The sequence below is a fragment of the Methyloterricola oryzae genome (assembly GCF_000934725.1).
In the GTDB taxonomy this organism is placed as follows: domain Bacteria; phylum Pseudomonadota; class Gammaproteobacteria; order Methylococcales; family Methylococcaceae; genus Methyloterricola; species Methyloterricola oryzae.
Window position 1 is genome coordinate 57,672 of record NZ_JYNS01000014.1, and the last position, 47,688, is coordinate 105,359.

The following is a 47,688-nucleotide window of genomic DNA, read 5'->3' on the forward strand; positions in this document are numbered from 1 at the left end:
GTTGGCGCATCGATGGGGTGGAGCAGGCGCAGAGCCTGTTCGCCATGATCCGCAACACCACGGAGCGCGCGCCCCAGGGCGTGCTCTCGGCCTACAAGGACAATGCCGCCGTGGTGGAAGGCTCCCTGGCCGATATGCTGTTGCGCGATCCCGCCAGTGGTGAATACAACTATGTGACCGAGCCGGCCCACCTTTTGATGAAGGTGGAGACCCATAACCATCCCACCGCCATATCGCCTCACCCAGGCGCCGCCACTGGCTCCGGCGGCGAAATCCGCGACGAGGCCGCCACCGGGCGGGGCTCCTGGACCAAGGCCGGGCTCACCGGCTTCTCCGTCTCCAGCCTGCGCATTCCGGGCTTTGTTCAGCCTTGGGAAGAAAACTACGGCAAGCCGGGACGCATGGCCTCGGCCTTACAAATCATGCTGGAGGGTCCCATCGGCGGGGCGGCCTTCAACAACGAATTCGGTCGGCCCAACCTGGCCGGCTACTTCCGCACCTTCGAGCAGCGCGACCCGATGGGGGAGAGCTACCGGGGCTACCACAAGCCCATCATGATCGCCGGGGGCATGGGCAATATCCGCCAGGCACATGTGCAGAAGCAGCCCATCACGCCGGGCGCTCCCATCGTCGTGCTCGGTGGTCCTTCCATGCTCATCGGCTTGGGCGGCGGCGCGGCATCGTCCCAGGCGTCCGGGGAGAGCGCGGAGGAACTGGATTTCGCCTCGGTGCAGCGCGAAAACCCGGAAATGCAGCGGCGCTGCCAGGAGGTCATCAGCCGCTGCGTCGCGCTGGGTGAGAACAATCCCATCCTGTCGGTGCATGACGTGGGCGCTGGGGGGGTGTCCAACGCATTGCCCGAAATCATCCACGACGCCGGCCGTGGCGGCGCCTTCGATCTGCGCGCGATTCCCAATGACGAGCCCGGCATGTCGCCCCTGCAGATCTGGTGCAACGAATCCCAGGAGCGCTTCGTGCTGGCGCTGAAGCCCGAGGCTTTGGCCCTGTTTCGCGAGATCTGCGAACGAGAGCGCTGCCCCTATGCCGTGGTCGGGCAGGCGACTGAGGAAGAGCACCTCATCGTCAACGATCCTCTGTACGGCAATCATCCCATCGACATCCCCATGTCGCTGCTGTTCGGCAAGCCGCCGCGCATGCAGCGCGATGTGGCGCGCGTGCCCGTAGACCTGCCCAAGCTGAACCTGCGCCAAGCCGAGATTGCCGAGGCGGCGGTGCGCGTGCTGGCCTTCCCGGCGGTGGCGGACAAGAGCTTCCTGATCCATATCGGCGACCGTTCGGTGGGCGGGCTGGTGGCGCGCGACCAGATGGTGGGCCCCTGGCAGACGCCGGTGGCGGATGTCGCCGTGACCTGCTCCGGGTTCCGCGCCTACACCGGCGAGGCCATGGCCATGGGCGAGCGCACACCGCTGGCGCTGATCGACGCGCCGGCCTCGGGCCGCATGGCCATCGGTGAAGCCCTCACCAACCTGGCTGCGGCCCGCATCGGGTCCCTGGGACAGGTGCGTCTGTCCGCCAACTGGATGGCAGCGGCTGGCGCGCCCGGCGAGGATGCCCGTCTGTTCGACACGGTGCGCGCGGTGGGCCTGGAACTGTGTCCTGCTTTGGGCATAGCCATTCCCGTGGGCAAGGACTCGCTGTCCATGAAGACCGTATGGCAGGAGGAGGGACAGGAACGCTCCATGACCTCGCCCTTGTCCCTGATCATCTCGGCTTTCGCGCCGGTGTTGGACGTGCGCCGTACCCTGACCCCGGAGCTGCGCCTGAAGCAAGGGCCGACGCGATTGCTGCTGGTCGACCTGGGCTGCGGTCGCAACCGGCTTGGCGGTTCGGCCCTGGCCCAGGTGTATGGGCAACTGGGCGATGCCTGCCCGGATGTGGACGCCCCAGACTTGCTCAAGGCCTTTTTTGCCACGCTGCAGGACCTCAATCAACAGGGCTTGCTCCTGGCCTACCATGACCGCTCCGATGGCGGCTTGTGGGCGGCGGTGTGCGAAATGGCATTCGCGGCCCATTGTGGCGTGGAGATCAGCCTGGATGGCCTAGGCGCCGATCCCTTCGAGGCCTTGTTCAATGAGGAACTGGGCGCCGTGCTGCAGGTGGCGGATGACCGGCTGGAGACCGTGCGGGCGGCATTCGCGGCTGCCGGGCTAGGGGGATGCCTGCATGTCATCGGCGCGCCCCGGGCGGATCAGCGTATTGCCGTGACCCGCCAAGGCGGGGTCTGGTATTCGGCTTACCGGGTGCACCTGCAGAGGGCGTGGTCCGAAACCAGCTTCCGCATGCAGGCCTTGCGTGACAATCCGGACTGCGCCCAGACCCAATTCGACGCCATTCAGGATGATGCCGACCCGGGTTTGCATGCCAAGCTGGGTTTCGATCCTGACGAGGATGTGGCAGCGCCCTGGATTACGGGCAAAGCGCGGCCCAAGCTGGCCGTGCTGCGCGAGCAGGGCGTCAATGGCCATGCGGAAATGGCGGCGGCCTTCGACCGCGCGGGTTTTGCCGCGGTCGACGTGCACATGAGCGACATCATGGAAGGCCGTGTCAGCCTGTCGGAATTCAAGGGGCTTGCCGCCTGCGGCGGATTCTCTTACGGCGACGTGCTGGGGGCCGGCGGCGGCTGGGCCAAATCCATCCTGTTCAATCTGCGCGCCCGCGCCGAGTTCGAGGCCTTCTTCCAACGCGGCGACACCTTCGGACTGGGTGTCTGCAACGGCTGCCAGATGATGGCGCACCTGCGTGGACTGATTCCCGGCGCTCAGCGCTGGCCGCGCTTTTTGCGCAATACCTCGGAGCAGTTCGAGGCCCGTTTCGCCATGGTCGAAGTGCTGGAATCGCCCTCCCTGTTCTTGGCTGGCATGGCCGGTTCGCGAATGCCCGTGGTGGTGTCTCATGGCGAGGGCCGCGCGCAGTTCGAATCCGACCCCAACAAGGCCCTGGAAAGCGGCCTGGTTGCGCTGCGCTACGTGGACCATTACGGGAATGAGACCGAGGTCTTCCCCTTCAATCCTAATGGCTCGCCCTTGGGCATTACTGGATTGACCACGCCGGATGGCCGTTTCACCATCATGATGCCCCATCCCGAGCGTTGCTTCCGTACGGTGCAGAATTCCTGGCACTCGGAGGACTGGGGCGAGGACGGCGCCTGGATGCGCATGTTCCGCAATGCCCGCGTCTGGGTGGGCTGAGTTCAGCGAGGCGGCGGCGGGTGGCTTGAAATCGGGTAGGTCGTCGCCATATCTGAGGCTGAACCAACCTGATCCCATGAGGAGACCGCCATGAGCACACGTCACGAACCCTGGAACCTGCTGAGCCAGCTGCAGCGCGAACTGGAGCGCTCCATGGAGATGGGCCGCCAGCAGCCGGAAAGCAGCGCCGTTACGGCCGAGTGGACGCCGGCAGTGGATATCAAGGAGGAAATCGACCGCTATGTGCTGCTGGCGGACCTACCCGGCGTCGACCCGGAGCGCATCGACATTACCATGGAGAATGGCATCCTGACCCTCAAGGGTGAGCGCGATACCGAGGCCAAGTCGCGCCGGGAAGGCTACAAGCGCATCGAGCGCGTTTTCGGCACCTTCTACCGCCGCTTCTCCCTGCCGGATACCGCCGACGCCGAAGGTATCGGCGCGCGCTGCCGCAATGGCGTGCTGGAGATCGTCATCCCGAAGAAGTCCTCGGTGCAGCCCAAGAAGATCGTGGTGAGCGGCGAAGGTTGAGAGCAGGCGCCGACCACCGCTGGGCCAAAAAAGAGGGGCGTATGCCCCTCTTTTCATAAGCCGGCTGGCGCCGTTCAGGCGAGCACCGGCCACACGAACTTCACGCCGATCAGCATCAGCACAGACGCCAGAGCCGGGCGCAGCACGTGTTCCGGCACCCGCGCGCTGAGATGACTGCCTACATAGATGCCGGGCAGTGAGCCCACCAGCAGGCTCCCCAGCAGAACGAAGTCCACATTGCCCATATGCAGATGACCCAGGCCGGCCACCGCCGTGAGCGGGATGGCGTGGGCCAGGTCGGTGCCGACGATGCGCACGGTGGGCAGTCGAGGATAGAGATAGAACAGGGCCACCGTGCCCAAGGCGCCGGCGCCGATGGAGGACAGGGTCACCAGGATCCCCAGCAGCACGCCAGTCAACACGGTCACCGGCGTCTGCCAGCGCTCGAAGCGTCCCACCGGTTGGTTATCGCCGTGCTGGCTTGGCTTCATCAGACGATTGCGGAAAATCAGGGCGATCGCGGTTAGAATCAGCGCCACGCCCAGGGCCACGGTGATGACCGACGTGATGGTTGCCTTGGGGATGTCGAAGTATTCCAGGCAGAAGATCACACCCAGGGCCGCGGGCAGGCTGCCATAGGCGAGACGCCTGACGATCTTCCAGTCCACGGATCCATGGGTGCCGTGGTGCACGGCGACACCGCCCGCCTTGGTGATGGATGCGAAGAGCAGATCGGTGCCCACCGCCGTGGTGGGGGCGAAGCCGAACAGGAACACCAGGAGGGGGGTCATCAGTGAGCCGCCGCCGACACCGGTGAGGCCGACCAGAAGGCCCACGGCGAGGCCCGAAACGATGTATGCGAGGTCCATAGATCCCTTCGTAGGGTAAAAGTGGAAGACGACGCAATGTTAACGTTTGCGCGTTCCGGAACGAAGAAATTAAAGCATTTATACATATTCCTAAATGGCATAAGCTCGCTGCAGCGCTCATGGGAGGGCAGGCGTGCGCCCGGTGTGACCGAGGCAGTGTCCGTTTGAGATCCTCGTCATTAGGGAATAATCAAAAAAAGAACATAACAACATAACAACAAGAAGGGGGGAGACATGCTGACAGTTCTGGAACTGGTGGCGGGGTTCGTTTTATTGGTCTGGGGGGCGGAAATCCTGGTGAGAGGAGCCTCTCGTCTGGCGGTTTCCGCGGGTGTGTCGCCGCTGGTGGTGGGACTCACGGTGGTGGCGTTTGGCACCAGTTGTCCCGAACTGGCGGTATCGACCAGCGCGGCCTTCGGTGGCGAAGCGGACATCGCCGTGGGCAATGTCATCGGCAGCAATATCTTCAATATCCTTTTCATCCTCGGGCTATCGGCCATGGTGGCGCCGCTGGTGGTGGCGCAGCAATTGATACGTCTGGACGTGCCCATCATGATCGGCATTTCCATTCTGCTTCCAATCCTCGGGCTGGATGGCAGGATAGGCCGTGGTGATGGCCTCTTGCTGTTCTCCATGCTGATCGTCTATACGGTTTTCCTTATCCGCCAGAGTCGTAAGGAGAGCGCGGAGGTGCAGGCGGAATACGATCAGGAGTACGGCGTTAGCGACAAGGAGCGCACGCCGGGCGCCATGAAGACCGATCTGGCTTATATTGCCGGCGGGGCCGTGATGCTGGTCCTGGGTTCGCGCTTGCTGGTGGATGGCGCAGTCAGCATCGCGCAGGCTTTGGGCGTCAGCGAACTGGTGATCGGGCTGACCGTGGTGGCCATTGGGACCTCGCTGCCGGAGGTGGCGACGTCGGTGGTGGCTAGCATCAAGGGAGAGCGCGACATCGCCGTGGGCAATGTCGTCGGCAGCAATATCTTCAATATCCTGGCGGTCATCGGCCTGACCGGGGTGGTGTCGCCGGACGGGGTGGCCGTTTCCATGGAGGCGCTGCGCTTCGATTTTCCGGTGATGATCATGGTGGCCCTGGCGGCGCTACCCATCTTCTTTACCGGCATGGTCATTCAGCGTTGGGAAGGCGTCCTGTTCGTGGCCTACTATCTTGCTTACCTGGCTCACCTGGTGCTGGCCGCCACCGGAAGTGGCGCCCTGCCCGGACTGGATGGGGTGGTGCTGTCCCTCATGTGGCCGCTGACCGCCCTGGCCGTTCTGATCTATCACCGGCCCGAGCCGGAAGTGCCCAAGGCCTAGCCCCGTGCCCGGAGGCTCCGAAGCGCTCCTGTATGCAGTGAAGCTGGCGGTGACCGCCCTGGTCATCGTCGGCGCCTCGGAGATCGCCAAGCGCTCGAGTTGGCTGGGGGCGCTGATCGTCGCGCTACCCCTGGTGTCGTTGTTGTCCATGACCTGGCTGTACGTGGACACGCGCGACTCCGCCCGGGTCGCCAGCTTCGCCCGCGACATCGTCGTGATGGTGCCGCCCTCCTTGCTGTTCTTCCTGCCCTTTCTGCTGGAACCGCGAACCCATTGGCCTTACTGGCTGAATTGTGGGCTGGGCTGCGGGCTCACCGCCTTGTGCTTGGTCCTGATTGGCCTGTGGCGCAACTTTTGACCGCGATAGCATAGAGCTGCGGTATCGCCCGTTCGATTTTCCTCCACTGGCGGTGCGGAAGGTTTAGAATTGTGCAATCAACTTTCGGGTCTGTCTTGAAATTCCTGCTGCGCCTTCTCCTGCTGTCCATCCTCATCGCCGGTTTCTGGTTCCTGTCCCAGGATTTTCAGCACCTGTTCGAACGTGACTGGATCGATGCCCATGTCCGCGGGCACGGCATCACCGGATTTGCCCTATTCCTCGCCTTTGGCGCCATGCTCACGGCTTGCGGGTTTTCGCGGCAGGCGGTGGGTTTCCTAGGCGGTTACGCGTTCGGTGCCTGGCTGGGACTGGCGTTGTCCTTGCTCGCATCCCTGGCCGGATGCGTGCTGACCTTCTATTTCGCGCGCTGGTTCGGCCGCTCCCTGGTCGACCGCTGGCTGCCGGGGAAACTTCGGCGCTTCGACCGGCTGGTTCAGGCCCACCCCTTCGGCACCACCCTGACCATCCGCCTGCTCCCGGTGGGGAGCAATCTGGTCACCAATCTGCTAGCCGGTGTTTCACGCATCCCTAGAACTGCGTTTTTCGCCGCCAGCCTGGTCGGTTATGTGCCCCAGACCCTGATCTTCACCCTGGCGGGCAGCGGACTCACCATCGGCTCGCGCTGGCAGTTGGCGGTTTCCCTCACGCTGTTAGCGGTCTCCGCGGCCATAGGAACCACCCTCTACCGCCGGGTCCGGGCGCAGTCCGATTACGCTGGCGACCTGCAGTTCTCCAGGAAGGGCGAAGCGTGAGCCTGCTCCGCACGGCGGCGGGGCCCGCCGGCCTTTTGCTGCTGATTGCCCTGGCGGCGCTGGTGTCGCGGCCCCTGATGCCCATCGACGAGACGCGCTACGTGGGTGTTGCCTGGGAGATGTGGCTCTCCGGCGATCACCTGGTGATGCTGAAAAACGGCGAACCTTACAGCCACAAGCCCCCCATGCTGTTCTGGCTCATCAATCTGGGCTGGAACCTGTTCGGCGTGAACGAAGCGTGGCCGCGCCTCGTTTCACTGCTGGCCTCATGGGGCGGCATGCTGCTGACCGCGGCCCTGGCGCGAAGGCTATGGCCGGGCGATGTCCGCAGCGAAGCCGCCGCGTTGTGGATCCTGGCATCCACGGGCCTTTGGATGTTGTCTTCGACCCTGGTGATGTTCGACGTGCCCCTGGCCGTTTGCGTGCTCACGGGGCTGCTGGGCATACTCAAGGCGTCTGACGGCGCCATGTTGCGCGGCTTCCTGCTGTTGGCGCTGGCCATAGGCCTGGGCGTACTGACCAAGGGCCCCGTGGTTCTGCTGCATCTGCTGCCGCCCGCCTTGCTGGCGCCCTGGTGGCGGCCCGGGCTGGCTTGGCGGCGCTGGTACGGGGGGCTGGGCCTGGCGGTGCTGGGCGGTGCATTGCTGGCCCTGGCCTGGGCGGTGCCGGCGGGCATCCGCGGCGGCGAAGCCTATCGCCATGCCATCTTCTGGGGACAGACCGCTAACCGCATGGTGAAGTCCTTTGCCCACCAGCGCCCGCTGTGGTGGTACTTGCCCTTGCTGCCGGCGTTGCTGTTCCCCTGGCTGCTGTCGCCGGCCTTGTGGCGGGCGGCGCTGGATCTGCGCCGGCAGTCCGGTTTCGATTCAGGACTCCGCTTCTGCCTGTGCTGGGCTTCCCCGGTGTTCGTGGCCTTTTCCTTCATCAGCGGCAAGCAGGTGCACTACCTGGTACCGCTGATGCCGGCCTTTGCCCTGGCGGCGGGACGGTTGACGGCGCGCATCGAACGGGCCAGCCTGGCGGTTCCAGCCGGCCTATTCGCCGTGGCTGGAGCCGCCATGAGCTTCTTTGCCCTGGCAGGCATGCCCGGCAAGCCGGGTGCCTGGGAAGCCGTTCCGCTTTGGCCCGGTCTGCTGGTGATGCTGCTGGCCGCCTTGGCGTTTTGGCAGGGCGGGCGACCCCAGCGCTGGATGCCGGCCCTGGCGGGGCTCAGCGCGGGCAGTTATTTGTTGCTGCACCTGTATATCGCCGACCACGCCTTTGCCCGCTTCACGGTGGAGCCGCTGGCGGCCGCCGTGCGGCACTGGCAGGAGCAGGGCGCCGCCGTGGCCAACCTGGGCCGTTATCACGACCAGTTCCAGTTTCCCGGTCGATTGCGCCAGCCAGTGACCGAGTTGACCGCGGCCAATGTCACGCCCTGGCTCACCCAGCACCCCGACGGCATCGTGGTGGCTTACCTGGACACCCGGCGCGACAAGATCGAACCCAGGGAATTCCTAGCCCGGCAACCCTTCCGTGGCAAGCAGGCCTATCTGATGACCGTCGATCAGGCCAGGGCCTCGGGAGTCCTGGGCAGCATTCCCGCCTCGAACCAGGACGAGGAATAGCCGCAAGGCGCGGGGCGCTCAGGCTGTCAGCAGCACCCGCACCGAATCCAGCCGCATCTGCGCCGCCTGCAAGTGGCCATGGGTTTCCATGGCCTGCTGCTTGCGCAGATCCAGTTCCTCGGGGCGCACATAGGGATTGACCTTGCGCAGGGCCGCCAGGCGCTTGAGTTCCGCAGTCGCCTCATCCAGCATGCGCTGCGTGCTTTCCGCGATCAGTCCAGGCAGGCGTTGCCGGGCCTTCGCTTCCGCCGCCTTGAGCATGCTCTCCAAGGGCTTGCGCTGGCCGCGCAGCATCGCCGCCAGTTCCTCGCGATCGATCACCTGGCGAATTTCCTCGAAGCTTTCCGGCGTAAGCGCGCTCAAATCCTGGCCCTCGGCGTCGCTGAGCAGGCGCATCAGGGTATGCGGCAGGTAGCGCGCCAGTCCCAGGTGTCTGGGCCCCGGGCATTCCACCAGGTAGATGGCTTCCAGCAGCAGTTGTCCCGGGTCCAGGTCCTCGTGGCGCACCAGGGCGAAGGCCGCGTTGCCGTGCTCGCTGTTCAGGATCAGGTCCATGCAGCCGCGCACCATGGGATGCTCCCAAGTCAGAAAGGCCATGTCCTCGCGGGCCAGGGCAATGCTCCGGTCCAGGGTCACGGTGATGCCGTCCTCGGGCAGCTCGGGAAAATGCGGAACCCGCATGTGGTCACCGGGCACAAGGATGTAGCAGTGCTCGGAATGTTCCTCTACGGTGACCCCATAGGCGTCGAAAACCTCCTCCAGGTACGGCCACAGGCTCTTGCCCTGCTCAGCGCGGCGGATGCGCGCCACCAGGCCTTCGGCTTCCTCGCGCCGGCATGAGTTCATCTCCAGCAGACGGTCGCGGCCTGCATGCAGGGTATCCAGAATGCGCTCGCGCAGTTGTCCAGCCGATTGCAGCAGCTGATCGAGCCGGGCTGGATCGGCGGCGCCGAGCAGGGCCTTCAGTTCCGCGCCCAGTTCGGCAAACACCGCCTGCCCGGCGGGGCAGGGGCGGCTGAAGGCTTCGAGCCCCCTGACATACCAGTGGAACAGGGTTTCCTGCGCGCTCCCCTGGAAATAGGGGATATGAATGCGGATGGTCTCGCGCTGGCCGATGCGGTCCAGGCGCCCGATGCGCTGTTCGAGCAGATCAGGGTTCAGGGGCAGGTCGAACAGCACCAGATGATGGGCGAACTGGAAATTGCGTCCCTCGCTGCCGATCTCCGAGCACACGAGCACCTGGGCGCCTTCCTCGGCATCGGCGAACCAGGCGGCGGCGCGGTCGCGCGCCACGATGGTCAAATCCTCGTGGAACACGGCGGCGCCGATCCCGGCGCGCACGCGCAGGGCTTCCTCCAGTTGGATGGCGGTGCGCGCCTTGGCACAGATCACCAGCACCTTGGCCGGTTTGAGTTCTTGCAGGGTCTCGATCAGCCAGCCGACGCGGGGGTCGAACTTCCACCAGGGGGCTTCCGTACCCGGCTGATGCGCGGTTTCCGGATGCAGCAGGCTGTCCAGGTCCGAAGCGGCGTCGACGCGGTATTCTTCCGGCCAGGGCAGGGCCCGGGGCAGGATCTCCCGCGGCGGGAAGCCCTTGACCGTGGCCCGCGTGTTGCGGAACAGGACGCGGCCGGTGCCATGGCGGTCCAGGATCAGGCGGATGAGTTCCCTGCGGGCGGCCTCGTCCTGAGCGTCCGCTTCGATGCGGGCCAGGAGTTCCTCGGCGCGGTCGTGGGTCAACAGGCCGGCGAGTGTTTCGACGGTGCCTGAGTCCAGCGGGGCGGCTGCCGCCAGGTGTTCGATCACGGCGGCCAGAGGCCGGTATTGCTCTTCTTCCGCCAGGAACTGGCCAAAATCATAGAAACGGTCAGGGTCGAGCAGGCGCAGGCGGGCGAAATGGCTTTCCTTGCCCAGTTGCTCTGGCGTTGCGGTCAGCAACAGCATGCCGGGCACGCGGCGGGCCAAGGATTCGACGAAGCGATAATCCTCGCCCGGGGTATCCGGCGACCACTGCAGATGGTGGGCCTCGTCCACCACGCACAGGTCCCATCCGGCGCCAAGCGCCTGGGCTTGGCGCTGCGACTCGCCGCGGAAGAACTCCAGGCTGCACAGCACCAACTGTTCGCTTTCGAAGGGGTTGTCGCCGCTCTCATCCTGCCAGCAGCGGGCGTCGTCGAACAGGCTGAATCGCAGGTTGAAGCGGCGGCGCATTTCCACCAGCCATTGGTGCAGGAGCGGCTCGGGCACCAGGATCAGAACCCGCGAGGCGCGCCCCGACAGCAGCTGGTGGTGCATGATCAGCCCGGCTTCGATGGTCTTGCCCAGGCCCACCTCGTCGGCGAGCAGCACCCGTGGCGAGAGGCGGGTGGCGACCTCATGGGCGATGTAGAGCTGGTGAGGGATCAGGCTGGTGCGCGCGCCCACCAGGCCCAGGACCGGCGAGCGCTGCAGATCGCCCAGCTTGCGTATGGTGCGGCTGCGCAGCTTGAACAGGGCGGAGGAGTCGATCTGACCGGTGAACAAGCGGTCCTGCGGTTTATTGAACTGCAGGAAGTGATTCAGCTCCATTTCTTCCAACAGGACGGTCTCACCCTGATCGTTCAGGGTCTGGTAGGTGATCAGTCCCTCGGATTCGATCACGTCCTCCACGGTCAGACCCTGCCCGTCGGCACTTTCCAGCCGCTCGCCGGGAGCAAACCGCACCCGCGTCAGGGGCGCGTTGTCGGCGGCGTAGGTGCGGCGTTCACTGCTGGCGATAAACAGGACGCTAACGCGGCCGGGCGCCGTTTCGATGACGGTACCCAAGCCCAGCTCGGGTTCGGTTTCGCTGATCCAACGTTGACCGGGGACGAAGAGAGGCAAATGCGAGACTCCAGACTTGGAAGGGAAAGGGCGGGAATTTTAGCAGACCACAGGAGCCTGCGCCTTCCTGGTGCAGGGCACGCTAAATCCTCCGCCAAGCGATTCCGTCAGGCACCGCGCCGCAAGGTTTCGAAGGCGCGCAGGGCGGCTTCGCGGCTCGCTTTGAGATCCACCAGCGGCGGCGGGTAGTCGCCGCATGCCGCACTCAACAGACCGGCGTCGGCTTCCCAGGGCCGGTGCACCAGGGCATCGGGCAATGCGGCCAGTTCCGGCACCCAGCGCCGGACATAGGCACCGGCTGGATCGAACTTGGCGCCCTGCAGCACCGGGTTGAAGACCCGGAAATAGGGCGCCGCATCCGCGCCGCAACCGGCGGTCCACTGCCAGCCCAGGGTGTTGTTGGCCAGATCGGCGTCCACGAGGGTGTCCCAGAACCAGCGCGCGCCGTGCCGCCAGTGGATGCGCAAGTTCTTGACCAAAAAGGAGGCCACCACCATGCGCACGCGATTGTGCATCCAGCCGGTGTGCCATAGCTCGCGCATGCCCGCGTCTACCAGGGGGATGCCGGTACGGCCATGCTGCCAGGCGGACAGAACGTCCGCCTCCGCTTCTGCCCAAGGAAAGTCCTGAAAGCGCTCGTCCAGTGGTTGATCCGGCGTGCTCGGAAAATGGAACAGCAGGTGGTGGGCAAATTCCCGCCACGCCAATTCGCGCACGTAGGCGTCGCTTCCTGATCCTGTTTCCTCGGGCAGGGTGCGCAGCGCCGCCACGATCTGGCGGGGGCCGATTTCTCCGAAATGCAGGTGAGGCGACAGGCGCGAGGTACCCGGTTCCGCTGGGAAATCCCGTTGCGCGGCATATTCACTGAGCGCACCGGATAGAAAACGCTCCAGGCAGTCGTGTGCGCCGGCCTCGCCCGGCCGCCAGGTCTCGCGGAGTCCTGTGTCCCAGGGAATTTTCGGAAGCAGGTTCAGCTCGCACAGTTCCAGGCTCGCGATGGAATCCGCGATGGGCGGAAGGGATGCCGGTGCGGGCAGCACGGGCAGGTCGAGTCCCAGTATCTTGAGGTTCTTCCAGAACGGGGTGAATACCTTGTAGGGCTCCCCCGAGCTGCGGCAGGCGCTCCAGGGCTCGTAGAGCAGGGCGCTATTGCAGGTTTCGACCCGCAATCCTTGTTCGCGCAAGGCCGCCTTGATGTTGCTGTCCAGGGCAATGCCCGCCGGCTCATAGCGGCGGTTCCAGAACACGGATGCGGCGCCAGTTTCCCCGGACAGGTCGGACAGGACTTGATGGGGTTCTCCGCTACGGACGATCAGGCGTGAGCCCAGTGCTCTGAGCGACTCATCCAGCGCGCGGAGGCTGTGATGCAACCACCAGCGGCTGGCGCTGCCCGCGGCCCAATCGCCTTCCCCCTGCGTGCTATGGATATAGAGGGGAATGACCAGCACACCGCTTTGCAAGGCGCGGATCAGGGCGGGATTTTCGGTCAGGCGCAGGTCGCGGCGAAACCAGTGGATGGCACAGGTCACGGGGTGCTCCGGTGGTGGCGGTCCACGGTTGGAACGCCCAAGCTTTCCAAGGTTCCGTCGAGGATTTCACGGTCACAAAAAAACCCGCCAAGCCTTCCGGCTCACGGGTTTCTGTTGTGTGTCGCTACGGCTTGATACCGTCATTTGGTACCGAGGGTCGGAGTCGAACCGACACTGGGTTTCCCCAACCAGATTTTGAGTCTGGCGCGTCTACCAGTTTCGCCACCCCGGCATTTGAGTGTGGATTATAGAGAACTTGGCCGCCGGGCGCCAGACTGCGCGACATGTTCGAATCTTGCTACCATCGCGCCATGCGAAAGAGCGACTTTCACTACGAACTGGACGAAAGCCTCATCGCGCAGCAGCCGCTGGCGGAGCGCGGTGCCAGCCGCCTGCTGCACCTGGACGGAGCGACGGGTGTCCGGAAAGACCGAATGTTCGTCGACCTGCCGGCACTGTTGCGGCCGGGGGATCTGCTGGTGTTCAACGATACCCGCGTCATCCCGGCGCGCCTGTTCGGCCACAAGGCCAGCGGCGGGCGGGTGGAACTGCTGGTGGAGCGCCTGCTGAATTCGACCCGGATGCTGGCGCACATCCGCGCCAGCAAGGCGCCCAAGCCGGGTACCGTCTTGCGCCTGGAGGGCGGGACGGAGTGCGTGGTCACGGGGCGGGAGGACGATCTGTTCCTGGTGGAGTTCGATGCTGCCGTCGGTCCGGTCGCCGAACTACTGTCCCGCATCGGCCACATGCCCCTTCCGCCTTATATCGCGCGCGGCGATGCCGTGGAGGACCGTGAACGCTACCAGACCGTATATGCCAGCCAGCCCGGCGCGGTGGCGGCGCCGACCGCGGGCCTGCACTTCGACCAGGCCATGCTGGCGCGCCTGGATGCCATGGGGGTCGCGAGCGCCCATCTGACCCTGCACGTGGGCAGCGGCACCTTCCAGCCCCTGCGCGTGGAGAATCTCGATGAGCACGTCATGCATGCCGAATACTGCGAGTTGGACGAGTCCCTGGTGGACTCCGTAGCCCGGACGCGTGACCGTGGCGGTCGGGTGGTGGCGGTGGGCACGACGGCGGTGCGCACCCTGGAGACGGCGGCGGCCTCCGGCACGCTCCGGCCCTTTCGGGGGGAGACGCGCTTGTTCATCCGGCCCGGATTCCGCTTCCATTGCGTGGATGCCCTGCTAACCAATTTTCATCTGCCCGAGTCCACCCTGCTGACCCTGGTGTGCGCTTTCGCCGGATACGAAACGGTGATGGCGGCCTACCGGCACGCCGTCGCCAGCCGCTATCGCTTCTTCAGTTATGGCGATGCCATGTTTCTCACCCGGAGGCCGGCTTGAGCGAGGAGAAGAAGAGATCAGGCCGCATGCGCCGCCAAAAGACCAGCGATGAATTGCGCCTGTTCAATCCAGGCCGCATCCTCATGCCGGTGCTGCTGGGTACCCTGATCGTCGGCTACGTGATGCGTCGGGAGTTCATCAAGCAGGGGCAGACGCCGCTGGAGGTGCTGGCCGCGATGAACTGGCACGGCGGCACCTTCCTGTGGCTGGGCCTGGCCGTGCTGATGCTGGGCTTGCGCGAGTTCGGCTACATCTGGCAATTGCGCAGCCTCACCGATGGCAATCTGCGCTGGCGGCACAGCCTGCAGGTGGTCCTGCTGTGGGATTTTTTCGCCGCGGTCTCGCCCTCCATGGTCGGCGGCGCCGCGGTGGCGCTGTTCATGCTGAGCAAGGAGGGGCTGAGCCTGGGACGGAGCACCGCCATCGTGTTCACCACGGTTTTTCTGGATCAGGTGTTCTACATCAGCATTCCTTTTCTGGTGAGCCTGATCATTCCGCAGAAGGACATCTTCGCGCCCCTGGAGTGGATTCCCTCCGACCTGTTGGGAGACAGCGTGCTGGCCTTGTTCTGGAGCGCCTGGGGCAGCATGGCGGCTTATGTGGTCTTGCTCGTCGGCGCCCTGTTCGTCGCGCCGACCTGGGTCAACTGGTGGCTGACCCGTTTGTTCACCCTGCCGTTCACGCACCGCTGGCGGGCGCGTGGCCTGCACATGGCGAACGAGTTGCTGATCGCGTCCAAGGACCTTCGCGGGCGGTCGACGCGCTGGTGGCTTAAGGTATGGGCGGCCACATCCCTGGCCTGGATCGGCCGCTACCTGGTCTTGAACTGCGTGCTGGCGGCCTTTACCGAAACGCCCTATGGCTTTTTCGACCAGGCGCTGATCGCCGGGCGCCAGGCCGTATTGTGGATCATCATGGTGGTTTCGCCCACGCCGGGCAGCGCCGGTCTGGCGGAGTTGGGATTCTCCTGGCTGTTCCGCGATCTGGTGCCCGCCGGCGCGGCCTTGTCCCTGGCCATTGTCTGGCGAACCATCGCCTATTACCCCTATCTGATCATCGGAGTGCCGGTGATGACCCACTGGATCAAGCGCGTTTTCGGCAGCGATCTGCGTGTGCGGAGCGCCGATGGCACCTGAGACGGCGGCCGGCTTCCAGTTGCATCCGCGTCTGGCCCAGGACTGCGTGGAACTGGCCCGGCTCCCGTTGTGCCGGCTGTTGCTGATGAACGAGCGGCGCTATCCCTGGCTGATCCTCGTGCCGCAGCGTCCAGGCGTGACCGAAATCTTCCATCTGCCGGAGGCGGAGCAGCAGCAGTTGCTGCGGGAATCCTCGTCCTTGGCGCGTCCGCTGATGGCGGAGTTCGCCGCGGACAAGCTCAACATCGCGGCCATCGGCAATCTGGTGCCGCAGTTGCACCTGCATCACGTGCTGCGTTACTGCGACGACCCCGCCTGGCCCGGGCCCGTGTGGGGACGGTTTACGCCGGAGCCCTATGCGGCGAGCGAACTGCCGCAGATGCAGGGGCGGCTGCGCCGGGTCTTGTCCTCTCTGGAGTGCGCATGGACTGCCGGGTAGGCTGCGGCGCCTGTTGTATCGCCATTTCCATCTCGAGCCCCATTCCCGGCATGCCGCAGGGCAAGCCGGCGGGCGTGCGCTGCGTGCAACTGACCGAGGATTTGCGCTGCCGCATCTTCCGTGATCCCGCGCGTCCCAAGGTGTGCGCGGGCTTCCGCGCGGCGGAGGATACCTGCGGCCAGTCGCAGGCGGAGGCGCTGGCCTACTTGGGATGGCTGGAGGAGGCCACGGGGAACTGATGGCGCCATCAGGCGCCAGGCTGCTGCTCCAGCCGCGTGCGTCCACACCAGTCGCGGGCGAACTGGGCCGCCACGCGCCCGCTGCGCGACCCGCGTTCGAGAGCGAAGCGCAGGGCCAGCAGGCGCACCGGTTCGAAGTCGTCGGGCAGGCTGCCCAGTTGCTCCAGCCAGTAGCGGACGATCTCCAGGTATTGATCCTGGGTGAAGGGGTGGAAGGATAGCCAGAGGCCGAAGCGTTCGGAGAGGGAGACCTTTTCCTCCACCGCCTCGCCGTGGTGGATTTCCCCGTCCAGATGCCGCGCCTGCTGGTTTTCCTGCAGGAATTCAGGCAGCAGGTGGCGGCGGTTGGAGGTGGCGTACACCAGCACGTTGGGACTGAGCCCTGCCAGCGAGCCTTCCAGCACCGCCTTGAGGTTCTTGTAGCTGCCATCGTCGGCTTCGAAGGAAAGGTCGTCGCAGTACAGCACGAATTTTTCCGGCCTTCCGTCCAGGCAGTCGAGAATATCCGGCAACTCCACGAGGTGCTGGCGCTCCACCTCGATCAAACGCAGTCCCTGGGCTTGATACTGGTGCAACAGCGCCTTGATCAGGGAAGACTTGCCGGTGCCGCGCGAGCCCCAGAGGAGTACGTTGTTGGCGGGATAGCCGGCGAGAAACTGGCGGGTGTTGCGGTCGATGGCTTCTTTCTGGCGGTCCAGGCAGCGGATGTCCTCCAGCCGCAAGGTCAAGGGGCGGGCGATGCGCCTCAGGCGCTCGGGCTTCGCGGAGCCGCACCAGCGGAAAGCCGAAGCCGTGTCCCAGTCGGGGGACCTGGGTGCGGGCGGGAGCAGCGCTTCCAGACGCTCCAGAAGGGTTTCGACGCGGTGCAGGATGGGATTCAGGGTGTCGTTCATGGCGGTCAAAAAAACGGACAGCCAGGGCTGTCCGTTTCGTTTCGTGGCGGGCGCGGATTACTTGGATGTGCCGCCAGCCATCTTGATGTGTTCCACGGCCATCTTGGCGTGCTCCGTGGCTCCCTTGGCGTCGCCGGCCTTGCCGGCTTCTATGGCGGCCTTCAGATGGGTGATGGCCTCCGCCATGTGCGGGTTGGCCTCGGCCTTCTGGGCGGCCTCGGCGTGGGTCAGGGCCGCCTCGGCGTGCTCCACCAGGATGGGCGCGTGGCCCATCTCGCCGTGGGTCACGGCGGCGGTGGCATGTTCCAGGGTGGCGTTGGTGTGCTCGGTTTCAGCCATTGCGAGAGTAGCGGAGAACAGCAATGCAGCGGCAAGCGCAATCAATGACTTCTTCATGGCATGACCTCTCGATTGTCGTTATAGATATTGTCGGCCCGACGGAACATCGAGCCGAGCTTGAGTATTTTGGCCGAGGGCGGGAATGTCAATAGCGCAAAAGGTCCACCCGGCGCAGAATCCGGCCGTGGCAGGCAAAATCGCCTCGGCAGATTACTTGACTTTGACTGCGCTTGACCTTAGAAATTCCATACCCCCGGTCCGGAGTCCGACCCGCCCTTGAACGATATTCCCCTAGGCGTCCTCATCGCCTGCCTGGTGCTGTTGCTGCTGTTTTCGGCCTTCTTTTCCGGGGCAGAAACCGCTCTGATGACACTGAACCGCTACAAGCTGATGCATCTGGTCAAAGCCAGGCATCCCGGCGCCATGCGGGCCCAGACCCTGCTGAAACGGCCAGATCGCCTCATCGGCTTCATTTTGTTGGGCAACAGCTTCGCCAACATCATGGCCTCGTCCCTGACGACGGTCATTTCGCTGCGGGTGGTGGGGGAGGCGGGCATCGCCATCGCGGCTGGGGTGTTGACCCTGATAATCCTGATTTTTTCCGAGGTGGCGCCCAAGACCCTGGCCGCCCTGTATCCCGACAAGCTGGCGTTTCGCGCGTCCTGGGTCATCCTGCCTTTGATGCGCTTGTTCTACCCGGTGGTCTGGGTGGTGAACACCATTGCCATCATCCTGCTGAGGCTGCTGGGCTTTAAAACCGATCACCAGGCCCACGGCGCCCTGAACAAGGAGGAATTGCGGACGGTGGTGGCCGAGGCCAGCGCCATGATCCCCGAACGCTACCAGAACATGCTGCTGAGCGTGCTGGATCTGGAGTCCGCGACGGCCGAGGACATCATGATCCCGCGCAACGAAATCGTCGGCATCGATTTGGAGGATTCACTGGAGGACATTGTCGAGCAGGTCCGCAACAGCGTGCACACCCGTCTGCCGGTCTACCGCAGGAGCATCGACAAGGTGTTCGGACTACTGCACCTGCGCAAGATCCTCATCGCCATGAGCCGCGGCGATTTCAGCAAGGAGACCCTGGTCAAGAACCTAGACCGCATCTATTTCATTCCCGAAAACATGCCCCTGCACCGGTTGCTGCTCAACTTCAAGCAGGAGCAGCTGCGCTTCGGCCTGATCATCGACGAGTACGGGGACGTGCTGGGCCTGGTCACCCTGGAGGACCTGCTGCAGGAGATCGTCGGCGAGTTCACCACCACGACCCTGGACGTGAAACAGGAAAAGGACGGCTGTTACCTGGTGGACGCCAGCATCACCTTGCGCGAGCTGAACCGCATCACCGGCTGGGCTTTGCCCACGGAAGGCCCCAAGACCCTCAATGGCCTCATCATCGAGTACCTGGAAACGATCCCGGAACCCGGCACCAGCCTGCAATTGTTCGAACATCGGCTGGAGATCACCCGCACCGAGGGCAATGTGATCCGCCAGTGCCGTTTCTATCCCCAAGCCCTGGCCTGAGCCCGGCGGGCCGCGCTCGCCCTGGCCTGAGCTTTGCGTCTATACTTCGCGCAACGTACGCATGCACGGCTGATCGGCGATGGCCCGTCTCATCTTGACCTTTAAGGACAGAACACTGCAGGAGCTGCCTATCGAGGCGGAAGAGATCAACATCGGCCGCGATCCGGGCAATGCGCTGCACATCGACAGCCTGGCGGTGGCGCCGCGCCACGCGGTGGTGCGCATGAAGGACAATGGCTTGCGCCTGTTCGCAGTGGATGCAGCGCACCCGGTGCTGGTAAACGGCCAGAAGGTTTCCGAGCACGCCCTGGCGGACCGCGACCGCATCACCGTGGGCAAGCACGAAATCATCTTTCGCGATGAGGATGCGCAGTTCGGATCGGGCCAGCAGGGCTTCAAACCTCTTACGCATGCCCCCGAGGCCAGTCTTCAGGTGCTCAGGGGCAAGAGCATAGGCCTGATGATTCCCTTGCGCGGCGGAATGACGCGGCTCGGCAAGGACGAATCGGGCTCGGCCGTCATCGCCAAGCGCAAGGATGGGTACTTTTTATCGGCGCTGTCCGCCACCCAGTCGGTACAGATCAATGGGAGCGCGGTGGGTGAGGAGACGGTACGTCTCAGCAGCGGCGACAAGCTCCGTATCGGCGAGAATCTGTTCCAGTTCTTCTGTGAGTAGGCGGACGCGGCCTATTCGTCGAAACGAAATCCCATCCCCAGGCTCAGCGTCAGGCAATCCTGCGCCCGCCCCCGGTTGGCAGCGATCTCGATAAGCCCCATGGAATTGCAGTACCAGAACGCCTGACCTTCCGGCACATCGCAGAAGGTGCCGGCCTGCTGCAGGCGCCTGCCATTTATCAACAGGGTCTTGCCTTCCCAATCGTAACCGTAGCGGCAGCCGGTTACCGCGTTGCCGTAATGATCGAAATAGATGATGGCGGCGATGTCGGCGGGCCAGGCCGCGAGGTCGGGACCTTTGGTCAGTCCGGTGGTCCAGGCAAAGTCGCGCCGGGCGATGCGGGCCGCCACAGGAGCGAACAGGTCCCGGCCGTGAAAGCTGTTGGACAGGTTTTCCGGACGCCACTCGATCTGCCGCCAGCGGACCTCACCGGCCTGCACGGCCACTGAGTTGAGCAGGCCGTTGTCCGGGCCCACGAACCAGCGATCGTCGGCTTCCAGCACCACGGGGAGGCGCTGGCCGCCCACGCCGGGGTCCACCACGCAGAGGAAAATCGAACCGCGCGGGAAGCTTCGCGCCAAGGCCGCCAGCAGATAGGCACCCAACCGTGGCTCGGTGGACGGCGCGTTGCTGACCAGGTTGATGACCCGATGCTCGGGGCAGATTTGATGGATGGCCGCCTCGACCTGTCCCACGTAAGGGCCTTCCGCCCCGAAATCCGTGAATAGCAGGATCATCGGCGTCCGCTCCCGTCGTCAGCCATCCTCTGAAATCCGCTTGGGACGTTCGACCTGCGTTGCCGGACCTCCGGCCCCAGGCAAGGCGGCCGGCTCCGCTTCCATACCTGCCTCCTCGCGCGTAAAAAAGCGTGAGAACCACAAGCCGACCTCGAACAGCAGCCAGATGGGGATGGACAGCAGGGTCTGCGAGATCACGTCGGGCGGCGTCAGCACCGCGCCGATAATGAAGGCGCCGACGATGACATAGGGCCTTTTCTCCGCCATGTCCTCGCGGGAAATGATCCCGGCCCACACCAGCAGGATGGTGAGGATCGGCACCTCGAAAGCCGCGCCGAAGGCGAAGAAGATAGTCAGGATGAAATCCAGGTACTGGGTGATGTCGGTCATCACCACCACGCCTTCGGGGGCTGCCGCGGTCATGAAGGCGAACACCAGCGGGAACACCACATAGTAGGCAAAGGCGACACCGCCGTAGAACAGGAACGTGCTGGCAACCAGCAGGGGCAGGATCAGACGTTTTTCATGCCGGTACAGTCCCGGCGCCACGAAGGCCCAGGCCTGGTAGAGGATATAGGGAATGCAGGCGAAGATCGCGACGAACAGGGTCAGCTTGAACGGGGTGAGGAAGGGCGAGGCCACCTCGATGGCGATCATCTGCGAGCCGGCCGGCATGTGCTTCATCAGGGGCCCGGCCAGGTAGTTGTAGATGGGGTTGGCGTAATAGGCCAGCCCCAGGAACGCCAGGAGCACCGCCAGGATGGCGCGCAGCAGCCGGTCGCGCAGCTCGATCAGGTGCGAAATGAAGGGCTGCTCGCTATCCTCCGGCTCAGTGTGCCTGGCCGTCATTCGCATCGTCCGCGGGCTTGGGGCGTTTCTCGGTGTCCGAAGGCAAAATCTCGATGGACTCCTCCAGGCTGGCCTGGATCTGGCGCTTCTTGTCCTGCAGCGACTGTTTCAAGTCCTGCAATTCCAACTCGTGATTGATCTCGTCGCGCACCGAAGTGACCGCGTGGCGCGCCTTCCTGATCCAGAGCGCCGCTTCGCGCGCAACCCGCGGCAGGCGCTCGGGCCCGAAAACCAGCAAGGCGATGAGCGCTATCAGCGCGACTTCCCAGAAGCCTACGTCGAACATGGGCGGACTGCGGGGCGATCAGCTCTTGTCGTCCTTGCGGGCCTCGCCGTCGATGACGTGCTCGCCCTCGCCGGCCTTCTTTTCACCCTCGCTCTCGTTCATGGCCGAGCGGAAGCTCTTGATGGCGCTGCCCAGGTCGCCGCCGATATTGCGCAGGCGCTTGGTGCCGAACACCACCAACACGATCAAGAACAGGAGCACCAGCTCCCATATACCGATTCCCATGTTTTGCTCCTTAGGTACTCAGATGACGGAAAGGCCAGTCGATGGCAGGAAGGCGATAAGATAGCCGAAGATGGACGCGCCCGAAATGGCCTGGCCCTAGAACTTGAGGTCGTCAAAGCTGGAGATATGCGGCTCGACGCGTCCATCGGTCTCCGCCAGGTAGAAGGGTTCGCGGCTCATGGCCCGCTGCAGGCGCTCCCGCAGATCCTCCGCCGGGTAGTCGGCCTGGATCTGGAAGCTGACGTAGGGCAGGGCCACCGATTCGCACACCGCCCTGATCGGATCGCCGGCCTCGGGCATGCGCGCCGGATTGGTCTTGTCGTTCAACTGGATGACACAGGCCACCGTCATGTTCGACTGTTCGCACAGGACAAAGTCGAACTGGCGTCCGGTGATGGGGCTGAATGCGAGCCGGGTTTCACTCCTGGAAACGCCCTTCTTGGGCAGGATGATGTCGCCCACCCGGATCTTGGCGAAAATTTCGTAGCTGTCGCCCACCGCGCGCCGCAGCGCGTGGTAGAACACGCGGTCGTCCGGAGAGAACAGAGCGGTATGTTTCTGGTAGGGGTGGCGGAAAGCGCGCGGCGCGCCACCCAGGAACCAGATGAGGCAGGCGGCCGTGCTCAAAACTAGCACTGCCGCGATGAGAACGCCGTTGCTCGACAGAATCTCCAAAAAGGGTGCTCCGGTGGGGTGTTGGCGGCGGAGAGCGCGCGCTCAGGTCTGATGCGAGGGCAATCCGCGCGTGCAACCACGTCGGCCGCGTTCGATCCGATGCTGAAATTTTGACAGATTCCGGGGCTTTTGGCGATGCAGTTCGCGTGAAGCTGGCCTTGGGCTGTTGCCTTGTCTTTTGAAGCGCCCCCCGCGCGCGGTTGCGCAAAAACGCCTGAAATTGATAAAGTTCCGCGTCGGCCATTCGCCTACGCACCCATGACTCACGCCAAGACCCGATTCGCTCCCAGCCCCACCGGCTTCATGCACCTGGGCAATGCCCGCACGGCCCTGTTCAGCGCCCTGTCTGGGGATCGATTCCTGTTGCGGATCGAGGACACCGATGCCCAGCGCTCCCGCGCCGAGTTCGTGCAGGAGTTGCTGGCCGACCTGCGCTGGATGGGGCTTGCTTGGGACGAAGGTCCTGCGGGTGCCGAGCCGGACGATTATTTCCAGTCCCGCCGCGGCGCGGTGTACGCACGCTACTACAAGGAACTGGAGTCCAGCGGTCTGGCCTATCCCTGCTTCTGCTCGGCGGCGGAGCTGGAAGTCACCCGCAAGGTGCAGCTCAGCTCCGGTCAGCCGCCTCGTTACAGCGGGCGCTGCGCCCATCTTTCGGTCGAGGAGGTGGAACGCAAGCGCGCGGAAGGTCTTCAGCCCACCCTCAGGTTTCGGGTGCCTCGCGAACAGGCCGTGGAGTTCGAGGACGCCGTGCGCGGGCCCCAGAAATTCCAGGCGGGCGACATAGGCGATTTCATCATCCGCCGCGCCGACGGTACGCCAGCTTTTTTCTTCTGCAACGCCATCGACGATGCCCTGATGGGCGTGACCCTGGTGCTGCGCGGCGAGGACCATCTGGCCAATACCCCGCGCCAGTTGCTGCTGCTGGAGGCCTTAGGTCTCGCGGCACCCGCCTATGCCCATATCTCGCTCATCGTGGGCGACGATGGCGCGCCGCTGTCCAAGCGCAACGGCAGCCGCAGCATCAATCAGTTGCGTGAGGAAGGTTATTTTTCCGAGGCGGTGAACAACATGCTGGCGCGGGTGGGGCATCATTACGATAGCGACGACCTGCTTTCCCATGAGGATCTCAAGGCGCGCTTTGACCTGTCCCATCTGGGCAAATCGCCCTCACGTTTCGACATCACCCATCTCAACCACTGGCAGGAACTGGCGGTGCGGGCGGCGGACGAGGATACCCTCTGGGCCTGGCTGCGCGAGGAAACCCGCGCCATCACGCCGGCGCCGTCCCGCTCCCTGTTCCTCGAGATCGTGCGCAGCAATTGCATGTTTCCCGCCCAGGCCGATGAGTGGGCGCGCATTCTTTTCACGGATGAGCTGCCCATGGAGCCAGAAACCGAGGCTATCGCGCGGCAGGCGGGAGAGTCATTTTTCCTGGCGGCCCTGGACGCGGCCGCCAGCGCCGGCCCCGCGTTCGCGCATTTCATGGACCAGTTAAAGTCCGGCACGGGCGCCAAGGGCAAGCAGTTGTTCATGCCCTTGCGCGCGGCACTCTCGGGGCGCCTGGACGGGCCCGAGATCGGCAAGCTGTATGCAGCCCTCGATCCCACGCGCCTGCGCCGCCGCCTGGCGGAGTACGCCGGCGAAGCGCAGTGAACGCGGATTCAGAAGCGGGAGCGGTCGCCGCGCCAAAACCGGCGATCGGCGTGGGGGGGATCGTTTTCGACGCGCAAGGCCGCGTCCTGCTGATCCAGCGCGCCACGCCACCCCAGCAGGGCCGCTGGCACGTGCCGGGCGGCAAGCTAGAGCCGGGCGAATCGCTGGTGGAGGCCTGCCGCCGTGAAGTCCGCGAGGAAACCGGGGTGCAGATCGAGGTCCAACGCGTGCTCGCCATGGTCGAGCGGCGCGAGCAAGGTTTCCACTATGTCATCATCGACTTCCTGGGTACGCTCGTCGAGGGTAGCGATGCCGACTGCCGTGCCGCCGACGATGCCGCCAGCGCTGCCTGGGTCGCGCCCGATGAACTGGGAGGCTATCCCCTGGCGCCCGGTCTGGCGCCTATACTGGAGCGGGCCCGGCGCGCCCTGAGCGGCGAAGACCTGGGCCTCGTGGCGCGGGAACTGCCCATGACCGATTTCCTGCCGAACCCCTGACCGAGCGCGTACCTGCCGGCAACCACCTGACACCGCTAACAAGCCAAGATGTTGAAGATACACAACACGCTGACCCGCAAGAAAGAAACCTTCGCTCCCATCGCGCCGGGCAGGATCGGCATCTATGTGTGCGGGATGACCGTTTACGACTACTGCCACCTGGGGCATGCGCGGGTCATGGTGGTGTTCGACACGGTGGTGCGCTACCTGCGCCACCTGGGTTTCCAGGTGAACTATGTGCGTAACATCACGGACATCGACGACAAGATCATCAAGCGCGCTGCGGAGAAGGGCGAGTCCATCGCTGAGCTGACAGCGCGCTTCATCGACGCCATGCACGAGGACGAGCAGGCCCTGGGGGTGTTGCCGCCGGATCACGAGCCCAGGGCCACCGATTCCATCGACGCCATCATCGCCATGATCCAGCGCCTGCAGGACCAGGGCTATGCCTATGTGGGTGGCAACGGCGACGTGTTCTACGCGGTGGGCCGCTTCTCCGGCTACGGTCGCCTGTCCGGCAAGAACATCGAGGAACTACGCGCCGGCGAGCGGGTGGACGTGGACGAGGCCAAGCGCGATCCCCTGGACTTCGTGCTGTGGAAGTCGGCCAAGCCTGGCGAGCCGCAGTGGGCATCGCCCTGGGGCCCGGGCCGTCCCGGTTGGCATATCGAGTGTTCGGCCATGTCCACCGGCTGCCTGGGTGAGCACTTCGACATCCACGGCGGCGGCATGGACCTGCAGTTTCCCCATCACGAAAACGAGATTGCGCAGTCCGAGGGCGCCACGGGCGAGACCTTCGTGAACCTGTGGATGCATAACGGATTCGTGCGCGTCAACGAGGAGAAGATGTCCAAATCCCTGGGCAATTTCTTCACGGTACGCGAGATCCTGCAGCGCTACCGGCCGGAGGCGGTGCGCTTCTTCATCCTCAACAGCCACTACCGCAGTCCGCTGAATTATTCGGACGAGAACCTGGATGAGGCCAATGCGGCGCTGACGCGCCTGTATACCGCCCTGCGCGGTCTGGAACCGGAATCCGGCGAAGGTTTCGGCGCCGAGTACCGGGAACGCTTCGAAGCGGCCATGCAGGACGACTTCAACACGCCGGTGGCGCTGTCGGTGCTGTTCGAACTGGCGCGGGAAATCAACCGGCAGAAGGAGGCCGACCCGGCTGCTGCGCACAGCCTCGCGGGCGTGCTCAAAGAGCTTGCCGGCATCCTGGGGCTGCTCGGCGACACGGCGGAGGATTGGTTGCAGGGCAACGGCGAAGGCGAGACGGGAGGTCTGGATGCAACGCAGATCGCGGCGCTTATCCAGTGCCGACAGGACGCCAAGAAAGCCAAGAACTGGGCCGAGGCCGATCGCATCCGGGATGAGCTGAAGCGCCAGGGCATCGTCCTGGAGGACTCGCCTTCCGGCACCACCTGGCGGCGGGAATAGGGGACGCCCCGGTGCAACTGGACCGCAAGCTGGTCGTCGCGATCTCTTCGCGGGCCCTGTTCGATCTGGACGCCTCGCACCGGCTGTATGAGACCGAGGGCAGGGAGGCCTATTGCCGCTATCAGGTGGAGCACGAGGACGAGCTGCTGGAGCCTGGCGTGGCCTTCGCGCTGGTGCGCAAGCTCCTGGCTCTCAACGCCAAGGCCGAGAAGCCGCTGGTGGAAGTCATCCTGCTTTCGCGCAACAGCGCCGACACCGGGCTGCGCATCTTCAACTCCATCAAGCATCATGGGCTCGACATCAGCCGGGCCGCCTTTACCGGTGGGCAGTCGCCCTATGGCTACATTCCCGCCTTCGGCGCCGATTTGTTTCTGTCGGCCCACGCGGAGGACGTGGTGAAGGCCCTGGACGCGGGCTACGCCGCGGCCACCATCTTTTCTTCCCAGATCGGCAGCAGCCCGACCGAACAACTGCGCATCGCCTTCGACGGTGACGCCGTGCTGTTCTCAGACGAGTCCGAGCGCATTTACCAGGCGCGCGGCCTTCAGGCTTTCACCGACAACGAGACCGAGCAGGCGCGCACGCCCCTGAGCGGCGGGCCATTCAAGGGCTTCCTCGGGGCCCTGCACCACTTGCAGCGCTGTTTCGATGCGGAGTCCTCGCCCATTCGCACCGCCCTGGTGACGGCCCGCAGCGCGCCGGCGCACGAGCGGGTGGTGCGGACCCTGCGCGCCTGGAACATCCGCATCGATGAGGCCTTGTTCCTGGGCGGGATGGAGAAGGGGCCGTTCCTCCGGGCTTTCGAGGCGGACATTTTCTTTGACGATCAGCAAGGCCACTGCGAATCCGCCAGCTGCCATGTGGCAACCGGACATGTGCCTCACGGCATCAGCAACAGCAAGGCACGGCCGGGAACGTCTTAGCCCGTAGAGGCGTCGCCGCTGGGAGACACTGGCACGGCGCGGGGGAGCGGCATAAGCTTTGGACATCGGAAACAGGATATCTGGACACGAGTTTGGCGGATTGCGGCGAACATGAACCTTTCGGGGCGAGGCTGGGATGCACAGGGAAATGAATAAGCCCCCGCGTTTCAACATCTATGTTCTCCTGGTCGGCACGTTTTTCATCCTGCTTGCCTTGTTCGTGGCGATCACCGTGTCGCAGGACATTCGGCGCGAGAAGGAGCGTTTCGCCGAGAACGCCTATTTCATCGCCACCTACCTGGAAAGCGTGGTCAATCAGAACCGCATCGCGCTGCGTGGGTTCGCGGCCTTCCTGCAGGGTAGCGACCTGAACGACGATGTCGCCCTGGGAGCTTACGCCCGCGCGGTGGTCCACGATCATGGCCCGCTGTACGCTCTGGGCCTGATTCGTAAGGTGAACAAGCCGGACCTGGAGAACTTTGTCTTGCAGCGTCAGGCCGAGGGCGCCAAGGAGTTCCAGGCCAAGGCCTATGCCGGGGAGCGCACCGCGCCCTTTCGCGGCTTGGAGGATAAACCGTCCTACCGGCTGATCAGTTTCCTGGAGTCAGCCGAGCCGCAGGAACTCGTGCTGCTGGGTCTGGATGCGGACTCGGCGCCCTTCTTCAGGGATACCTTGCGGCGGTCCTTGGTGGCGGGAGATGCCATGGCTACGCCGCCCTTCCGGGTGGGCGGCGGTGACCTCGGCTATGCCCTGTTGCGGCCGGTGACCAGCGCACAAGGGGAATTTGTTGCCGTGCTCCTGTGCAAGGCATCCAGTTTGTTGCCACCCCAGGTTATTGGCGATACGCGCCTATCCGTGTTCGTCTACCTGCAGGGAACCAGTGCCGAGGATCGCGACTATCTCATCCGGCGCGAGGCCTTTGCGCCCGGCTCCTTGGCGGCCCTGATCTTTCCCAGGTTCAGCGTGGTGCGGTCTCTGGCGGGCGACCAGCAGCCTTATGCGATCGAGGTGGAACGCAGCCTGGACTGGGAGGATATCAACTGGGACATGCTGGCGGCCATCCTTTCCGGGGGTACCCTGGTGTTCCCGCTGCTGCTGGTATACGCCAGCAGCCACCATAAGCGCGAGATGAAACGCCTTGAGCAGGGCAACAAGCTGTTCTATATGGCGAACTTCGACGCGCTTACCGGTTTGCCCAACCGTCAGTTGTTCATGAACCGCCTGGAACAATCGCTGGCGGTAGCCAAGCGTCAGGGGCTGATGCATGCCGTGCTGTTCCTGGACCTGGACGGCTTCAAGGGGGTGAACGATTACTACGGCCATCAGATCGGAGACAAGGTGCTACAGCGTGCCGCGCGCATTTTCATGCGCAGCGTGCGCGAGATCGACACCGTGGCGCGGTTGGGCGGCGACGAATTCGTGATCCTGCTGCAGGGCGTCGATGGCCGCGCCAGCGCCGAGCACGTGGCGCGCAAGATCAAGCGCGCATTCCGCAATCCCGCCGGTGATGCCAGCCGATCCGCCATTCCCATGATCGGCACCAGCATAGGCATCGCCATCTATCCGGACGATGGCGATACAGTAGACGAATTGCTCAACGCCTCGGACCTCAACATGTATCAGGACAAGGTCAGCCGTAAGTCATCCTCCCAGGTGTCGGGAACGCGCAAGGCCGATGGACGCAAGGATGACGCCGGCTGAAACGGACTGCGGGCGCGGTGCTGCAAACGGTAAGCACTGAATTAACCAGCACTGTCCGCGCAGGATGCGCCGGCTTGTGCGCTATAATCGAGCCTTGCCCAGGGGACGGCGGGACCAGGTAGGTCCCAGCCGAAGCTTCTATGGAAACCGGTCTTCGGACAGCAAGGACTTAAGTTCATATCGCGCATTGCAACTTACATGACCGAGCGGCCAATTTCGCCCCACCTGCAGGTTTACCGCCTGCCGCCCACCGCCATCTTCTCTATCAGCCACCGCGTCACCGGGGTCCTGCTGGTCGCGGGCATGTTCCTGTTGACCCTGGTTCTGATGGGCCTCGCATCGGGCCGGGAAGCTTTTCTCAGCATCCAGGCCGGTATGCAATCGGCTTTAGGCCGGGCACTGCTCTGGGCCTGGCTGTTTTCCCTGTTTTTTCATATGTGCCATGGGGTACGTCATCTGCTGTGGGATATCGGCCACGGCTTCGAGCGGGAGCGCCTCAATCGCCACGCCGGGTATGAACTGGCGGCGGCCCTGCTGCTTACGGGGCTGGTTGCCTGGTGGGCGTGAAGCAGGGGAGCGGCAAGGCTTACCGCACGCCTCTTGGGCGAGCCCGCGGACTGGGATCTGCCCACAGCGGTTCCAGCGACTGGCTCCGGCAGCGGGTCAGCGGCCTTTTGCTGATACCGCTGGGACTCTGGCTCGGATTCGCTTTGGCTCAGCTGCCCAGTGTCGGCTATGACCAGGCGCTGGGCTGGCTCCGGGCGCCCTGGAACGCTTTTCTCGCCGTCGCCGTCGCGGCTCTCGCCTTCCTCCATGGTCACCTCGGGCTGCGTGTGATCATCGAGGATTATGTCCACATACGCCCGGTGAAAGTGGCTTGTCTGCTCCTGGCTCAGTTTGCCTGCGCTGCGGGCGGGCTGGCGGCGGTGCTGGCCATCCTCCGCATCGCCTTCGGGACCTGAGCATGGGCAAGGCCTACGAGATCGTTACCCACTACTACGACGCCGTCGTCATCGGCGCGGGCGGCGCCGGCCTGCGCGCCACCCTGGGTCTGGCCGAGAAGGGGCTCAAGACCGCTTGCCTTACCAAGGTCTTCCCCACCCGCAGCCACACCGTCGCCGCCCAGGGCGGCATCAGCGCGGCACTGGGCAACATGGGCGAGGACGACTGGCGCTGGCATATGTACGACACCGTAAAGGGGTCGGACTGGCTGGGCGATCAGGATGCCATCGAATACATGTGCCGCGAGGCGGTTCCGTCCGTCATCGAACTGGAACATTACGGCGTGCCCTTCTCGAGGACAGCCGACGGCCGTATATACCAGCGCCCCTTCGGTGGCATGACCACCCGTTTCGGCGATGGCACGGCCCAGAGGACCTGCGCCGCGGCGGATCATACCGGCCACGCCATACTGCACACGCTTTACCAGCAGTCCCTCAAGTTCCAGGCTGAGTTCTTCGTCGAGTACATCGCGCTGGATCTGATCATGGAGGAGGGCGAGTGCCTGGGCGTTCTGGCCTGGCGACTGGACGACGGTTCCCTGCACCTGTTCCGGGGGCACGTCACCCTGGTTGCCACCGGCGGTTACGGGCGTTGCTATTTCTCCGCCACCTCGGCCCATATCTGCACCGGCGATGGCAACGCCATGGTGCTGCGCGCGGGACTGCCCTTGCAGGACATGGAGTTCGTGCAATTTCATCCCACCGGCATTTATGGCGCGGGTTGCCTGATTACCGAGGGCGTGCGCGGAGAAGGAGGCTTCCTCACCAATTCGGAAGGCGAGCGCTTCATGCAGCGCTACGCGCCCCATGCCCGCGACTTGGCCTCAAGGGATGTGGTCAGCCGCGCCATTACCCTGGAGGTGCGCGAAGGCCGGGGCGTCGGGCCGCACAAGGACCACGCCCATCTGCACCTGGAGCATCTGGATCCCGAAGTGATCCGCGAGCGCCTGCCGGGTATCGCGGAAACGGCCAAGATCTTTGCCGGGGTGGATGTCACACGCGATCCCATTCCGGTACTGCCCACGGTGCATTACAACATGGGGGGCATCCCCACCAACTATCATGCCGAGGTGCTCACCCTCAGGGACGGCGATCCGGAGAGCGTGGTGCCGGGCCTCATGGCCATTGGCGAGGCGGCCTGCGTCTCGGTCCATGGCGCCAATCGCCTGGGCTCCAATTCGTTGCTCGACCTGATCGTGTTCGGCCGCGCCGCGGGAATGCGCGCCGCAGAGCTGATCAAGCCGCGCACGCCGCACAAGCCGCTTGGCGCCGAGGCTTGCGCGTTTTCCCTGGATCGCTTCGACCGGTTGCGCCACGCCCGGGGCGAGCACAAGACGGCTGCCGTGCGTCTGCGCATGCAGCGTTGCATGCAGAGCCATGCCAGCGTGTTCCGCACCGGCCCGGTGCTGGAGGAAGGTCTCAGGCAATTGCTGGAAATCCGCGCCGAATTCGACCAGGTGCAGGTGAGCGACCGCTCGCTGATCTGGAACACCGACCTGGCCGAAACCCTGGAACTGCAGAACTTGCTGGAACAGTCCCTGGTCACCGTGGCGTCCGCCCTGAACCGGCGCGAGAGTCGTGGCGGCCACGCCCGGGAAGACTATCCGGAGCGCGATGACGAGAACTGGCTGAAGCACACCCTCTGCTGGCTGGACGAGCAGCGGCGCATTCGCCTGGATTACCGGCCGGTTCATCTCTACACCCTGACCGACGAGGTCGAGGTCATTCCCCCCAAGCCAAGAATCTACTAGGCACCGCCATGGGCATCCTGGATCTGCTCAAGCCCGCATTCAAGCGGGGCAAGGTTCACACCGCGGCCCCCGACGCCACTAACGTCCGCCGCTTCGAAGTCTATCGGTTCGATCCGGAAGTTGGCGGCGGGCCCAGTGTCGATGTGTTCGAAATCGACATGGACCGCTGCGGACCCATGGTGCTGGACGCGCTGCTGTTCATGAAGAACGAGCAGGATAGCGGCTTGAGCTTCCGACGCTCCTGCCGGGAGGGCGTGTGCGGCTCCTGCGCCATGAACATCGACGGGCGCAATACCCTGGCCTGCACCAAGCCTATCGCCGATTGCGCGGAAACCGTGCGTGTCTTTCCGCTGCCGCACCTGCCGGTCATCAAGGACTTGGTGGGGGATCTTACGCAGTTTTTCGCGCAATACGCGTCCATCAAGCCCTGGCTGACCGCGCAGACGCCGCCTCCGGCGGACCGCGAGCGTTTGCAGGGACGCGAGGAGCGCCAGCAGCTCGACGGCTTGTATGAGTGCATACTGTGCGCCTGTTGTTCCACCGCCTGCCCCAGCTACTGGTGGAACGGCGACCGCTATCTGGGGCCTGCCACGCTGCTCCAGGCCTATCGCTGGATCGCCGACAGCCGCGATGAGACCGCCGGAGAGCGGCTCGATGCCCTGGAAGACCCCTTCAAGCTTTATCGTTGCCACACCATCATGAACTGCACCGACACCTGTCCGAAGGGTCTCAATCCGGCGAAAGCCATCGCCGAGATCAAGAGCCTTCTGGTCGAACGCCAGTCGTGAGCGGGCCCCCGGGCGCCCTGCAGTGGCGCTGTCGGCGGGGCGTGCGCGAGTTGGACGTGCTTCTGGAAGCCTACCTGCGGGAACGCCATCCTACTGCCTCGCCGGCCGAGCAGGCAGCCTTTCTCGAACTGCTGGACCTCCCGAACCAGCGCCTCTTGGACTATCTTTTAGGTAACACCAGTCCAGACGAGGGGCCGGCCCGGCACATCGTTGACTACATCCGCCGTCAGCCTCCGGCTTGAGCCGGTCAGCTCCACCACCCTCACGACGACCCTAGCCCTGGCACATGGATTGGCGGCCGCCGCCATTGTGTGCACGCCTTGGCCGTACTGGGCTCAATCAATCTGCCTTTTGGCGATTCTGACGGGTGCCGTCCTGGGCGCCCGGACATTCTTGCGGGAGAACGGGGTGAAAGCACTGTGCATGCTCAAAGATGCCTCCTGGCGGCTCACGCTGCGCGATGGCAGCGAGTGGCGTGGAACCTTGAACGGCGATAGTCTGGTGAACCCCTGGCTGTGCCTGCTCATCCTTGACGGTGCGGCCGGAAGGCGGCGGGTACTGATCCTCCGTGACAGCCTGGATCGGAACAGCTTTCGCCGGCTGCGGGTGGGCCTCAGAGTCCACTCTGCGCCAGGCCGCGCGGCAGCCCTAGCCAAAGGAAGGTAGCGGAATGCGCGGCGTCTGGCTGGCCATCCTGTTCCTGCTAGTCAATGCATGGGGCATGATGGCCTGCGCTAATTCCAAGTTGGACGTGGTGCTCCTGTTGGACAACTCTGCCAGCATGCTGACCTCGGACCCGGACAACCTGAGGCTGGATGCGGTCCGTGGTTTCATGGCGCTGTTGCGCGAAGACGACCGCCTCGCGGTATTCACTTTCGGCGAACGTGTCAAACCCATCAGCGATTTCGTGCTCTTGGATGCCAAGACGCGCTTGCGCCTCGAAGCGCGCGTCGTGCAGGAGATGACCCCCAGCGCGGCCTACACCAATCTGCACGCCCCCCTGGCGCAGGCCCTGGACCAGTTGGCTGGCCGGCGCCCCGACGCTGTGCCCATGGTTGTGCTGTTTACTGATGGACGCATGGATATGGGCGACGTGAGGACCGATGAGCGCCTGACGCGAGAACTCGTCGAGCACGTGCTGCCGCGCTACCGCGCCGGCGGAGCGCGCATTTACGGACTGGCCTTCTCCGATGGGTCCGACCGCGGCCTGCTGGATACGCTGGCTCTCAATACCGGCGGTTTCTCCCACAGTGCGCAGCGGCCTCAGGATGTCTGGCGGGCCTTCGGCAATTTGTTCGAGAATATCAAGAAGCCGGACCGCTTGCCCGTGCGGGACGGCCGCTTTCTGGTGGATGCCAGCGTCAAGGAATTCAAGCTGCTTTCCGGTTCGCGCGGCGCGGAATCCCTTGTCCTGCGCTCACCCAGCGGCCGCAGCACCGTAAACCCGCCGGCGGAGCACGGCAACCCGGTGCTGACGGTACGCAGCCCCGAAGCCGGCGAGTGGCAGATATCCAACGCCGCTGGGGATGACACGGTGGTCGCCGAAAGCAGCATCGATCTGGCTACGGATCTGCCCGACTACGTCGCCGCGGGGCGCCTTCCGAGACCACTGAAGTTGTGGGCAGAGGAGGAAGGCCCGGCCGGCGCGCTGAACCTGTCCCGCATGTCCCTGCATTGGTGGCCGGAGCAGGACCCGCAGGCGCGGCGCGTGGTCCCTCTTCAGCGGGTGGGCAGTCAGGGACCTTTTACCGGCCAGATGCCGGTGCTCGGCCTTGGAACCTACAGCCTCGAATTGGACGCGGAAGGGCCGTCCTTTCGTCGCAGCAAGCGCATTAGCTTGCGCGTGGTGTCCGATTCGACACCCATTCCGGCGGTCGCGGCACAGGTGCCAACGCCGCGGCCGTCACTCTCGCGGCCAGAACCGAGCCCGCCTGTTACCCCGAGGGAAGCGGTGCAGACGGATTTCTTCGGATTGTTCAGAATCGAGGACCAGGCCGCCTGGACGACGTTGCGCAGCATCTTTTGGACTAATCTGGTGCTGTGCGTGGTCATCGGCGTCGTCCTCATATGGCGCCGCTGGCGCCGCACGCGGGAGGGGCATTGAGTACAGGAGTCGGGTCGTCTTGATCTCGGTACATCCATATCTTTTTTTCGGCCTGTTGGACCTGGCGGCGGTATTGCTGGCAGCTTGCGGCTTTCTATTGTGGAAATGGCGCCAGCAATCCAACCGGCTGAAGCTGATTGATACCCACTGGGCCGAAGCGCGTGCCGCGATGGAAGCGGCGATTGCCGCTCTGCATGGGGCCGGCAACGAGCGCCGCATCGCCAGCTACCGGGCCATGCAGCACCTGTTTGATCCCGATCCCTGCACCGGGAGTGGGGCCTGGAAGACGTGTTCCAACGCCGTGGTGGCCTTGGTATCTGACCTGGAGGCTGAATTGAAGCGCGCCTCGGATGAGCTGAGGCGGCTCAGCCTGGAAGGTGACGACGAGCCCAAGCCGGGGCGCGAGGGAACCGCGCGGCTGGGTCAGGATGGCATGCCGTCGGCCCATGACGAGTTCGAGCGCGAGTCCTGGCGAGGACTTGGCGACATGGAAAAGCTGGTGGACGATCAGCATAGGCAATTGCGGGAACTGGCCCGATACCGGGGCGCCGTCTCGGATCTTTCCGAGCGCTTGGGTAGGGTCAATCTGGCCAACCAGAAACTGCTGGAGTACCTGCGCAGTGTCTGTTCCGACGATAGATACCGCTTCCTGCAGCAGATGGTCGACAAGTTCCAGCATGGCGGGCAGGAGTTGGATAGCGTGGTGCTTGAACTGGAGAAGGAAAAGCAGCATCTGGAGCCACGGATCGCCTTGCTGTCCGAGCAGAACGAGCATTTGCAGGCCACCTTGAAGCAGCAGCGCAGGCAGTTGGAAAGGGCCTTGCAGGACAAGGCTGATCTCAAGGCGACCGTAGACGAGCAGGAAAAGCGCATTGCCATGCGCAACAAATCCTACGACCGCCTGCACAAGAAATTCGACGCTCTCAGGCGCGAATACCTGACTTTGTATGAACTGGCTACCAAGGGCGGCAAGAGCATCCGCAGTTCGTCCGGATTGTGAGTGGTTCGGGTTGTCCGATAGAGCCCAAGCGAGTATGTCATGAACACGATCGATCTCACTCAACTGGCCGCGGAGCCTGATCTTGCCAAACCGACCCCGCTTTTTGCCGCCGGCACCCATGCGATTTACTGGCTCGGCATCAGCGAGCGGGCCGCGTTTCGCTGCAACAGCTTTATGGTGGTCGACACGGATGAAGTCCTGCTGATCGACCCGGGCAGCCGCGCCCATTTCGCGGAAACCAAGGCGCGCGTCGCACAAATCGTCGCGCCGGAGCAGGTGACCGGCATCGTGCTTTGTCATCAGGACCCCGACGTGGCCGCATCGCTGCCAGACTGGCTTGAGGTCAACCCCAGGCTCAAGGTCTACACCAGCCTGCGTGCCAATGCGTTGCTGCCATTCTATGGCGCCAGCGGCTATGACTTTGTCGACGTGTGGGTGGAAAAAAAGCTGAAACTGCCGAGCGGCGGGGAACTGCATTTTCTGCCAGCCCCCTTCCTGCACTTCGCCGGGGCAGTCGCGACCTACGATAGCGCTTCGGGTTTCCTGTTTTCCGGCGATATCTTTGCCGCGGTCAGCACCGACTGGCGCCTAGTGGTGGACGAGTTCGTCAGCCATTCCATCAAAATGGACATGTTCCATATCGACTACATGGCGTCCAATGTGGCCGCCCGGGGCTTCGTGCGTTCACTGGAGCCCTACGAAATCAAAGCTATCCTGCCCCAGCACGGCTCCATCATTCCGCAGCAGTTCGTCGCCGATGCGATCGAATACCTGGAAGAACTGGAGTGCGGCACGGACGTCTTGTATCCGGATCTGAACTACTGAGTTCCCTCTCCCTCAAAGGGGCGCGGCCGCCTGGTTTCTCAGGCTGCTGCGCCCTGTTCCGCGTTGCCTCGCGCGCCCAATTTGTTGTGAAAGCCGACGGGCCTTCTGGGTTACAATAACGCATCCATTCAGTTCACAGCAGGTAGGTTATGTTTAGCAGGGGTATGGAAATCGCCGGATTCGACGACGAGTTGTGGGCGGCGATCCAGAACGAGGAAAGACGCCAGGAGGAGCATATCGAGCTGATCGCTTCGGAGAACTATGCCAGTCCGCGCGTCCTCCAGGCTCAGGGCACGGTGCTGACCAACAAATATGCCGAAGGCTATCCGGCGAAGCGCTATTACGGCGGCTGCGAGAATGTCGACGTGGTGGAGGATCTCGCCATCCAGCGCGCCAAGGAACTGTTCGGGGCGGATTATGCCAACGTGCAGCCGCACTCCGGTTCCCAGGCCAATGCCGCCGTCTACATGGCCCTGCTCAACCCGGGCGACACGGTGCTGGGCATGAGCCTGGCCCATGGCGGCCATCTGACCCACGGCGCCAAAGTCAACTTCTCCGGCAAGATCTATAACGCCGTGCAGTACGGCCTGAACACCGCGACCGGCGAAATCGACTACGAGCAGGTGGAGGCGCTGGCCCGCGAGCACAAACCCAAGATGATCGTGGCCGGCTTCTCGGCTTACTCGAGGGTGGTGGATTGGGCGCGTTTCCGTCGCATCGCCGACGAGATCGGGGCTTACCTCATGGTCGACATGGCGCACGTGGCGGGCCTGGTGGCGGCGGGCGTGTATCCCAACCCGGTGCAGATCGCCGATGTCACCACCACCACCACCCACAAGACACTGCGCGGCCCGCGCGGCGGCCTGATCCTGGCGAAGGCGAACCCAGAGCTGGAGAAGAAGTTCAACTCCCTGGTGTTTCCGGGCATCCAGGGCGGTCCCCTGATGCATGTGATCGCCGCCAAGGCGGTGGCCCTCAAGGAAGCACTGCAGCCGGAGTTCAAGGCCTATCAGCAAGCCGTGGTGGAGAATGCCCAGGCCATGGCCGAAGCCTTCGTGGCCCGCGGCTACAAGATCGTCTCCGGCGGCACCGACAACCATCTGTTCCTGGTGGATCTGATAGAGAAGGGCATCACCGGCAAGCTGGCGGACGAGAAACTGGGCCTGGCCTACATCACCGTCAACAAGAACGCGGTGCCCAACGATCCTCAGTCTCCCTTCGTCACCAGCGGCATCCGCATTGGCACGCCCGCCGTCACCACGCGCGGCTTCGGCAAGGCTGAGTGCGTGACCTTGGCGGGCTGGATTTGCGATGTGCTGGACGACCCCGAGAACGAGGCGGTGATCGAGCGCGTGCGCAACGAGGTGATGGCCATCTGCCGCAAGTTCCCGGTCTATCCGGACTGAGCCGGTTGACATTCCGAGGCGCCGAGCCGAAGCATGCGCTGTCCTTTCTGTGGAGCCCAGGATACGCGGGTGATAGACTCGCGCCTGTCCCAGGAGGGCGATCAGGTCCGGCGAAGGCGCGAATGCAGCGAATGCCGCGAGCGTTTCACCACCTATGAATCAGCGGAACTGAATCTGCCGCGTGTGGTGAAGAGCAATGGCAGCCGAGAGCCGTTCCGCGAGGAGAAGCTCAGGGCAGGCATGCTCAGGGCTCTGGAGAAGCGCCCGGTGGGCAGCGACCGCATCGAAGCCGCCATCAATCACATCAAGAAGCGCCTGCTGGCGCGGGGTGAACGCGAAGTGCCGTCGCGCCTGCTGGGGGAAAACGTCATGCACGAATTGGCCGCCCTGGACGACGTGGCCTATGTGCGTTTCGCCTCGGTGTACCGGAGTTTCCAGGACGTCAACGAGTTCCGGGAAGTGATCGAGCACCTGGAGCGCCAGCCCAGCGCGGACGACACCAAGGACCAGACGGACCTGTTCGAGGGGTGAGATTCTCCGGGGCGTCCATGATGGATCAGGTTTGCCGCGCGCGGCGATGAGCCGGATGAATGAGTTTTCGGCCGACGATGCCGCTTTTATGGCGCGCGCGTTGCAGTTAGCGGAGCGTGGCCTTTGGACCACCCATCCCAACCCGCGGGTCGGCTGCGTTTTGGTGCGCGACGGCGCGGTTGTCGGGGAAGGCTGGCATGAGCGCGCGGGCGGGCCCCATGCCGAGGTCATGGCGCTGCGCATGGCAGGCGAGGGCGCCCGCGGCAGCACCGCCTATGTGACCCTGGAGCCCTGCTGTCACCATGGCCGCACACCGCCCTGCAGCGAGGCCCTGGTTGCGGCGGGGATAACGCGCGTGGTGGCGGCCATGGAAGACCCCAACCCCCTGGTTGCGGGCAAAGGCCTGGCGACGCTGCGGGATGCCGGTCTGGCCGCATCCTCAGGGCTCATGGGAACCGCGGCCGAGGCCTTGAACCGCGGTTTCTGCCAGCGCATGCGCAGCGGCCGGCCATTCCTGTTCAGCAAACTGGCCATGAGCCTGGATGGCCGCACCGCCCTGGCCTCCGGCGAAAGCCGCTGGATCACGGGGGCGGCGGCGCGGCAAGAGGTGCATCGGCTCAGGGCCGCCAGTTCCGCCGTCCTGACCGGCATCGGCACGGCCCTGGCGGACGATCCGGCCTTGACCGTGCGGTTGCCGGGGATAGAGGTGGAGCGCCAGCCCGCGCGGGTTTTGGTGGATTCCAGCCTGCGCTTGCCGACCACGGCACAGATGCTGCTCCAACCGGGCCAGACCGTGTTGATTGCCGCAGAAAGCGCTGATGCCGCGCGCGCCGACGCCTTGCGGGCGGCCGGTGCCGAGGTCCTCCTCCTGCCGGCTGATGCGTCCTGCCGGGTGGATTTCGCACATCTGCCTACCGCGCTGGGGCGTCTCGGTTACAACGAGGTCATGGTGGAGGCGGGGCCCACCCTGAATGGCGCCCTGCTCAAGGCCGGCCTGGTGGATGAATGGATCGTCTACCTGGCGCCGCTGGTGCTGGGTGACGAAGGGCGCGGCTTGTTCCATCTGCCGGGCATCGAGCGCATGACCGACCGCATCGATCTGCGCCTGATTGAATCGCGCCAGGTGGGGCAAGATTTGCGGCTGCGCTTCGGGCGCGTCGGTTAACCTTAATCACGGCGCGCCTGGTACGGCGGCCTTGGCAAATTCAAGCTCAAACAGCGAGGACCATGTTCACAGGCATCATTCAGGCGGTGGGACGCATCGCCCAGTTGGATACGCGCGGCGGCGACTGCCGGCTGAGCATCGAGACAGGCAAGTTGCCCTTGGCGGATGCGGCATTGGGTGACAGTATCGCCGTTAGCGGGGTCTGTCTCACCGCCGTGGAACTGGGCGCGCAGCATTTCTGCGCCGATGTCTCCCGCGAAACCCTGAGCCGCACGACCTTGGGCGGGCTATCCCGCGGCCAGGCGGTGAACCTGGAATTGGCCCTGACGCCTACCGCGCGCCTGGGCGGCCATATTGTCAGCGGGCATGTGGATGGCGTGGGTGAAGTGGTCGAGCGTCGCGCCGACGCGCGCTCCGTGCGCTTTGTCATCGACGCCCCGGCCAGTCTCGCCAAGTACATTGCGGAGAAGGGATCGATCTGCGTGGATGGCGTGAGCCTGACGGTCAACGGGGTCGATGGTGCGCGCTTCGACCTCAACATCGTGCCCCACACCCTGGCGGAAACCACCCTGGACGAATTCGTGCCGGGGCGCAAGGTGAACCTGGAAGTCGATGTCCTGGCCCGCTATCTGGAGCGGCTGATGCTGGGGGACAAGGCGGCCCTGCCGACGGGCGGCGTCACCGGAGAACTGCTGGCCCAGGCTGGCTTCATGGGAAAGAGCGGGACATGAACACCATCGCCGAGATCATCGAGGACCTGCGCCATGGCAAGATGGTGGTCATCACCGACGACGAGGACCGGGAGAACGAGGGCGATCTGGTGATGGCGGCCTCCCACTGCCGGGCGGAGGACGTTAATTTCATGGCGCGTTACGGGCGCGGGCTGATCTGCCTGACCTTGACCCGCGAGCGCTGCCAGCAACTGCGCCTGCCCTTGATGGTGAACGAGAACCGCACGCCCCATTCCACCAATTTCACAGTGTCCATTGAGGCGGCTTCCGGCGTTACCACCGGCATTTCCGCGGCCGACCGGGCGCGCACCATTCAGTGCGCGGTGGCGCCCAACGCGAAGCCCGACGATCTGGTGCAGCCGGGACACGTGTTCCCCCTCATGGCCCAGCCCGGCGGCGTGCTCAACCGCGCCGGACACACCGAGGCGGGCTGCGACCTGGCGCGGCTGGCGGGCACGGAACCCGCGGCCGTGATCGTCGAGATCCTCAACGACGATGGTTCCATGGCCCGCCGGCCGGACCTCGAGGCGTTTGCGGTGAAACATGGCCTCAAGATTGGCACCATCGCCGACCTGATCCACTACCGCATTCAGAACGAGAAGACCGTGGAGCGCATCTGTTCCTGCGATTTCCCCACGGACTACGGCAATTTTCGCCTGCACGCCTACCAGGATCAGATCGACAACAAGCTGCACCTGGCCCTGACCATGGGCAAGGTTTCCGGCGACGAGCCGGTGCTGGTGCGCGTGCACGGCAAGAACCTGCTGTTCGACATGTTCGGCGCCCGCCGCGACGACAGTGCGCTGCCTTTGCGCCTGGCCATGAAGAAGATCGCCGACGAGGGCCGGGGCGTGCTGGTGGTGATCCGCAAGGAAGAAGACACCAAATCCCTGGTGGAACGCATCCATCAATACAGCATGGAGGACCACGGGGTTCCCCTGCCCAATTCCGACGAGGGCGGCGACGACTGGCGCACCACCGGCACCGGGGCGCAGATCCTGGCGGACCTCGGCGTGCGCAAGCTGCGGGTGATGGGCGCGCCGAAGAAATACCTGGGCCTTTCCGGCTACGACATCGAAGTCGTCGAATACGTATCCTGCGAATAATCAAGAGAGTACATAATGTCCGAGATCAAGACCTACGAGGGTGGCATGGTGGTGGAAGGCGCGCGCTTCTGCCTGGTGGCTTCCCGTTTCAACAGCTTCATCGTCGACCATCTGGTGGAAGGCGCCATCGACGCGTTGGTGCGTCACGGCGCAAAGCGTGAAGACATTCATTTGGTGAAGACGCCGGGTGCCTACGAACTGCCGCTGGCGGTCCAGCAGGTGGCGGCCAGCCAGCGCTACGATGCCATCGTCGCCCTGGGCGCCGTGATCCGCGGCTCGACCCCGCACTTCGATTACGTGGCGGGTGAATGTGTCAAAGGCATCAGTTCCATCTCACTGAAGCACGAGATTCCGGTGGCCTTCGGTGTGTTGACCGTCGACAGCATCGAACAGGCGGTCGAACGCGCCGGCACCAAGGCGGGCAACAAGGGTGCGGAAGCCGCCCTGTCTGCGGTGGAAATGGTCAACCTGCTGCGCGGACTGAAACAGGCATGAGCCAGCCTCGAAGCCTGGCGCGCCGCAGCGCGGTCCAGGCACTTTATCAATGGCAAGTGGCCAAGATCGATCTGTCCGAGATCGAGCGCCAGTTCTTGGAGGAGCATGGCCTGGGCAATGCCGAGGTGGAATTCTTTCAGGAGTTGTTGCACGGGGTGCCGGCCAAGCTGGACGAGATCGATGCGGCCCTCGGCGAATTCATCGATCGCCGGATCGGCGAGATCGACCCGGTGGAGCGCGCAGTGCTGCGCATCGGTACCTACGAATTGATGTTCCGGCCCGACATCCCCTACCGGGTGGTGATCAACGAATGCATCACCCTGGCCAAGGCTTTTGGCGCGGCCCAGGGACACAAGTACGTGAACGGCATTCTTGACAAGATTGCCCACGCCAAGCGTTCTGTCGAGGTGGCCGCCGATCGCGCGCGGCGCAAGTAGCGGCATTTCCAAGCTTTACCGCTGGCACCATTACGCACGCACCCGACATGCCGCTCGGCGAGTTCCAGCTGATCGAACGCTACTTTAGCGCCGCGGGTGCGGGGCGCTCCGATGTCATGCTCGGCGTGGGCGATGACTGCGCGGTGTTGAGGCCCAGGCCCGGGTTGGAATTGGCCGTGACGGTGGATACCCTGGTGGCGGGCGTTCATTTCCTGCCTGACGTGGAGCCTGCCAGCCTGGGTCACAAAGCCTTGGCGGTGAACCTCAGCGATCTGGCCGCCATGGGCGCAGAGCCGGCCTGGGTGACGCTGGCGATCACCTTGCCACAGGCCGACGAAGCCTGGCTGACAAGTTTTGCGGAAGGCTTCCACCGTCTGGCGCGCCAGCACGGCGTGCAATTGGTGGGCGGCGATACCACCCGCGGACCCCTTTCGGTGACCGTCCAGGCGATGGGCTACGTGCCGCAGGACGACGGATTGCGCCGATCCGCAGCCCGTCCTGGCGACGGCATCTATGTGACCGGTGGGCTCGGCTCCGCCGGACTTGCTCTCAAGGCCCTGCTCGGAGATGAGGTCCCGGCGTCGCCCTCCGACCACGAACGTTTGCTCAGGCCGCAGCCGCGGGTGACGGAAGGGCTCGCGCTGCGGGGCCTGGCCCATGCCTGCATCGATATTTCCGACGGCCTGGCGGCCGATCTGGGCCATATCCTTGAGCAATCCGGCGTGGGTGCGTGCATCGATTGCAAATCGTTGCCACTGTCCGAGTCGGTTCACCATTACGTGGAACAGAGCGGGGACTGGATGCTGCCGCTTTGCGCCGGGGATGACTACGAACTCTGCTTCACGCTGCAGGCCGGGCGGGAACGGGAACTCGCAGCGCGGTTCGAAGGCTTGGACTGTCGCTTGTCTAGAATCGGTCGCATCGAAGCGGAGCCCGGCCTGCGCGTGCTCCGCGGCGGGCGGGTCGAGAGCCTACGCGCCGCCGGCTACCAGCATTTTTGAACCGCACATGTCCACCCATCACAAGCGAAGCCGGATTCCCGCCGCCAAAGTGCTTCGTAGCCCTGCGTGTTTTCTCGCCTTTGGCTTCGGGGCAGGACTGGCGCCCGTCGCCCCTGGAACCTTTGGCACCCTGGTCGCCATACCGACTTACCTGGCTGCCTCGACCCTGCCGCTTCCGGCCTATCTCGGTCTGACCGTGGCACTCTTCGCCGCCGGCATCTGGATTTGTGCCGAGTGCGAGCGGGTGCTGGAGGTGCAGGACCATTCCGGCATCGTCTGGGACGAAATCGTCGGCTTCTTGGTAACCATGATCGCCGTGCCGGCCTCACTCCAATCGATACTGGCGGGCTTCCTGTTGTTCCGCCTGTTCGACGTCTGGAAGCCCTGGCCGGTGCGCTATTTCGACCGTTCCGTACACGGCGGCTTGGGGATCATGCTGGACGACCTGCTGGCGGGCGTGTATGCCTCGTTGGCGCTGACCGGCCTGATTCGGCTGGGCCTGATCTGAGCGAGCGGCAGCCCGGTCAGTTGCGGAAAAGCCGACTTACCTGTTGCGTTCCGGCATCAAACCCGGTAAAATTCTCATCACAGTCGCGGGGTGGAGCAGTCTGGTAGCTCGTCGGGCTCATAACCCGAAGGTCGTAGGTTCAAATCCTGCCCCCGCTACCAATAAAATCAGAAGCTTACAGGTATTCGCTTGTAGGCTTTTTTGTTTTTCGGGGACTTATGTAAGCGTTTTGTAACCGCATTCGGTACAGGAGAGGATCGATGCGTGCCATTGCCTTAGTCATCGTTTTCGCATCTGCGAATTGTCAGTCAGCGACAAGCTACACCTACCAAGTTCTCGACTTATGGGACGGTCAGACCAACCTGACCTCCATCAACAATTCTGGTCAGATCACCGGTTACCTAAACCGAGGACTGAAGTCGCATGGCATCGTTTACTTCAATGCTTCTTACGAGCGGTTCGATGTGCCGTCCTTTACCTTTCCCGGCACTAGTTCAACGGTAGCGAACGGCATAAACGATCAGAGGTACATTGTCGGTCAGTTTTCCGACGGCCGGGGTGATCATGCAATTGTTCGTGATCCCGTCTCTCAAGATTTCACCCCGATAGATTTACCCGCAGGCGGCTCGCTCCCCACGTTCACCAGGGCTGGAGACATCAATAATTTGGGCGTCATCGTTGGCAGTTTCACTGATGCTGGGCAGGTTCAGAGAGGTTTCAGTCGTGACGCCGGGACAGTGGACGTTGTGAGCTTTCCTGGCCCTAACGTCATAGGCACGGAACTGCACGACATAAATGACCAAGGAACATCGGTTGGTCGGTTCTTTGATGGTGTGAGTCATACAGCGCATGGCTTTATCTTGAGCAATGGCCAGTTTGATCAGTTCGATGTGCCAATCGCTGGGACCTGTAGCACCGGACTATTTGGAATAAACAACCTTGGGCAAATGGTCGGCGATTACGCAATTGCCAAAGGGTATGGCGGCTTAGGTGGTTTTGTGTATGACAACGGCACTTTGACGACCATCAGCGTGCCGGGGTTTGAATTTACGACGCCTTTCGGGATCAACGATCAGGGCGTGATTGGTGGGCGTGTCGAATTACGGTGGGGGATTGCCTGGAGTTGACACTAGATCGCTTGGCTTCATTGCGACGCCAATAACTCCGGTCCCCATACCTTCAATAGGTCCACTCTGATTCTTTTGTGTTAGCTGCGCTGGGGATTTTCTTTCGCTCGGGGCGTTACAGACGCTCCGCTTAAACTTACCGCATTACTTGTGTCCCCGCTTTCGGAATGCAGTCTCCTTACTGCATCCGTGAGCATTTCCCGGTTGCGTTCACGATTGAGCGTACAACCGCACCGCCTTGGAAATAGAGGTACATGTCGGCATAGCCCTTGATTGTGGCGCGTCTAGCCAAGCCAAACCGCTTGATTAGCTTGAGCAAGGAATAATTGCCCATGATGGTCGCGCTACTAAGGGTCAGTTACTTCAAATGCTGCTTGATATTGCGCGTCGTTGTCGGGGTACAGGTAGAGCTTCTGTGGATGTAGTAGTAGCCCGGAATCAAGAATGAATTAATTTTATTATCAACAAGATATGTCCCGTTAGCGTTCAATGTGGCTTCAAAGGACTGTTTGACCGTCGTGCGCGTAGTGGCGCTGGCTACAGTCGTTATTTTGGATTTAGTCTGACAGGTCCAAAGGTCGGCTCGTGCGTCCATAGAAAGCGCACAAATCAAAGGAACCAAAAATCTAGTCTTCATTCGATCCCAACCAGAATTTTGACAGAGGCCCTCTGGCCGGACAGAGATCGCCCCGCGGGCGAGGTCCGCCGGCTGGCTTTGGAGCACTTGAAGGCGCTTGAGGCCAAGATGGCGGAGCTGCGGGCCATGGCCGGCACACTTAGCCAGTTGATTGAACTGTGCCAGGGCGATGACCGTCCTGCATGCCCGATCCTCGATGCTTTGGAGGGAACTGCCGCCTCTCAGTCACGCCAAAACTCCCAAAGCACCGTGACGATTGCGAAGACCCTCACGCCTGGAAGGAGAGTTGCTCATGAATGAATTGGAGACCGCCAAAGCCAATGCGGCCGCCGATCTTTTCGATCATCCCGCCAACACGTTTTGGGATCGCTTCGGAAGGAAGACGATTGAGCGCTTGCGCCTTCAGCCAGGGCAATCCGTGCTGGATGTCTGCTGCGGAAGCGGAGCCTCAGCGATTCCCGCGGCAGAGGCCGTCGGTCGGGAGGGGCGAGTCGTTGGAGGCGGAAAACCTCTTGGAACTGGCCCGGCGCAAAGCTGAGAGCCGGGGAGCTGACCCAGGTCGAGTTCAAGCTGGGCGACATGATGTCTCTGGAATTCCCGGAGGCTGCCTTCGATGCCGTGGTATGCGTCTTTGGGATTTTCTTCGTGCCCGATATGCCAAGCGCGGTGCGCGAACTCTGGCACCGCGTTAAGCCGGGAGGGAAGCTCGCCCTGACAACATGGGGGCCCAACTTCTTCGAGCCCGCCAATGGGGTATTTTGGGAGTCGATTCGAAACGAGGCCCCCGACGCACGGGTATCGTAAACCGCCGCAGATTGCCCTCAATTCCAGGCCTGGCAAAGCCCAAATGCCATTCGTGGCAATAAGTTCTATAGCGACGGAGTGCTCCGGGACGACGGCAATGTTTTGGGAGCGGTCATTGGAGAAACAGACGGCTGGAGACAGCAATAGGCACTTGCCAGTCTGATGAAATAACTCGGAGCTGACGTTCGCAAATGACAGGTATGCGGACGGGTCGAACGGCAGTTATGGCCGATACCAAGCCGAAAAAGCCGGGCGAGTGACTGTCTTTGACCTGGAGTACAACGGGCATTCCGCATCGGTACGGCCGCTGATGTTCGCATTGCTGTCGTCCCAGACCGGAACCTCGGCGCCGTCCCATCGCCAGAGTGTTCGTTTATTCTACTCGATACTTACCACTCACCAACGTCAGCTTCCCGACTTTTCGGGGGAGCAACCTGGGATTCGATCTAGCGATTCGACAGCTCGGATAACATATCAATCTGCAATTTCTGAATCTGCACCAAGCGCTCCCACTGACGGGACAGCAAGTGGTCCAGCTTTTCGTTCAAATGGCGGATCTCCAATTCTGCCTTCAAATTGACCTGATAATCGTGCTGCGCGCGCAGCCTGTCTCTGGCTTCCTGACGGTTCTGGCTCATCATGATAATCGGTGCCTGGATAGCTGCCAGGCAGGACAGCAGTAGGTTCAATAGAATGAATGGGTAGGGATCGACCGGGTGTCGGTACATCACCAGCGAGTTCATCGCAATCCAGGCGGCCATAAAGAACGCGAAACAGATTAGAAAGGTCCAGCTTCCCGCAAAGTCGGCGAGTCGATCAGCTAGCCTTTCTCCAAACGTCCACGTTTTTTCCGATTCCAAATCAACGTCCATCGAGAGCAATTCATGCTGGCGGAGACTCTCTAAAACTTCGTGCTCGAGTCCGCTCAATTCACCCCGCTCAGATTGGAGAACGGATTCCACGTAGTCGGCGTTGTAACGTGCCAAGTCGTTACGACAAATATAGGCCTCCGCCGCCCATTCGGGATGATCTCTCAGCACCCGTTCAGAAAGGGTGTCGCGAACCATATCGAATGGGACGAGCTTACGGAGCGAGAACGCTTTGCCGCAAACAATGCAATGGCCTTGTTCAAGATGACTTTTGCGCATGACGGCTGACAACAGTCGGAATCGATTGAGACGGAAAGAATAGATTCTGGCGCTTTTTTCCGGTGATCAAAAGCGGGGTGAATCCGGGTACTCAGGTATTTCAGAACTTCAAGGACAGAGTTAGCCTACTCTGGACAGAGTTAAACTGTAGAAGTTCAGACTTGATCTGACAGAGTTCCTTGCCGCGAGGTGGGGTTACCCGTTTTGATAGAGGTGCGAATCTTCATCGAAACGGCGCGTGAGCGCAGGAGTAACCCCATGAGTAGTCTCAATCAGAATGTCATCCGTCACAAGATCGGTCTGCTGAACCTGGCAACCGAACTCGGCAACGTGTCCAAGGCCTGCAAGGTGATGGGGGTGTCGCGAGACACCTTCTATCGCTACCAGAATGCGGTGGCGGAAGGCGGCCTTGAAGCATTGTTTGACGCCAACCGCCGCAAACCGAATCCGAAGAATCGGGTGGAAGAAGCGACGGAATCAGCC

The 47,688-nt window shown here is 63.4% G+C and carries 52 protein-coding genes and 2 tRNA genes (1 of these 54 cut by a window edge); 41 read left to right on the plus strand and 13 right to left on the minus strand.

The window, feature by feature from the left end; genetic code table 11:
• Positions 1 to 3,209, plus strand: partial view of a phosphoribosylformylglycinamidine synthase gene (purL, locus tag EK23_RS16380; protein ID WP_045226469.1) — the 3' portion only. The gene continues 679 nt to the left of window position 1, outside the view; only the last 3,209 of its 3,888 coding nucleotides appear in the window; its start codon lies beyond the left edge, outside the window; the stop codon is at positions 3,207 to 3,209.
• A 90-nt stretch (positions 3,210 to 3,299) separates the two neighbouring features.
• The gene (locus EK23_RS16385) at positions 3,300 to 3,740 is read left to right on the plus strand and encodes an Hsp20/alpha crystallin family protein (RefSeq protein ID WP_045226470.1); all 441 of its coding nucleotides are present in this window, start codon (positions 3,300 to 3,302) and stop codon (positions 3,738 to 3,740) included.
• A gap of 74 nt (positions 3,741 to 3,814) precedes the next feature.
• Here the strand turns inward: EK23_RS16385 and EK23_RS16390 are convergent, their stop codons facing one another.
• On the minus strand, positions 3,815 to 4,609 hold the full coding sequence (locus EK23_RS16390) for a sulfite exporter TauE/SafE family protein (RefSeq protein WP_045226471.1): 795 nt from the start codon (positions 4,607 to 4,609) through the stop codon (positions 3,815 to 3,817).
• Between the two features lie 234 nt (positions 4,610 to 4,843).
• Between EK23_RS16390 and EK23_RS16395 the strand changes: the two genes are divergently transcribed.
• The 4 genes from EK23_RS16395 to EK23_RS16410 all read left to right on the plus strand — a co-directional run bounded on the left by EK23_RS16395 (position 4,844) and on the right by EK23_RS16410 (position 8,664).
• Positions 4,844 to 5,926, plus strand: a complete 1,083-nt coding sequence (locus EK23_RS16395) for a calcium/sodium antiporter (RefSeq protein WP_045226472.1) — start codon at positions 4,844 to 4,846, stop codon at positions 5,924 to 5,926.
• A 4-nt stretch (positions 5,927 to 5,930) separates the two neighbouring features.
• Complete coding sequence (locus EK23_RS16400; protein WP_045226473.1) at positions 5,931 to 6,284, plus strand: DUF3147 family protein; 354 nt, start codon at positions 5,931 to 5,933, stop codon at positions 6,282 to 6,284.
• A 95-nt stretch (positions 6,285 to 6,379) separates the two neighbouring features.
• Positions 6,380 to 7,057: a TVP38/TMEM64 family protein gene (locus EK23_RS16405; RefSeq protein ID WP_082054273.1), complete on the plus strand. Its 678-nt coding sequence runs from the start codon at positions 6,380 to 6,382 to the stop codon at positions 7,055 to 7,057.
• Positions 7,054 to 8,664 (plus strand): ArnT family glycosyltransferase, encoded by a 1,611-nt coding sequence (locus tag EK23_RS16410; protein ID WP_052808269.1) that lies wholly within the window; start codon positions 7,054 to 7,056, stop codon positions 8,662 to 8,664. Before EK23_RS16405 ends, EK23_RS16410 begins: the two co-directional genes overlap by 4 nt.
• A gap of 18 nt (positions 8,665 to 8,682) precedes the next feature.
• Here the strand turns inward: EK23_RS16410 and rapA are convergent, their stop codons facing one another.
• From rapA to EK23_RS16425, 3 genes are all read right to left on the minus strand, one after another.
• Complete coding sequence (gene rapA / locus EK23_RS16415) at positions 8,683 to 11,526, minus strand: RNA polymerase-associated protein RapA (RefSeq protein ID WP_045226475.1); 2,844 nt, start codon at positions 11,524 to 11,526, stop codon at positions 8,683 to 8,685.
• A 107-nt stretch (positions 11,527 to 11,633) separates the two neighbouring features.
• Positions 11,634 to 13,055, minus strand: coding sequence for a cryptochrome/photolyase family protein (locus EK23_RS16420; RefSeq protein ID WP_045226476.1), 1,422 nt, complete (start codon positions 13,053 to 13,055; stop codon positions 11,634 to 11,636).
• Positions 13,056 to 13,200: 145 nt separating this feature from the next.
• Positions 13,201 to 13,287 (minus strand) — tRNA-Leu (locus EK23_RS16425).
• Between the two features lie 79 nt (positions 13,288 to 13,366).
• Between EK23_RS16425 and queA the strand changes: the two genes are divergently transcribed.
• From queA to EK23_RS23145, 4 genes are read left to right on the plus strand one after another with little or no spacing between them, the layout of a single operon-like run.
• Positions 13,367 to 14,401, plus strand: a complete 1,035-nt coding sequence (queA, locus tag EK23_RS16430) for a tRNA preQ1(34) S-adenosylmethionine ribosyltransferase-isomerase QueA (RefSeq protein ID WP_045226524.1) — start codon at positions 13,367 to 13,369, stop codon at positions 14,399 to 14,401.
• The gene (locus tag EK23_RS16435; protein ID WP_145998709.1) at positions 14,398 to 15,537 is read left to right on the plus strand and encodes a lysylphosphatidylglycerol synthase transmembrane domain-containing protein; all 1,140 of its coding nucleotides are present in this window, start codon (positions 14,398 to 14,400) and stop codon (positions 15,535 to 15,537) included. The genes queA and EK23_RS16435 overlap by 4 nt, the downstream gene beginning before the upstream one ends.
• Positions 15,527 to 15,976 (plus strand): HIT domain-containing protein, encoded by a 450-nt coding sequence (locus tag EK23_RS16440; protein WP_045226478.1) that lies wholly within the window; start codon positions 15,527 to 15,529, stop codon positions 15,974 to 15,976. The genes EK23_RS16435 and EK23_RS16440 overlap by 11 nt, the downstream gene beginning before the upstream one ends.
• Complete coding sequence (locus EK23_RS23145) at positions 15,961 to 16,215, plus strand: YkgJ family cysteine cluster protein (protein WP_045226479.1); 255 nt, start codon at positions 15,961 to 15,963, stop codon at positions 16,213 to 16,215. Before EK23_RS16440 ends, EK23_RS23145 begins: the two co-directional genes overlap by 16 nt.
• Positions 16,216 to 16,223: 8 nt before the next feature.
• Here the strand turns inward: EK23_RS23145 and EK23_RS16450 are convergent, their stop codons facing one another.
• A complete protein-coding gene (locus tag EK23_RS16450; RefSeq protein WP_045226525.1) occupies positions 16,224 to 17,108 on the minus strand; it encodes an ATP-binding protein in 885 nt (294 codons plus the stop codon).
• 57 nt (positions 17,109 to 17,165) lie between these two features.
• Positions 17,166 to 17,504 carry a small metal-binding protein SmbP gene (gene smbP, locus EK23_RS16455; protein WP_045226480.1) on the minus strand — a complete coding sequence of 113 codons (339 nt, stop codon included), beginning with the start codon at positions 17,502 to 17,504 and terminating at the stop codon, positions 17,166 to 17,168.
• A gap of 219 nt (positions 17,505 to 17,723) precedes the next feature.
• On the opposite strand from smbP, the gene EK23_RS16460 reads away from it, so the two are divergent.
• Together EK23_RS16460 and EK23_RS16465 are read left to right on the plus strand one after the other, a co-directional pair.
• Positions 17,724 to 18,974 carry an HlyC/CorC family transporter gene (locus EK23_RS16460; RefSeq protein ID WP_045226481.1) on the plus strand — a complete coding sequence of 417 codons (1,251 nt, stop codon included), beginning with the start codon at positions 17,724 to 17,726 and terminating at the stop codon, positions 18,972 to 18,974.
• Between the two features lie 79 nt (positions 18,975 to 19,053).
• Positions 19,054 to 19,650: an FHA domain-containing protein gene (locus EK23_RS16465; protein ID WP_045226482.1), complete on the plus strand. Its 597-nt coding sequence runs from the start codon at positions 19,054 to 19,056 to the stop codon at positions 19,648 to 19,650.
• Between the two features lie 11 nt (positions 19,651 to 19,661).
• Here EK23_RS16465 and EK23_RS16470 read toward each other — a convergent pair whose 3' ends face one another.
• The 5 genes from EK23_RS16470 to EK23_RS16490 form a co-directional block, all read right to left on the minus strand.
• Positions 19,662 to 20,387, minus strand: coding sequence for an SAM hydrolase/SAM-dependent halogenase family protein (locus tag EK23_RS16470; RefSeq protein ID WP_045226483.1), 726 nt, complete (start codon positions 20,385 to 20,387; stop codon positions 19,662 to 19,664).
• An 18-nt stretch (positions 20,388 to 20,405) separates the two neighbouring features.
• Entirely contained in the window at positions 20,406 to 21,236 is an 831-nt protein-coding gene (gene tatC, locus EK23_RS16475) for a twin-arginine translocase subunit TatC (RefSeq protein WP_082054275.1), read from the minus strand.
• Positions 21,217 to 21,522: a Sec-independent protein translocase protein TatB gene (tatB, locus tag EK23_RS16480; RefSeq protein WP_045226484.1), complete on the minus strand. Its 306-nt coding sequence runs from the start codon at positions 21,520 to 21,522 to the stop codon at positions 21,217 to 21,219. The genes tatC and tatB overlap by 20 nt, the downstream gene beginning before the upstream one ends.
• Positions 21,523 to 21,540: 18 nt before the next feature.
• A complete protein-coding gene (gene tatA / locus EK23_RS16485; protein ID WP_045226485.1) occupies positions 21,541 to 21,747 on the minus strand; it encodes a twin-arginine translocase TatA/TatE family subunit in 207 nt (68 codons plus the stop codon).
• 96 nt (positions 21,748 to 21,843) lie between these two features.
• Positions 21,844 to 22,422 (minus strand): DUF2726 domain-containing protein, encoded by a 579-nt coding sequence (locus EK23_RS16490; protein ID WP_045226486.1) that lies wholly within the window; start codon positions 22,420 to 22,422, stop codon positions 21,844 to 21,846.
• 258 nt (positions 22,423 to 22,680) lie between these two features.
• On the opposite strand from EK23_RS16490, the gene gltX reads away from it, so the two are divergent.
• The 26 genes from gltX to EK23_RS24735 all read left to right on the plus strand — a co-directional run bounded on the left by gltX (position 22,681) and on the right by EK23_RS24735 (position 45,553).
• Positions 22,681 to 24,078 (plus strand): glutamate--tRNA ligase, encoded by a 1,398-nt coding sequence (gene gltX / locus EK23_RS16495; protein WP_045226487.1) that lies wholly within the window; start codon positions 22,681 to 22,683, stop codon positions 24,076 to 24,078.
• Positions 24,075 to 24,575, plus strand: a complete 501-nt coding sequence (locus EK23_RS16500) for an NUDIX hydrolase (RefSeq protein ID WP_045226488.1) — start codon at positions 24,075 to 24,077, stop codon at positions 24,573 to 24,575. Before gltX ends, EK23_RS16500 begins: the two co-directional genes overlap by 4 nt.
• Before the next feature lie 48 nt (positions 24,576 to 24,623).
• Positions 24,624 to 26,015 (plus strand): cysteine--tRNA ligase, encoded by a 1,392-nt coding sequence (cysS, locus tag EK23_RS16505; RefSeq protein ID WP_045226489.1) that lies wholly within the window; start codon positions 24,624 to 24,626, stop codon positions 26,013 to 26,015.
• Positions 26,016 to 26,026: 11 nt separating this feature from the next.
• Positions 26,027 to 26,938: a 5'-nucleotidase gene (locus tag EK23_RS16510; protein WP_097991016.1), complete on the plus strand. Its 912-nt coding sequence runs from the start codon at positions 26,027 to 26,029 to the stop codon at positions 26,936 to 26,938.
• 148 nt (positions 26,939 to 27,086) lie between these two features.
• Positions 27,087 to 28,640, plus strand: a complete 1,554-nt coding sequence (locus tag EK23_RS21995; RefSeq protein WP_052808270.1) for a sensor domain-containing diguanylate cyclase — start codon at positions 27,087 to 27,089, stop codon at positions 28,638 to 28,640.
• 198 nt (positions 28,641 to 28,838) lie between these two features.
• Positions 28,839 to 29,207 (plus strand): succinate dehydrogenase, cytochrome b556 subunit, encoded by a 369-nt coding sequence (gene sdhC, locus EK23_RS16520; protein WP_045226491.1) that lies wholly within the window; start codon positions 28,839 to 28,841, stop codon positions 29,205 to 29,207.
• Positions 29,198 to 29,602 (plus strand): succinate dehydrogenase, hydrophobic membrane anchor protein, encoded by a 405-nt coding sequence (sdhD, locus tag EK23_RS16525; RefSeq protein WP_235282149.1) that lies wholly within the window; start codon positions 29,198 to 29,200, stop codon positions 29,600 to 29,602. The genes sdhC and sdhD overlap by 10 nt, the downstream gene beginning before the upstream one ends.
• Positions 29,603 to 29,604: 2 nt before the next feature.
• The gene (gene sdhA / locus EK23_RS16530) at positions 29,605 to 31,392 is read left to right on the plus strand and encodes a succinate dehydrogenase flavoprotein subunit (RefSeq protein ID WP_045226492.1); all 1,788 of its coding nucleotides are present in this window, start codon (positions 29,605 to 29,607) and stop codon (positions 31,390 to 31,392) included.
• A gap of 8 nt (positions 31,393 to 31,400) precedes the next feature.
• A complete protein-coding gene (locus tag EK23_RS16535) occupies positions 31,401 to 32,180 on the plus strand; it encodes a succinate dehydrogenase iron-sulfur subunit (protein WP_045226493.1) in 780 nt (259 codons plus the stop codon).
• Complete coding sequence (locus EK23_RS16540) at positions 32,177 to 32,422, plus strand: FAD assembly factor SdhE (protein ID WP_045226494.1); 246 nt, start codon at positions 32,177 to 32,179, stop codon at positions 32,420 to 32,422. Before EK23_RS16535 ends, EK23_RS16540 begins: the two co-directional genes overlap by 4 nt.
• Positions 32,391 to 32,846: a protein YgfX gene (locus tag EK23_RS16545; protein WP_145998710.1), complete on the plus strand. Its 456-nt coding sequence runs from the start codon at positions 32,391 to 32,393 to the stop codon at positions 32,844 to 32,846. The genes EK23_RS16540 and EK23_RS16545 overlap by 32 nt, the downstream gene beginning before the upstream one ends.
• Positions 32,847 to 32,850: 4 nt before the next feature.
• Positions 32,851 to 34,284 carry a VWA domain-containing protein gene (locus tag EK23_RS16550; RefSeq protein ID WP_045226496.1) on the plus strand — a complete coding sequence of 478 codons (1,434 nt, stop codon included), beginning with the start codon at positions 32,851 to 32,853 and terminating at the stop codon, positions 34,282 to 34,284.
• A 19-nt stretch (positions 34,285 to 34,303) separates the two neighbouring features.
• Positions 34,304 to 35,284: a hypothetical protein gene (locus EK23_RS16555; RefSeq protein WP_045226497.1), complete on the plus strand. Its 981-nt coding sequence runs from the start codon at positions 34,304 to 34,306 to the stop codon at positions 35,282 to 35,284.
• Between the two features lie 39 nt (positions 35,285 to 35,323).
• The gene (locus tag EK23_RS16560) at positions 35,324 to 36,109 is read left to right on the plus strand and encodes an oxygen-binding di-iron domain-containing protein (protein ID WP_045226498.1); all 786 of its coding nucleotides are present in this window, start codon (positions 35,324 to 35,326) and stop codon (positions 36,107 to 36,109) included.
• Between the two features lie 149 nt (positions 36,110 to 36,258).
• A complete protein-coding gene (gene glyA, locus EK23_RS16565) occupies positions 36,259 to 37,515 on the plus strand; it encodes a serine hydroxymethyltransferase (protein ID WP_045226499.1) in 1,257 nt (418 codons plus the stop codon).
• A gap of 33 nt (positions 37,516 to 37,548) precedes the next feature.
• Positions 37,549 to 38,046, plus strand: coding sequence for a transcriptional regulator NrdR (gene nrdR, locus EK23_RS16570; protein WP_045226500.1), 498 nt, complete (start codon positions 37,549 to 37,551; stop codon positions 38,044 to 38,046).
• A 55-nt stretch (positions 38,047 to 38,101) separates the two neighbouring features.
• Complete coding sequence (gene ribD / locus EK23_RS16575) at positions 38,102 to 39,211, plus strand: bifunctional diaminohydroxyphosphoribosylaminopyrimidine deaminase/5-amino-6-(5-phosphoribosylamino)uracil reductase RibD (protein ID WP_045226501.1); 1,110 nt, start codon at positions 38,102 to 38,104, stop codon at positions 39,209 to 39,211.
• A 62-nt stretch (positions 39,212 to 39,273) separates the two neighbouring features.
• Positions 39,274 to 39,942 (plus strand): riboflavin synthase, encoded by a 669-nt coding sequence (locus tag EK23_RS16580; protein WP_045226502.1) that lies wholly within the window; start codon positions 39,274 to 39,276, stop codon positions 39,940 to 39,942.
• Positions 39,939 to 41,048 carry a bifunctional 3,4-dihydroxy-2-butanone-4-phosphate synthase/GTP cyclohydrolase II gene (gene ribBA / locus EK23_RS16585; protein ID WP_045226503.1) on the plus strand — a complete coding sequence of 370 codons (1,110 nt, stop codon included), beginning with the start codon at positions 39,939 to 39,941 and terminating at the stop codon, positions 41,046 to 41,048. The genes EK23_RS16580 and ribBA overlap by 4 nt, the downstream gene beginning before the upstream one ends.
• A gap of 15 nt (positions 41,049 to 41,063) precedes the next feature.
• Positions 41,064 to 41,543 carry a 6,7-dimethyl-8-ribityllumazine synthase gene (gene ribH / locus EK23_RS16590; protein ID WP_045226504.1) on the plus strand — a complete coding sequence of 160 codons (480 nt, stop codon included), beginning with the start codon at positions 41,064 to 41,066 and terminating at the stop codon, positions 41,541 to 41,543.
• The gene (gene nusB, locus EK23_RS16595; RefSeq protein ID WP_045226505.1) at positions 41,540 to 41,980 is read left to right on the plus strand and encodes a transcription antitermination factor NusB; all 441 of its coding nucleotides are present in this window, start codon (positions 41,540 to 41,542) and stop codon (positions 41,978 to 41,980) included. The genes ribH and nusB overlap by 4 nt, the downstream gene beginning before the upstream one ends.
• 47 nt (positions 41,981 to 42,027) lie before the next feature.
• Complete coding sequence (gene thiL / locus EK23_RS16600) at positions 42,028 to 42,981, plus strand: thiamine-phosphate kinase (RefSeq protein ID WP_045226506.1); 954 nt, start codon at positions 42,028 to 42,030, stop codon at positions 42,979 to 42,981.
• Between the two features lie 7 nt (positions 42,982 to 42,988).
• Positions 42,989 to 43,489, plus strand: a complete 501-nt coding sequence (locus EK23_RS16605) for a phosphatidylglycerophosphatase A family protein (protein WP_045226507.1) — start codon at positions 42,989 to 42,991, stop codon at positions 43,487 to 43,489.
• 84 nt (positions 43,490 to 43,573) lie between these two features.
• A tRNA-Met gene (locus EK23_RS16610) sits at positions 43,574 to 43,650 on the plus strand.
• A 99-nt stretch (positions 43,651 to 43,749) separates the two neighbouring features.
• The gene (locus tag EK23_RS16615; protein ID WP_045226508.1) at positions 43,750 to 44,616 is read left to right on the plus strand and encodes a hypothetical protein; all 867 of its coding nucleotides are present in this window, start codon (positions 43,750 to 43,752) and stop codon (positions 44,614 to 44,616) included.
• Positions 44,617 to 45,271: 655 nt separating this feature from the next.
• Positions 45,272 to 45,553: a MerR family DNA-binding protein gene (locus EK23_RS24735; RefSeq protein WP_052808271.1), complete on the plus strand. Its 282-nt coding sequence runs from the start codon at positions 45,272 to 45,274 to the stop codon at positions 45,551 to 45,553.
• On the opposite strand, the gene EK23_RS24270 is transcribed toward EK23_RS24735, so the two are convergent.
• Positions 45,522 to 45,668: a hypothetical protein gene (locus EK23_RS24270; RefSeq protein WP_235282156.1), complete on the minus strand. Its 147-nt coding sequence runs from the start codon at positions 45,666 to 45,668 to the stop codon at positions 45,522 to 45,524. The two genes, EK23_RS24735 and EK23_RS24270, sit on opposite strands and share 32 nt — an antisense overlap.
• Positions 45,669 to 45,671: 3 nt before the next feature.
• Between EK23_RS24270 and EK23_RS24275 the strand changes: the two genes are divergently transcribed.
• Both EK23_RS24275 and EK23_RS24280 read left to right on the plus strand, forming a co-directional pair.
• Complete coding sequence (locus EK23_RS24275; protein ID WP_235282155.1) at positions 45,672 to 45,791, plus strand: hypothetical protein; 120 nt, start codon at positions 45,672 to 45,674, stop codon at positions 45,789 to 45,791.
• A 41-nt stretch (positions 45,792 to 45,832) separates the two neighbouring features.
• Positions 45,833 to 46,057 carry a class I SAM-dependent methyltransferase gene (locus tag EK23_RS24280; protein WP_235282151.1) on the plus strand — a complete coding sequence of 75 codons (225 nt, stop codon included), beginning with the start codon at positions 45,833 to 45,835 and terminating at the stop codon, positions 46,055 to 46,057.
• A gap of 446 nt (positions 46,058 to 46,503) precedes the next feature.
• Here the strand turns inward: EK23_RS24280 and EK23_RS16630 are convergent, their stop codons facing one another.
• The gene (locus EK23_RS16630; RefSeq protein ID WP_235282153.1) at positions 46,504 to 47,217 is read right to left on the minus strand and encodes a DUF1003 domain-containing protein; all 714 of its coding nucleotides are present in this window, start codon (positions 47,215 to 47,217) and stop codon (positions 46,504 to 46,506) included.
• Positions 47,218 to 47,463: 246 nt separating this feature from the next.
• Between EK23_RS16630 and EK23_RS16635 the strand changes: the two genes are divergently transcribed.
• Positions 47,464 to 47,688 (plus strand): helix-turn-helix domain-containing protein (locus EK23_RS16635; protein WP_045226510.1); only part of this gene is annotated, 225 nt, incomplete at its 3' end.

Bases quoted from the DNA above. Each gene is read 5' to 3' on its own strand.
- EK23_RS16385 (WP_045226470.1), top strand. From the start codon at position 3,300: ATGAGCACACGTCACGAACCCTGGAACCTGCTGAGCCAGCTGCAGCGC.
- EK23_RS16390 (WP_045226471.1), bottom strand. From the start codon at position 4,609: ATGGACCTCGCATACATCGTTTCGGGCCTCGCCGTGGGCCTTCTGGTC.
- EK23_RS16395 (WP_045226472.1), top strand. From the start codon at position 4,844: ATGCTGACAGTTCTGGAACTGGTGGCGGGGTTCGTTTTATTGGTCTGG.
- queA (WP_045226524.1), top strand. From the start codon at position 13,367: ATGCGAAAGAGCGACTTTCACTACGAACTGGACGAAAGCCTCATCGCG.
- EK23_RS16440 (WP_045226478.1), top strand. From the start codon at position 15,527: ATGGCACCTGAGACGGCGGCCGGCTTCCAGTTGCATCCGCGTCTGGCC.
- EK23_RS23145 (WP_045226479.1), top strand. From the start codon at position 15,961: ATGGACTGCCGGGTAGGCTGCGGCGCCTGTTGTATCGCCATTTCCATC.
- EK23_RS16450 (WP_045226525.1), bottom strand. From the start codon at position 17,108: ATGAACGACACCCTGAATCCCATCCTGCACCGCGTCGAAACCCTTCTG.
- smbP (WP_045226480.1), bottom strand. From the start codon at position 17,504: ATGAAGAAGTCATTGATTGCGCTTGCCGCTGCATTGCTGTTCTCCGCT.
- EK23_RS16465 (WP_045226482.1), top strand. From the start codon at position 19,054: ATGGCCCGTCTCATCTTGACCTTTAAGGACAGAACACTGCAGGAGCTG.
- EK23_RS16470 (WP_045226483.1), bottom strand. From the start codon at position 20,387: ATGATCCTGCTATTCACGGATTTCGGGGCGGAAGGCCCTTACGTGGGA.
- tatC (WP_082054275.1), bottom strand. From the start codon at position 21,236: ATGACGGCCAGGCACACTGAGCCGGAGGATAGCGAGCAGCCCTTCATT.
- tatB (WP_045226484.1), bottom strand. From the start codon at position 21,522: ATGTTCGACGTAGGCTTCTGGGAAGTCGCGCTGATAGCGCTCATCGCC.
- tatA (WP_045226485.1), bottom strand. From the start codon at position 21,747: ATGGGAATCGGTATATGGGAGCTGGTGCTCCTGTTCTTGATCGTGTTG.
- gltX (WP_045226487.1), top strand. From the start codon at position 22,681: ATGACTCACGCCAAGACCCGATTCGCTCCCAGCCCCACCGGCTTCATG.
- cysS (WP_045226489.1), top strand. From the start codon at position 24,624: ATGTTGAAGATACACAACACGCTGACCCGCAAGAAAGAAACCTTCGCT.
- EK23_RS21995 (WP_052808270.1), top strand. From the start codon at position 27,087: ATGAATAAGCCCCCGCGTTTCAACATCTATGTTCTCCTGGTCGGCACG.
- sdhC (WP_045226491.1), top strand. From the start codon at position 28,839: ATGACCGAGCGGCCAATTTCGCCCCACCTGCAGGTTTACCGCCTGCCG.
- sdhA (WP_045226492.1), top strand. From the start codon at position 29,605: ATGGGCAAGGCCTACGAGATCGTTACCCACTACTACGACGCCGTCGTC.
- EK23_RS16535 (WP_045226493.1), top strand. From the start codon at position 31,401: ATGGGCATCCTGGATCTGCTCAAGCCCGCATTCAAGCGGGGCAAGGTT.
- EK23_RS16550 (WP_045226496.1), top strand. From the start codon at position 32,851: ATGCGCGGCGTCTGGCTGGCCATCCTGTTCCTGCTAGTCAATGCATGG.
- EK23_RS16560 (WP_045226498.1), top strand. From the start codon at position 35,324: ATGAACACGATCGATCTCACTCAACTGGCCGCGGAGCCTGATCTTGCC.
- glyA (WP_045226499.1), top strand. From the start codon at position 36,259: ATGTTTAGCAGGGGTATGGAAATCGCCGGATTCGACGACGAGTTGTGG.
- nrdR (WP_045226500.1), top strand. From the start codon at position 37,549: ATGCGCTGTCCTTTCTGTGGAGCCCAGGATACGCGGGTGATAGACTCG.
- ribD (WP_045226501.1), top strand. From the start codon at position 38,102: ATGAATGAGTTTTCGGCCGACGATGCCGCTTTTATGGCGCGCGCGTTG.
- EK23_RS16580 (WP_045226502.1), top strand. From the start codon at position 39,274: ATGTTCACAGGCATCATTCAGGCGGTGGGACGCATCGCCCAGTTGGAT.
- ribBA (WP_045226503.1), top strand. From the start codon at position 39,939: ATGAACACCATCGCCGAGATCATCGAGGACCTGCGCCATGGCAAGATG.
- ribH (WP_045226504.1), top strand. From the start codon at position 41,064: ATGTCCGAGATCAAGACCTACGAGGGTGGCATGGTGGTGGAAGGCGCG.
- nusB (WP_045226505.1), top strand. From the start codon at position 41,540: ATGAGCCAGCCTCGAAGCCTGGCGCGCCGCAGCGCGGTCCAGGCACTT.
- thiL (WP_045226506.1), top strand. From the start codon at position 42,028: ATGCCGCTCGGCGAGTTCCAGCTGATCGAACGCTACTTTAGCGCCGCG.
- EK23_RS16605 (WP_045226507.1), top strand. From the start codon at position 42,989: ATGTCCACCCATCACAAGCGAAGCCGGATTCCCGCCGCCAAAGTGCTT.
- EK23_RS16615 (WP_045226508.1), top strand. From the start codon at position 43,750: ATGCGTGCCATTGCCTTAGTCATCGTTTTCGCATCTGCGAATTGTCAG.
- EK23_RS24280 (WP_235282151.1), top strand. From the start codon at position 45,833: ATGATGTCTCTGGAATTCCCGGAGGCTGCCTTCGATGCCGTGGTATGC.